The organism is Marinomonas vulgaris, assembly GCF_018145875.1.
Classification (GTDB): domain Bacteria; phylum Pseudomonadota; class Gammaproteobacteria; order Pseudomonadales; family Marinomonadaceae; genus Marinomonas; species Marinomonas vulgaris.
The window spans coordinates 230,685-288,355 of sequence record NZ_JAGSSV010000002.1 but is presented as its reverse complement, the minus strand read 5'-3'; the positions used below and the strand labels follow the sequence as shown (position 1 = coordinate 288,355).

General features: G+C 45.5%; 58 protein-coding genes, 1 tRNA gene and 1 riboswitch (2 of these 60 cut by a window edge). Of the genes, 18 read left to right on the top strand and 41 right to left on the bottom strand.

What is annotated here, in order from left to right; translation table 11 throughout:
* Together J9B83_RS03585 and gorA are read right to left on the bottom strand one after the other, a co-directional pair.
* Positions 1 to 16: the beginning of an aminoacyl-histidine dipeptidase gene (locus J9B83_RS03585; RefSeq protein ID WP_211535354.1), read on the bottom strand. It extends 1,457 nt beyond the left edge of the window; only the first 16 of its 1,473 coding nucleotides appear in the window; it begins with the start codon at positions 14 to 16; the stop codon falls past the left edge of the window.
* A 97-nt stretch (positions 17 to 113) separates the two neighbouring features.
* The gene (gene gorA, locus J9B83_RS03580; protein ID WP_211535353.1) at positions 114 to 1,490 is read right to left on the bottom strand and encodes a glutathione-disulfide reductase; all 1,377 of its coding nucleotides are present in this window, start codon (positions 1,488 to 1,490) and stop codon (positions 114 to 116) included.
* Between the two features lie 179 nt (positions 1,491 to 1,669).
* On the opposite strand from gorA, the gene xthA reads away from it, so the two are divergent.
* Together xthA and J9B83_RS03570 are read left to right on the top strand one after the other, a co-directional pair.
* Positions 1,670 to 2,482: an exodeoxyribonuclease III gene (xthA, locus tag J9B83_RS03575; protein ID WP_211535352.1), complete on the top strand. Its 813-nt coding sequence runs from the start codon at positions 1,670 to 1,672 to the stop codon at positions 2,480 to 2,482.
* 179 nt (positions 2,483 to 2,661) lie between these two features.
* Complete coding sequence (locus J9B83_RS03570; RefSeq protein WP_236037088.1) at positions 2,662 to 2,973, top strand: ArsR/SmtB family transcription factor; 312 nt, start codon at positions 2,662 to 2,664, stop codon at positions 2,971 to 2,973.
* A gap of 71 nt (positions 2,974 to 3,044) precedes the next feature.
* On the opposite strand, the gene J9B83_RS03565 is transcribed toward J9B83_RS03570, so the two are convergent.
* The 4 genes from J9B83_RS03565 to J9B83_RS03550 all read right to left on the bottom strand — a co-directional run bounded on the left by J9B83_RS03565 (position 3,045) and on the right by J9B83_RS03550 (position 7,548).
* Positions 3,045 to 3,881, bottom strand: coding sequence for a DNA ligase (locus J9B83_RS03565; protein ID WP_211535351.1), 837 nt, complete (start codon positions 3,879 to 3,881; stop codon positions 3,045 to 3,047).
* A 153-nt stretch (positions 3,882 to 4,034) separates the two neighbouring features.
* The gene (htpG, locus tag J9B83_RS03560; RefSeq protein WP_211535350.1) at positions 4,035 to 5,963 is read right to left on the bottom strand and encodes a molecular chaperone HtpG; all 1,929 of its coding nucleotides are present in this window, start codon (positions 5,961 to 5,963) and stop codon (positions 4,035 to 4,037) included.
* 159 nt (positions 5,964 to 6,122) lie between these two features.
* On the bottom strand, positions 6,123 to 6,827 hold the full coding sequence (locus J9B83_RS03555; protein WP_211535349.1) for an O-methyltransferase: 705 nt from the start codon (positions 6,825 to 6,827) through the stop codon (positions 6,123 to 6,125).
* Positions 6,817 to 7,548: a DUF599 domain-containing protein gene (locus J9B83_RS03550; protein ID WP_211535348.1), complete on the bottom strand. Its 732-nt coding sequence runs from the start codon at positions 7,546 to 7,548 to the stop codon at positions 6,817 to 6,819. Before J9B83_RS03550 ends, J9B83_RS03555 begins: the two co-directional genes overlap by 11 nt.
* A 182-nt stretch (positions 7,549 to 7,730) precedes the next feature.
* Here J9B83_RS03550 and J9B83_RS03545 point away from each other — a divergent pair.
* A tRNA-Leu gene (locus tag J9B83_RS03545) sits at positions 7,731 to 7,815 on the top strand.
* A gap of 178 nt (positions 7,816 to 7,993) precedes the next feature.
* Here J9B83_RS03545 and pyrC read toward each other — a convergent pair.
* The 4 genes from pyrC to sbcB form a co-directional block, all read right to left on the bottom strand.
* Positions 7,994 to 9,031 (bottom strand): dihydroorotase, encoded by a 1,038-nt coding sequence (gene pyrC, locus J9B83_RS03540; protein WP_211535387.1) that lies wholly within the window; start codon positions 9,029 to 9,031, stop codon positions 7,994 to 7,996.
* Positions 9,032 to 9,186: 155 nt separating this feature from the next.
* The gene (locus tag J9B83_RS03535; RefSeq protein ID WP_211535347.1) at positions 9,187 to 11,055 is read right to left on the bottom strand and encodes a DEAD/DEAH box helicase; all 1,869 of its coding nucleotides are present in this window, start codon (positions 11,053 to 11,055) and stop codon (positions 9,187 to 9,189) included.
* A 190-nt stretch (positions 11,056 to 11,245) separates the two neighbouring features.
* Positions 11,246 to 12,283, bottom strand: a complete 1,038-nt coding sequence (locus J9B83_RS03530; RefSeq protein ID WP_211535346.1) for an AI-2E family transporter — start codon at positions 12,281 to 12,283, stop codon at positions 11,246 to 11,248.
* 11 nt (positions 12,284 to 12,294) lie between these two features.
* On the bottom strand, positions 12,295 to 13,749 hold the full coding sequence (sbcB, locus tag J9B83_RS03525) for an exodeoxyribonuclease I (protein ID WP_211535345.1): 1,455 nt from the start codon (positions 13,747 to 13,749) through the stop codon (positions 12,295 to 12,297).
* Between the two features lie 106 nt (positions 13,750 to 13,855).
* Between sbcB and J9B83_RS03520 the strand changes: the two genes are divergently transcribed.
* Positions 13,856 to 14,353: a YchJ family protein gene (locus J9B83_RS03520; RefSeq protein WP_211535344.1), complete on the top strand. Its 498-nt coding sequence runs from the start codon at positions 13,856 to 13,858 to the stop codon at positions 14,351 to 14,353.
* Between the two features lie 24 nt (positions 14,354 to 14,377).
* Here the strand turns inward: J9B83_RS03520 and J9B83_RS03515 are convergent, their stop codons facing one another.
* From J9B83_RS03515 to J9B83_RS03505, 3 genes are read right to left on the bottom strand one after another with little or no spacing between them, the layout of a single operon-like run.
* The gene (locus J9B83_RS03515) at positions 14,378 to 15,430 is read right to left on the bottom strand and encodes an HD-GYP domain-containing protein (protein ID WP_211535343.1); all 1,053 of its coding nucleotides are present in this window, start codon (positions 15,428 to 15,430) and stop codon (positions 14,378 to 14,380) included.
* A gap of 3 nt (positions 15,431 to 15,433) precedes the next feature.
* Entirely contained in the window at positions 15,434 to 17,644 is a 2,211-nt protein-coding gene (locus J9B83_RS03510; protein ID WP_211535342.1) for an ATP-binding protein, read from the bottom strand.
* An 8-nt stretch (positions 17,645 to 17,652) separates the two neighbouring features.
* Positions 17,653 to 18,162, bottom strand: a complete 510-nt coding sequence (locus J9B83_RS03505) for a molybdopterin-dependent oxidoreductase (protein ID WP_211535341.1) — start codon at positions 18,160 to 18,162, stop codon at positions 17,653 to 17,655.
* Positions 18,163 to 18,665: 503 nt separating this feature from the next.
* On the opposite strand from J9B83_RS03505, the gene aroA reads away from it, so the two are divergent.
* Positions 18,666 to 19,943: a 3-phosphoshikimate 1-carboxyvinyltransferase gene (gene aroA / locus J9B83_RS03500; protein ID WP_211535340.1), complete on the top strand. Its 1,278-nt coding sequence runs from the start codon at positions 18,666 to 18,668 to the stop codon at positions 19,941 to 19,943.
* 10 nt (positions 19,944 to 19,953) lie between these two features.
* Here the strand turns inward: aroA and thiH are convergent, their stop codons facing one another.
* From thiH to rsmI, 6 genes are all read right to left on the bottom strand, one after another.
* Entirely contained in the window at positions 19,954 to 21,111 is a 1,158-nt protein-coding gene (thiH, locus tag J9B83_RS03495) for a 2-iminoacetate synthase ThiH (RefSeq protein WP_211535339.1), read from the bottom strand.
* Positions 21,108 to 21,884, bottom strand: coding sequence for a thiazole synthase (locus J9B83_RS03490; protein ID WP_211535338.1), 777 nt, complete (start codon positions 21,882 to 21,884; stop codon positions 21,108 to 21,110). Before J9B83_RS03490 ends, thiH begins: the two co-directional genes overlap by 4 nt.
* Before the next feature lies 1 nt (position 21,885).
* Positions 21,886 to 22,083 (bottom strand): sulfur carrier protein ThiS, encoded by a 198-nt coding sequence (gene thiS / locus J9B83_RS03485; protein ID WP_211535337.1) that lies wholly within the window; start codon positions 22,081 to 22,083, stop codon positions 21,886 to 21,888.
* Positions 22,080 to 23,603, bottom strand: coding sequence for a thiamine phosphate synthase (gene thiE / locus J9B83_RS03480; RefSeq protein WP_211535336.1), 1,524 nt, complete (start codon positions 23,601 to 23,603; stop codon positions 22,080 to 22,082). Before thiE ends, thiS begins: the two co-directional genes overlap by 4 nt.
* 18 nt (positions 23,604 to 23,621) lie before the next feature.
* Positions 23,622 to 25,631, bottom strand: a complete 2,010-nt coding sequence (gene thiC / locus J9B83_RS03475; RefSeq protein ID WP_236037087.1) for a phosphomethylpyrimidine synthase ThiC — start codon at positions 25,629 to 25,631, stop codon at positions 23,622 to 23,624.
* Positions 25,632 to 25,828: 197 nt separating this feature from the next.
* A riboswitch (TPP riboswitch) is annotated at positions 25,829 to 25,933 on the bottom strand.
* Between the two features lie 78 nt (positions 25,934 to 26,011).
* The gene (gene rsmI, locus J9B83_RS03470; protein ID WP_236037086.1) at positions 26,012 to 26,872 is read right to left on the bottom strand and encodes a 16S rRNA (cytidine(1402)-2'-O)-methyltransferase; all 861 of its coding nucleotides are present in this window, start codon (positions 26,870 to 26,872) and stop codon (positions 26,012 to 26,014) included.
* Between the two features lie 113 nt (positions 26,873 to 26,985).
* Between rsmI and J9B83_RS03465 the strand changes: the two genes are divergently transcribed.
* Genes J9B83_RS03465 through J9B83_RS03455 form a run of 3 tightly spaced genes read left to right on the top strand, consistent with a single transcriptional unit; the run spans position 26,986 to position 29,697 of the window.
* Positions 26,986 to 28,764, top strand: coding sequence for a penicillin-binding protein activator (locus J9B83_RS03465; RefSeq protein WP_236037085.1), 1,779 nt, complete (start codon positions 26,986 to 26,988; stop codon positions 28,762 to 28,764).
* The gene (locus J9B83_RS03460; RefSeq protein WP_211535333.1) at positions 28,715 to 29,098 is read left to right on the top strand and encodes a YraN family protein; all 384 of its coding nucleotides are present in this window, start codon (positions 28,715 to 28,717) and stop codon (positions 29,096 to 29,098) included. The genes J9B83_RS03465 and J9B83_RS03460 overlap by 50 nt, the downstream gene beginning before the upstream one ends.
* A 5-nt stretch (positions 29,099 to 29,103) precedes the next feature.
* On the top strand, positions 29,104 to 29,697 hold the full coding sequence (locus tag J9B83_RS03455) for an SIS domain-containing protein (protein ID WP_211535332.1): 594 nt from the start codon (positions 29,104 to 29,106) through the stop codon (positions 29,695 to 29,697).
* Positions 29,698 to 29,769: 72 nt separating this feature from the next.
* On the opposite strand, the gene J9B83_RS03450 is transcribed toward J9B83_RS03455, so the two are convergent.
* The 5 genes from J9B83_RS03450 to zapE all read right to left on the bottom strand — a co-directional run bounded on the left by J9B83_RS03450 (position 29,770) and on the right by zapE (position 33,213).
* Positions 29,770 to 30,150, bottom strand: coding sequence for a ClpXP protease specificity-enhancing factor (locus J9B83_RS03450; protein ID WP_211535331.1), 381 nt, complete (start codon positions 30,148 to 30,150; stop codon positions 29,770 to 29,772).
* 78 nt (positions 30,151 to 30,228) lie between these two features.
* Positions 30,229 to 30,861 carry a glutathione S-transferase N-terminal domain-containing protein gene (locus tag J9B83_RS03445; protein WP_211535330.1) on the bottom strand — a complete coding sequence of 211 codons (633 nt, stop codon included), beginning with the start codon at positions 30,859 to 30,861 and terminating at the stop codon, positions 30,229 to 30,231.
* A gap of 264 nt (positions 30,862 to 31,125) precedes the next feature.
* On the bottom strand, positions 31,126 to 31,518 hold the full coding sequence (gene rpsI, locus J9B83_RS03440; protein WP_114412871.1) for a 30S ribosomal protein S9: 393 nt from the start codon (positions 31,516 to 31,518) through the stop codon (positions 31,126 to 31,128).
* A gap of 14 nt (positions 31,519 to 31,532) precedes the next feature.
* Positions 31,533 to 31,961, bottom strand: coding sequence for a 50S ribosomal protein L13 (rplM, locus tag J9B83_RS03435; protein WP_072839865.1), 429 nt, complete (start codon positions 31,959 to 31,961; stop codon positions 31,533 to 31,535).
* A 151-nt stretch (positions 31,962 to 32,112) separates the two neighbouring features.
* On the bottom strand, positions 32,113 to 33,213 hold the full coding sequence (gene zapE, locus J9B83_RS03430; RefSeq protein ID WP_211535329.1) for a cell division protein ZapE: 1,101 nt from the start codon (positions 33,211 to 33,213) through the stop codon (positions 32,113 to 32,115).
* A gap of 128 nt (positions 33,214 to 33,341) precedes the next feature.
* On the opposite strand from zapE, the gene J9B83_RS03425 reads away from it, so the two are divergent.
* Positions 33,342 to 33,791 (top strand): DUF1043 domain-containing protein, encoded by a 450-nt coding sequence (locus J9B83_RS03425; RefSeq protein ID WP_211535328.1) that lies wholly within the window; start codon positions 33,342 to 33,344, stop codon positions 33,789 to 33,791.
* An 89-nt stretch (positions 33,792 to 33,880) separates the two neighbouring features.
* On the opposite strand, the gene J9B83_RS03420 is transcribed toward J9B83_RS03425, so the two are convergent.
* From J9B83_RS03420 to J9B83_RS03375, 10 genes are all read right to left on the bottom strand, one after another.
* Complete coding sequence (locus J9B83_RS03420; RefSeq protein WP_211535327.1) at positions 33,881 to 34,642, bottom strand: Nif3-like dinuclear metal center hexameric protein; 762 nt, start codon at positions 34,640 to 34,642, stop codon at positions 33,881 to 33,883.
* Positions 34,643 to 34,698: 56 nt separating this feature from the next.
* Positions 34,699 to 35,247, bottom strand: a complete 549-nt coding sequence (locus J9B83_RS03415; RefSeq protein WP_211535326.1) for an SRPBCC family protein — start codon at positions 35,245 to 35,247, stop codon at positions 34,699 to 34,701.
* A 2-nt stretch (positions 35,248 to 35,249) separates the two neighbouring features.
* Positions 35,250 to 36,560, bottom strand: coding sequence for a histidinol dehydrogenase (gene hisD / locus J9B83_RS03410; protein ID WP_211535325.1), 1,311 nt, complete (start codon positions 36,558 to 36,560; stop codon positions 35,250 to 35,252).
* Complete coding sequence (gene hisG / locus J9B83_RS03405) at positions 36,561 to 37,205, bottom strand: ATP phosphoribosyltransferase (RefSeq protein WP_211535324.1); 645 nt, start codon at positions 37,203 to 37,205, stop codon at positions 36,561 to 36,563.
* A 1-nt stretch (position 37,206) separates the two neighbouring features.
* Positions 37,207 to 38,469, bottom strand: a complete 1,263-nt coding sequence (gene murA, locus J9B83_RS03400) for a UDP-N-acetylglucosamine 1-carboxyvinyltransferase (RefSeq protein WP_211535323.1) — start codon at positions 38,467 to 38,469, stop codon at positions 37,207 to 37,209.
* Between the two features lie 24 nt (positions 38,470 to 38,493).
* Positions 38,494 to 38,730 (bottom strand): BolA family protein, encoded by a 237-nt coding sequence (locus J9B83_RS03395; RefSeq protein WP_211535322.1) that lies wholly within the window; start codon positions 38,728 to 38,730, stop codon positions 38,494 to 38,496.
* 272 nt (positions 38,731 to 39,002) lie between these two features.
* Positions 39,003 to 39,617 carry an MlaC/ttg2D family ABC transporter substrate-binding protein gene (locus J9B83_RS03390; protein WP_211535321.1) on the bottom strand — a complete coding sequence of 205 codons (615 nt, stop codon included), beginning with the start codon at positions 39,615 to 39,617 and terminating at the stop codon, positions 39,003 to 39,005.
* A 3-nt stretch (positions 39,618 to 39,620) separates the two neighbouring features.
* Positions 39,621 to 40,082, bottom strand: a complete 462-nt coding sequence (mlaD, locus tag J9B83_RS03385; protein ID WP_211535320.1) for an outer membrane lipid asymmetry maintenance protein MlaD — start codon at positions 40,080 to 40,082, stop codon at positions 39,621 to 39,623.
* A gap of 1 nt (position 40,083) precedes the next feature.
* Complete coding sequence (mlaE, locus tag J9B83_RS03380; RefSeq protein WP_211535319.1) at positions 40,084 to 40,866, bottom strand: lipid asymmetry maintenance ABC transporter permease subunit MlaE; 783 nt, start codon at positions 40,864 to 40,866, stop codon at positions 40,084 to 40,086.
* Positions 40,863 to 41,603, bottom strand: a complete 741-nt coding sequence (locus J9B83_RS03375; RefSeq protein ID WP_236037084.1) for an ABC transporter ATP-binding protein — start codon at positions 41,601 to 41,603, stop codon at positions 40,863 to 40,865. Before J9B83_RS03375 ends, mlaE begins: the two co-directional genes overlap by 4 nt.
* Positions 41,604 to 41,805: 202 nt before the next feature.
* On the opposite strand from J9B83_RS03375, the gene J9B83_RS03370 reads away from it, so the two are divergent.
* From J9B83_RS03370 to yjgA, 9 genes are all read left to right on the top strand, one after another.
* A complete protein-coding gene (locus J9B83_RS03370; RefSeq protein ID WP_236037083.1) occupies positions 41,806 to 42,786 on the top strand; it encodes a calcium/sodium antiporter in 981 nt (326 codons plus the stop codon).
* 5 nt (positions 42,787 to 42,791) lie between these two features.
* Positions 42,792 to 43,364, top strand: a complete 573-nt coding sequence (lptC, locus tag J9B83_RS03365) for an LPS export ABC transporter periplasmic protein LptC (protein ID WP_211535317.1) — start codon at positions 42,792 to 42,794, stop codon at positions 43,362 to 43,364.
* Positions 43,348 to 43,857 carry a lipopolysaccharide transport periplasmic protein LptA gene (lptA, locus tag J9B83_RS03360; RefSeq protein ID WP_211535316.1) on the top strand — a complete coding sequence of 170 codons (510 nt, stop codon included), beginning with the start codon at positions 43,348 to 43,350 and terminating at the stop codon, positions 43,855 to 43,857. The genes lptC and lptA overlap by 17 nt, the downstream gene beginning before the upstream one ends.
* Positions 43,858 to 44,583, top strand: a complete 726-nt coding sequence (lptB, locus tag J9B83_RS03355) for an LPS export ABC transporter ATP-binding protein (RefSeq protein WP_211535315.1) — start codon at positions 43,858 to 43,860, stop codon at positions 44,581 to 44,583.
* Between the two features lie 75 nt (positions 44,584 to 44,658).
* Positions 44,659 to 46,131, top strand: a complete 1,473-nt coding sequence (locus J9B83_RS03350) for an RNA polymerase factor sigma-54 (RefSeq protein ID WP_211535314.1) — start codon at positions 44,659 to 44,661, stop codon at positions 46,129 to 46,131.
* Between the two features lie 17 nt (positions 46,132 to 46,148).
* Positions 46,149 to 46,598, top strand: coding sequence for a PTS IIA-like nitrogen regulatory protein PtsN (gene ptsN / locus J9B83_RS03345; RefSeq protein ID WP_211535313.1), 450 nt, complete (start codon positions 46,149 to 46,151; stop codon positions 46,596 to 46,598).
* Between the two features lie 9 nt (positions 46,599 to 46,607).
* Complete coding sequence (locus J9B83_RS03340) at positions 46,608 to 46,877, top strand: HPr family phosphocarrier protein (RefSeq protein WP_211535312.1); 270 nt, start codon at positions 46,608 to 46,610, stop codon at positions 46,875 to 46,877.
* Between the two features lie 6 nt (positions 46,878 to 46,883).
* On the top strand, positions 46,884 to 48,236 hold the full coding sequence (gene mgtE / locus J9B83_RS03335) for a magnesium transporter (protein WP_211535311.1): 1,353 nt from the start codon (positions 46,884 to 46,886) through the stop codon (positions 48,234 to 48,236).
* 6 nt (positions 48,237 to 48,242) lie between these two features.
* Entirely contained in the window at positions 48,243 to 48,779 is a 537-nt protein-coding gene (gene yjgA, locus J9B83_RS03330) for a ribosome biogenesis factor YjgA (protein ID WP_211535310.1), read from the top strand.
* Between the two features lie 68 nt (positions 48,780 to 48,847).
* Here the strand turns inward: yjgA and J9B83_RS03325 are convergent, their stop codons facing one another.
* The 7 genes from J9B83_RS03325 to J9B83_RS03295 all read right to left on the bottom strand — a co-directional run.
* Complete coding sequence (locus tag J9B83_RS03325) at positions 48,848 to 49,684, bottom strand: carbon-nitrogen hydrolase family protein (protein ID WP_211535309.1); 837 nt, start codon at positions 49,682 to 49,684, stop codon at positions 48,848 to 48,850.
* Complete coding sequence (locus J9B83_RS03320) at positions 49,681 to 53,493, bottom strand: YhdP family protein (RefSeq protein WP_236037082.1); 3,813 nt, start codon at positions 53,491 to 53,493, stop codon at positions 49,681 to 49,683. The genes J9B83_RS03325 and J9B83_RS03320 overlap by 4 nt, the downstream gene beginning before the upstream one ends.
* A gap of 29 nt (positions 53,494 to 53,522) precedes the next feature.
* The gene (gene rng / locus J9B83_RS03315) at positions 53,523 to 54,977 is read right to left on the bottom strand and encodes a ribonuclease G (protein WP_211535307.1); all 1,455 of its coding nucleotides are present in this window, start codon (positions 54,975 to 54,977) and stop codon (positions 53,523 to 53,525) included.
* A complete protein-coding gene (locus tag J9B83_RS03310; protein ID WP_211535306.1) occupies positions 54,974 to 55,585 on the bottom strand; it encodes a Maf family protein in 612 nt (203 codons plus the stop codon). Before J9B83_RS03310 ends, rng begins: the two co-directional genes overlap by 4 nt.
* 19 nt (positions 55,586 to 55,604) lie before the next feature.
* Complete coding sequence (mreD, locus tag J9B83_RS03305; RefSeq protein WP_211535305.1) at positions 55,605 to 56,078, bottom strand: rod shape-determining protein MreD; 474 nt, start codon at positions 56,076 to 56,078, stop codon at positions 55,605 to 55,607.
* The gene (gene mreC / locus J9B83_RS03300) at positions 56,075 to 56,863 is read right to left on the bottom strand and encodes a rod shape-determining protein MreC (protein ID WP_328797687.1); all 789 of its coding nucleotides are present in this window, start codon (positions 56,861 to 56,863) and stop codon (positions 56,075 to 56,077) included. The genes mreD and mreC overlap by 4 nt, the downstream gene beginning before the upstream one ends.
* A gap of 64 nt (positions 56,864 to 56,927) precedes the next feature.
* A protein-coding gene (locus J9B83_RS03295) for a rod shape-determining protein (protein ID WP_211535304.1) crosses the window boundary here: on the bottom strand, positions 56,928 to 57,671 show its 3' portion. It continues 300 nt past the right edge of the window; the window shows 744 of its 1,044 coding nt (coding positions 301-1,044); its start codon lies beyond the right edge, outside the window — the gene reads right to left on this strand; the stop codon is at positions 56,928 to 56,930.

Below are 57,671 nucleotides of genomic sequence, written 5' to 3'. Positions count from 1 at the left end.
TTAGATTATCGTTCATCTGGGTTCTCTTTGTTGTCTAAGAAAGTTGTCTAAAAAAAAGACGCCTAGAAGCGTCTTTTTGCAGTAGTTTTGCAGTAAGTCAGACTTTCTATGGACTATTTACGTTCTTTAAGCGCCGCAGCAGAAAAAGTCACAAACTCTTCTGCACTGGTTGGGTGAACCCCCACGGTGTCATCGAAGTGTGCTTTGGTCGCACCCGCTTTAATGGCAATGCCCAGTCCTTGGATAATCTCACCAGAATAATCGCCCACCATGTGCGCGCCGATGACTTTATCGTCTGCATTATTGACCAATAACTTCATCAAGGTGCGCCCAGTGCCGCCACTTAGTGTGTGCTTCATGGCACGAAAATCTGTTTGGTAGACACGGAAGTCTAATCCGCGTGATTCCGCTTCTTGCTCAGATAGACCCACGGTACCGATAGCAGGTTGACTAAACACAGCGGTTGGGATGTTATCGTAATCAAAATCCACTTCTTTGCCATCGAACCAGTAGGCAATCAACGCCATGGCTTCTTTAATCGCAACCGGAGTCAGTTGAATCTTGTCGGTAACATCGCCCAAAGCAAACACACTGTTTGCAGAGGTGGTAAAGTTACGATCAACGATTACTGCGCCATTTTTACCGGTTTCAATGCCCGCGTTTTTTAGCCCTAAGGTACTTACGTTTGGCACACGACCTGTCGCATACAAAATAAGGCCAAACTCTTCAGAATGACCCTCTTTGAAGTGAACTATGCGAGCGCCGTCTTGGTTACTTGCGTCCGCCAACTCAATACGTTCAACATCGGTATTTAAACGCAAATCGATGCCAGATTTTATGTACTCTTCACTGGCAAAGTCACGAACGTCTTGATCAAAACCACGCAATAACTGATCGCCACGGTATGCCAAGGTCGTTTCTACGCCTAAGCCATTCAAGATACCAGCAAACTCAACGGCGATGTAACCACCGCCCACGACGAGGGCTTTTTTCGGCAACGATTCTAAGTAGAACATTTCATTGGAACTGACGACTAAGTCACTGCCCTCAAACTGAGGAATGAAAGGCTTGGCGCCCACTGCGATTAGAATACGCTCTGCCGTGTAGGTTTTGCCGTCTACTGAGACAGTATGAGCGTCTACAAAGCTGGCAAAGCCAGAAATTACTTCTACGCCCGCGTTACCAAGCATGTTGCCGTAAATGCCATTTAAACGCTTGATCTCATTAGTTTTGTTATCACGCAAAACCGACCAATTAAAATCTACGCCTTGATTCGTCCAACCAAATCCAGCGGCCTCGTCAAAACCATGCTTGTATTCAGACGCATAAACAAACAGTTTTTTTGGAACACAACCAATGTTGACGCAGGTACCACCTAAAGCACTACCTTCGGCAACAGCCACTTTATAGCCTTTAGACGCCGCAACACGGCTGGCTCTTACACCACCAGACCCGGCACCGATTACAAACAAATCGTACTGATACGCCATTTCTTCCATCTCCAATATGAATACATACAATAATGTGTTCAGTGTAACAGGGCTTTATCAGGAAGTTAAAAAGAATACCACTATCAGACTGATCAAAAAGATTCGCATCCTTAGATCCGCTCTTTATCGAATGAAAACAACTAGGTATGATTAAGACAACTCGTTATGGAATCGCTAACATGAAATTTGTCTCTTTTAATATCAACGGCTTGCGCGCTCGACCGCACCAAATAGCTGCGCTTGTAGAAAAACACGCACCCGATGTTATTGGCCTGCAAGAAATCAAGGTACACGACGACGCCTTTCCCCATGAGATTCCACAATCAATTGGTTATCATGCCTATTATTACGGGCAAAAATCTCACTACGGCGTGGCCATTTTCAGTAAACAAGAAGCCACCAGTGTCGAATACGGTTTTCCAGGGGACGATGAAGACGCACAGCGTCGAATGATCATTGCCACTTTTGACACCCCACAAGGGCCTGTCAAAGTGCTAAATGGCTACTTTCCTCAAGGAGAAAGTCGTGATCATGAAACCAAATTCCCAGCCAAACGCAAATTCTATGCTGACTTAATGGACTACTTAGCGTCTCACTCTCCCGATGAAAAAATCATCGTCATGGGCGACATCAATATTTCACCAACCGATTTAGACATCGGCATAGGTGCGCCCAATGCCAAACGCTGGTTGAGAACGGGTAAATGCAGCTTCTTACCAGAAGAGCGAGAATGGTTTCAAACCCTAAGCAATTGGGGTTTTACAGACACCTATCGCCACCTCAATCCGGAAAAAGACGACCGTTTTAGCTGGTTCGATTACCGCTCAAAAGGCTTTGATGACACACCAAAACGTGGTTTAAGAATCGATGTCATCATGTCGTCAAATGGCTTAACACCCTACCTTGACGATGCCGACGTAGATTACGATTTGCGCGCCTTAGAAAAACCATCGGATCACGCACCAATATGGACAACTTTTACCCTAGATTGAGTAAACGCCTAAAAGGATTTATTGTACAAATAACACACAAAACACTATAATGCCGCCCCTTGCGAGGGAAGACACAATCTTCCCTCGCTATTAACCTGCTTATCCACAGAGAATGTGGATAAAACAGCCTGACAGGGATGAATGTTGCGGCTTTTATCACCGTTAATAAGAGACACACTATGACCCAAACTATGACTATGGAAGACATGCTTCGCCAGTCGTCGCAAGCAGCTACCTTTTTAAAGGCCCTAAGCAATGAAAACCGCCTAATGATTTTGTGTCATTTGCTGGACAAAGAATTGTCTGTGACCTCGCTCAATGAAAAACTGCCTTTGAGCCAATCTGCACTTTCTCAACACCTTGCTGTGTTAAGAAAAGACGACTTGGTCAAAACCCGTCGCGAATCACAGACTATTTATTACAGTTTGGGTGACAGCCGTGTAAAAGAGCTTATCCAGACACTTCATTCGCTGTTTTGCCCTACCCTTTAATTTGCCAACCCTAAAGAATAACCTACGAACAGTGCTCTGTAAGGAACACCGAATGCACTGTCCACTTTCTTTTATTCCTTGTCCCGATAACGTAGAAAGCTGGCAAACCTAGGTACTCCCCTTTCTGTAAAACCGTGGTATTTATAAGTGATCTGCTGCCCAATCTCAGGCGGCAAACGTCGCTCTTGATCTGAAAATCCAGAGCCTATTTTAAAACGCAGTCCAGAAGGCATTTCCACCAATACAGCCCCCATCATTGCTGTGTATTTACCAGTACCTTCTAGAACTTCAACTACCTTGGCTTCGGCATCCATGTAGGGTTTTAATTTCAGCAAGTTATCTGTTCGACCCGACTCAAAGCGAGCGTCTTTACGATGCAGCATTAAGCCTTCTGCGCCTTTAGCCACATACTTATCTAACAGCAACGACAGTTGCTGATTATCCGTGACAGAAAATTGCTCGACTGCTAAGAGGTGATTGAGGTTTGCCTCCTCAATGATTGAAGAATAACGCTGATACCTTTGCGCAAAAGTCATTAGATGTGCCTGATCAGGCGCGTCAAAGATCATATAACGAATCTGTCGCCACTCCTTCTCAACAGGTACGTTTTTTCTTACGGTTGAAACGATAAACTCAAAGTCATTGCGTCTTGACCAAAGTTCGCCATCAAGCCAAATGTTTGGCAATGGGGCGGTAAACCAGTCGGGAGCATGAATGGGGTTGCCTTGGCGCGACATTAGTACCTTGCCGGTCCAAATAGCTCGGACGCCATCGAGTTTCTCGCTCACCAGATAATCCGATACCTGTACATCTTCAGAATAAGAAGACGCCAGCTGAACATCGGGCTGAGACAAGCCAAGAGAAGAAACCAATACGAGGAAAGTAGCAAAAATAGATTTAACAAACATAACTCACTCCTTTGAGAACAACACACCTATCCTTGGTGAGCTTCTAAATTAAAGGATTTAACAGCCTGAATCAACCAACCGCAAAAAGCGGATAAAAAAAAGCCCATCACTGAACTCAGTCATGGGCTTGGTATGCAAGGTTATGAACGTCGTTTATTTACTCAGCTGAACAATCAATTTGTTCATTCGGCTAACAAAGGTCGCTGGATCTTCAAGTTGCCCGCCTTCGGACAAGGTCGCTTGTTCAAACAACAACCAAGCCATATCAGCAAAACGATCTTCGTCAGATTCTTCGTTCATCTTCGCGACGATTGGGTGATCTGGGTTCACTTCTAGAGTCGGCTTGGACTCAGGCAACTGCTGACCCGCTTGTTCGAGCAAACGACGCATCTGCAAGCCCATGTCGTATTCCCCTACCACCAAACACGCTGGTGAATTAGTCAAACGATCGGTGGAATTAACACCTGCGACTTTTGCGTCTAAAACGGTTTTCATACGATCAAGAAGCGGCTTGATCTGCTCAGCTTTTTCTTCTTTCTCTTTCTTTTCTTCTTCGTTTTCTGAATCGGCTAAATCCAACTTGCCTTTGGTAACATCTTGGAACGATTTGCCATCAAACTCTTGTAAAGAAGACATCATCCATTCATCGATACGATCACTCAACAATAGGACTTCAAAGCCTTTTTTGCGAAGGATCTCTAAATGAGGGCTGTTTTTCGCTGTATTGTGGTTCTCAGCATAGATGTAGTAAATTTTATCTTGGCCTTCAGTCATACGCTCGATGTATTGAGCCAACGAAATCGTCTGCTCTGGTGCATCGTCGTGCGTTGAGCTGAAGCGTAGCAAGGCCGCAATTTTATCTTTGTTGCCCATGTCATCAGCAGGGCCTTCTTTAATGACATTACCGAACTCGTCCCAGAATTTTTGGTAATCTTCTGGCTCGTTTTTCGCCATTTTCGCCAACATGTCTAATACACGCTTCGTCAAAGCAGAGCGCATGGAGTCAACAGCATGGTCGTTTTGTAGAATTTCACGAGACACGTTCAAAGACAAATCGTTAGAGTCCACTACCCCTTTGACAAAACGCATGTAAGGCGGCAAAAAGGCTTCGGCTTCATCCATGATGAAAACACGCTGCACATACAATTTAAGACCGCGTTGCATGTCGCGATTCCAAAGATCGTAAGGTGCTTTAGAAGGAATATACAGCAGACTTGAATACTCTAACTTACCTTCTACCTTATTGTGCGACCATTTTAGTGGCTCTTGGTAATCGTGAGAAATGTGCTTGTAAAACTCTTGGTACTCTTCGTCTGTGACTTCGTTACGAGGACGAGTCCAAAGGGCTTTAGCCGAGTTAACTGCTTCAAATTCAGCAGGTTTGCTTTCGTCGATCGGCTTAGGGTTGCCCTCTTCATCCATTTCTGGGTAAACGACTTTTTCCATTTCAACCGGAATAGAAATATGATCTGAGTATTTTGTGACCAAAGAACGCAAACGATGATTATCGGCAAAATCTTTTTCATCCGTTTTCAGGTGCAGTGTAATGCGCGTACCACGGCTGGCTTTGTCGATGTTTTCAATGGTAAATTCGCCAGAACCGTCAGAGACCCAACGCACCGCTTCACTTTCAGCCGCACCGGCACGGCGCGTTTCAACGGTTACTGTATCAGCAACAATAAAAGCAGAGTAAAAACCCACGCCAAATTGACCAATCAACTGGCTGTCTTTTTTCTGGTCGCCACTTAGTTGCTCAAGAAAAGAAGAGGTGCCGGATTTTGCAATCGTACCTAGGTTAGTAATGGCCTCTTCTCGTGACATGCCCACACCGTTGTCGTCGATCATCACAGTATTGGTGTCTTTATCAAATTCAATGCGAACGCGCAGATTAGGGTCTTCGGCAAGAAGGTCTGCGTTAGCGACAGACTCAAAGCGAAGCTTATCGACCGCATCGGATGCGTTTGAGATGAGCTCTCTTAGAAAGATTTCCTTGTTGGAGTACAAAGAATGGATCATCAAATGAAGTAGTTGTTTGACTTCGGTTTGAAACCCTAACGTTTCTTTTTGAGTATCGGTTGCCATGTTTAAGCGTGCTCCTATTTGAATGAACCTTCGGATAAACCACCAAAGGCGTGTTTCTTTTCACTGGTGCTACATAAGTAAAGCCTCTTGATGGAATTTCAAGAGGCTTTTAGTTGAAAATAATCATAAAGGCACAAAAAAATTAGAGGAATGAGCAAGTTAGGCGTGTTTTCGAACTAGGGTTAGACCATCACCAATAGGAATAAGGGACAAATCCACCTCGTCATCTTGGTGGATGTGAGCGTTTAATTGACGCACTATTTGGGTATCTTTATCTGTAAAAGCCTCATCCGCCACGTTGCCCCACCACAAGGTATTGTCAATTAACAAACAACCACCTGGGCGCAACAATTGTTTTGCTACATCATAATAAGCCAGCAAATTCTGTTTATCAGCGTCGATAAAAATAAAATCAAAGGTTTCTTTTTGCTCTTCTAAAAACGACATCATCATTGGCAAAGCTTTGTCACAATAGGTCGTCACTCGGTCCTTAACATTCGCTTGCTCTAAATAGCGTGTTGCAATATCCAGCCACATTTGCTTTTTTTCGACAGCAATTAAATGTGCATTTTGAGGCATCGCCATGGCCATCGACAGTGTGCTGTAACCCGTAAAAACACCAATTTCCAACAACTTAGTTGGCGCTTGTAACTTGACTAACAAGGCTAATAATTGCCCAACCTCAGGGGACAATTGCATACGCGCCATGTGATATTGCGCGGTTTCTCTTCGCAAAGCTTGTAGTAGGTCACCTTCACGCACAGACACATCAATGAGATATTGATAGAGCCTATCGTCTACTTTAACAGTACGATTCACCGGCTTATTGTCTTCCGATACAGGTTTAGGAAAATTAGGAAGCATGAGATTTAATTACCAGACCTCGACTTAATGTTTTAAAGGTTTTTGACCGAAATTCTCTACGATACAAGACGGCAACCACCATTACACTGGCCGCCATACAAAAATACGGCCCCAAAAACCAACCACAAAACGCCATGGCAAAATAATAAGCACGCAACCCGTAGTTAAACTGATTGGCCGCTAAGCTGCAGATCTTCGCCATGTGCATGGCATAAAGTTCTCGCTCACTTTCTTCAACTCCTCGCTCTGTTGCCAAAGGAGCGCTGCCGACCAACACCGAGCAAAAGTTGTATTGACGAACCGACCAAGTAAAAGTGAAAAACGCGTAAGCAAAAATCACCACCAACACAATGATTTTTAACTCCCATTCTTGCTGGCTCATCGGTGCTAAAAAGTAAAAGTCCGATAAGATGCCTAAGGCTTTTTCAGAATAATTAAATGCGGTAAACAGCCCCGCGATAATCAACAAACTACTGGACGCAAAAAATAAACTGCTTCGCTCTAAATTAGCCATTACCGACGCGTCAGCGATACGATTGTCTCGTCGCAATAATCGTGACATCCAAGCCAGTCGGAATTGGTGTAATACACTGACCAGACACGCCCGTCGCTTGGAATTATAAAGCGCATAAAAAGCATAACCCCACCAACAGGTGAAAAAAACAAAAAGTGTTGTAAGATCAAGGCTATTAAGAAGGGTGGAAAAGGAATGATTTTCCATAATTTTACTCTATCAGAATAAGGGTTCGTTAGGTTTTATTAGAGCATTTTTCTTCTACTCTGTCCCTGATTCCCTTTAGAAATTTTTTGAAATAATCACCTGAAAATAAATCTTAAGCCTCCAATAAAAACACTTGCATCCATCATTAATGTCGGTATTATGCCACCCAATCAACACGACATGCGGATGTGGTGGAATTGGTAGACACGCTGGATTTAGGTTCCAGTGCTTCACGGCGTGAGAGTTCGAGTCTCTCCATCCGCACCATCTATTTAGTCATGCACACTCCCTTCGCTCTCACTACTTATTCATTTTTAATTTCCAATACTTTTAGTTCGTTTTCTATTTTTCAAGCCTTACTGACTGCATAAAAAAACCGAACCCATTGCTGAATCCGGTTTACTTTTAATACTCTGTTAATCAGGGTTTTCACGTTAGCAATACATTACGCCGATTTAAGCTTCCAAGCCACTTGCTTACCAGCAAAGAAAGGCACGATTGGTTCGCCTGTCGATAACATAATAGACGTTGGCACTTCCCAAGCTTCGCGTACCAAGGTTACTGTGTCTGTATTGCGCGGCAATCCATAAAAATCAGCACCATATAGGCTAGCAAAACCTTCTAGCTTGTCTAATGCGCCTAATTCATCAAACACCTGGGTATACAATTCAAGCGCTGACCAAGCACTGTAGCAGCCTGCGCAACCACAATCGGATTCTTTACGATGCTTTGCATGAGGCGCCGAATCTGTCCCTAGAAAAAACTTATGAGAACCCGATTTCACCACAGCACGTAGGGCTTCTTGGTGCGTACTGCGTTTAAGCACCGGCAAGCAGTAATTATGAGGACGAATGCCGCCATCGAGCATGTCATTGCGATTTAACATTAAATGCTGCGGCGTGATAGTCGCGGCTACGCCTTCACGGGCAGCCAACACAAAATCGGCGGCATCTTTGGTGGTAATGTGTTCAAACACTACTTTCAAATTGGGCACTCGCTCCACAATTTTCACCATGTGCTGATCGATGAACTCTTTTTCACGATCAAAGATATCAATGTGCTTCTGGGTCACTTCCCCATGAATCAATAACAGCATGTCATTATCGGCAAGGGCCTCGAACACTGGATAAAGTGATTCAAGGGAGTTTACGCCAGAATCCGAGTTGGTCGTCGCGCCAGCTGGGTACATTTTAGCGGCTAACACACCGGCGGCTTTCGCGTCTTTTATATCCTGTACGCTGGTTTTATCCGTTAAATAAATAGTCATGACTGGCGTAAAACTACTGCCCGCTGGGCGCGCAGCTAAGATACGCTCGCGGTAGGCAACCGCCAATTCCGCGGTCGTCACAGGCGGCATCAAATTTGGCATAACAACCGCCCTTTCGAAACAACGAGCTGTCGCCGGCACGGTTTCAAGCAGCATTTCTTGGTCACGAAAGTGTAGATGCCAGTCATCTGGCTTAATTATAGTAATCTCGTTCATCATCAGCCTTTGTGGTCTTATGGGAAACAGTTTTCCGGTAAACGTATAGATATTAACAGAATTTACCAGTAAGCATCAGAGCATGACTTTGCTACAGGTATAAAAAAACCGAGTCAAGACTCGGTTTTTCATTGTATTGCTGAGTAAATCCAGCGTTAGCTGTCTTTACGTGGCGCTCTTGGGCGACGATCACCACGATTGTTATCGCGATCACGGCCACCTGAACGCTTACGATCACCAAAATTAGATGGGCGACGGTCACCACCAGCACGCTTGCGCGTAGAAGGCGATGCAGCACGCTTATTCAACTCGTCTGCATTTTCTAACTTGGCAATATCGGTGCGCTGACCACAGATACGTGTTTTACCCAACTTACCTAACGCGTCGCCACTAAGGTTAGTAGGCAAATCGACTGTGGCGAAATCTTCATAAATTTCAATATGACCAATGTAACGACTTTCGATATCTGCTTCATTGGCAATAGCACCTACAATGTTACCTGGCTTAACGCCATCGCTGTAACCCACTTGAACCACGTAGCGCGTCATCGAGGTGTTTGGATCATCTTTTAACGGCATAGCTTCTGCCGTTACCGGACGAACCTTACGCTCGCGAGGAGCTCGATCACCTCGGTCGCCGCGATCACCACGAGAACCATCACGATCATCACGACGCTCTCTGCGCTCTTGACGAACTTCCATTTCAGACAACAACAAAGGCGTTTTGCCTTGTGCCATATGAGCTAATGCAGCCGCCATTTTCAAAGGATCTACATCGTTGTCTTTCTGGTAGCTTTGAACAAGCTCTAGGAAGAAATCGAGATCTTCGTTGTCCATAGTGTCCGTAATACGCTGTTTGTAGCGCTCTACACGATGAGCATTGATGTCAGATGCCGTTGGCAATGTCATGCTTTCGATTGGCTGACGAGTCGCACGCTCAATCGCTTGCAACATACGACGCTCACGGTGAGCAACAAACAAAATAGCAGTACCCGTACGACCAGCACGACCAGTACGGCCAATGCGGTGGACGTAAGACTCAGTATCGTATGGAATGTCGTAGTTGACTACGTGGCTAACACGCTCAACGTCCAAACCACGAGCCACAACATCGGTTGCTACCAAGATATCGATTTGACCTTTCTTAATGCGATCTACTGTGCGCTCACGCAAGTTTTGGCTGATGTCACCATTCAAAGCTTCACAAGCGTGGCCACGAGCCGTTAGCTTTTCAGCCAACTCAACCGTTGCTGCTTTTGTGCGCACAAAAATGATCATGCCATCATGCTCGTTCATTTCAAGAATACGAGTCAAGGCGTCAAGCTTGTGCAAACCGCTTACTGGCCAGTATTTTTGAGTAATCGTCATCGCAGTAGACGTTTTTGTAACGATTTTCACTTCTTTCGGATTATTCAAATGGCGGTTAGCCACTTGACGAATCACAGATGGCATGGTCGCTGAGAATAAAGCGATCTGACGAGTTGGCGGTGTTTGTTCAAGCACCCATTCAACATCGTCAATAAAGCCCATGCGCAACATTTCGTCTGCTTCATCAAGAACCAGTGCTTTCAAGCCATCCAGTTTTAATGTTTTACGACGAATGTGATCCATGACACGACCAGGGGTACCGACAACCACTTGAACGCCGCGTTTTAGCTGACGAAGTTGAGTGTCGTATGACATACCGCCGTAAATCGGCAATACGTGGAAATCTGGAAGGTGGCGAGCGTAGGTTTGAAATGCTTCAGAAACCTGAATAGCAAGTTCACGAGTAGGAGCCAGAACAAGTAATTGCGTTGTTTTATCTGTAACATCAATGCGAGACAACAACGGAAGCGCGAACGCCGCTGTCTTACCAGTACCCGTCTGCGCTTGCCCCAAAAGGTCTCGACCTTCTAATAGATATGGAATACTTTGCGCTTGGATAGCAGATGGTTGCTCGTAACCTAGGTCAGCAACCGCTTTAAGAACAGGGGCGATTAGGCCCAACGAATCAAATGTAGGCTGAGTATCAGCGTCAGACATGTAAATTAGTACCTTTTTTTGGTGAGGATAAGGCCTGTAATCATTTACATGCCTTAATAAAATTCTCTAGAAATTCTTTGAGGAAAAACTGATGGCGAAGTATATACAAAAAAAGGAAATTAAGCTAGCCACTCCTTCAAATAGATTGAACCATTTGGTTAGAAGAGTCGTAGCTTCGATAGAAAGTACCTTAAGGTGCTTTACCGCCTTTCGAATCTGAATCGATAATAACAGCCAACCAATGCATTTTAGGATTGGCCTCAAACGCCAGCTTCATAATGATGGTTAAAGGAATCGATAACAGCATGCCCACAGGGCCAAATACCCACCCCCATAACAATAAAGACAGAAAAACAACGAGAGTCGATAAGCCTAATCCCTTGCCCATGTATCTTGGCTCAATCATGTTGCCAACAATTAAGTTAACCATAAGAAAAGCGCCCGCGGTTAGCCCAGCAGACAAACCACCTAACTGAACAAATGCCAGCAGTACCGCAGGAACAGCGGCAATGATAGAACCAATGTTAGGGACGAAGTTCAGCAGAAAAGCACACACCCCCCACAGTAGAGGGAAATCTACCCCGAGCGCCCACATTGCTAGTGTAATAAGCACACCAGTCAACATGCTAACCAAAGTTTTGATTACCAAATAGCGGTTAACCGATTGAATAAAAGATTCCAACTTATCTATGGATTTAGAAGCATCCGTTAGCGCCAACGAGAGTTTTTTTGGCAGCTCTACCGCTTCAAACAAAATAAAAATAACGATCATTACCACTAAAACCAAATTGGTTAAAGCGCTCCCCAAACCTCGAAGCGCATTGGCAACCATTTGCATTAAAGCAGATGGGTCAATGTAACTTCGCACCTGTTCGTAGGAGATTTGCAACCCGAAGCTGTTTACGGTTTGGATCAGACCAGACATCTCATCTGCGAAACGCACTCGATAGCTTGGCAACTGGCTGGAGAAATTGTCTAACGACGCCCCCACCAAGACAGCCAAAGAACCGATACCCACAATGATGACTAGAACCACCAGCAAAATAGACAACCAAGTAGGCATGCCTCGCTTACGCAAACTCGACATCGCCGGCGCACAAATAATGGCGATAAAAACAGATAACATAAAAGGAATCACAATTTGTGACGCTGCTTTTAGCCCTGCAATAATAACGATAAAAGCGGCAAAGCCGACCAACCAATGAGTTCCTTTGTGCTGTTCACTCATTCATTTTTTCCTTATAAAGCCACTGGGTAAATACTTTGGGCATAATCCGCTAAGTCTTGCAGCATAATCTGTTTTGTTGCTGACAAATCTGGAGTTTGTGCGATTGTATTCAATCTCTCAAAATACTCTTCCATATAAATAGAGCCACCGCCTTCTTTGTCTAGCAGACGAAGCTGACGATACTCTTCCCATTCTTCACCCTGCTGCTCATTTAATTGACCTGGATAGTTACGACCAATATAGCGCATTAACATTTCTGGCAAACGACGATCATCAAACGACATAGCCAGTTCGGACAACTGCTCAGGTGGCGTTGCTCGAATGGTATCCATTCTGGCCTTATCTTCTCGAGAAAAGAAGCCGCCTGAATACAGCATCACATCGGGGTCTTTGTGAATCGGTCGATCTTCTTGTGCAAACACCTGACTGATTTTCGCTGCCAAATCTGGGCATTGTTTGATAATGGCGAGATTCTTACGACATACTTCACCATCTAACCCTAAACGTTTTACCACATCGACATCTTTCAAAAAGGTGCCAGGTGCTACCGCTGGTGATTTGTTGTAATGAATGACCTTTAATGGCAAACGCTCCAACTCGCCAAGCTCATCTTGACGGGTAAAAACACGATGACGAATCTCTTCAGCGCTGAGAGACACCAGCGGTTGTGCATCGGCCATTAAATCAAACACCACAACGCCATTCTTATTGGTAGGGTGCGGGGCAATAGGTACCACAAAAGCAGCGTAATGCTTGGCCTGGCCAAACATACCAGATATATGCAAAAACGGCTTAAAACGGACAATGTCAATGAACTGCTGTAACTCGTGCTTCTGTCGCATTTTGAAATAATAGGCAAACAATTTTGGCTGTTTTTCGCGGATTAACTTGGCTATTTCAATGGTACCGTACACATCTGATAACGCATCGTGAGCTTGTTCATGGGCGATATTATTGACCTTGGTTAAGGCTTCTAGTTTCATCGAAACCTGCCCATCCTCGCCTTTTGGCCAGACAATGCCCTCTGGTCGAATGGCGTAAGTCATGCGCACTAAATCGATCACATCCCAGCGAGAACAATTGTTTTGCCATTCGCGAGCGTAAGGGTCGATAAAGTTCCGATAAAACCCGTAGCGCACCACTTCGTCATCAAAACGGATAGAATTATAACCAAGGGCACAAGTACCCGGCTGCGATAACTCTTCCTCTATGGCTTGCATAAATTCCGCTTCGCACAGACCTTCACGGTTGGCGTCTTGCGGGCTTATGCCAGTCAACAAGCAGGCTTCTGGGTGCGGCAATACGTCTTCCGCCAAGCGACAATAAAACATCACCGGCTCACCGATAGGATTAAAATCTAGATCGGTGCGAATTCCGGCAAACTGCATCGGTCGATCCCGAGCAGGATCAACGCCTGTTGTTTCAAAGTCAAACCAAAAAAATGAAGTTGGGCCCGCTGAACTCACAAATAAATCCTATTCACCAATTAATATGGCACGTATTATACGCACCTTAAAGCGGATTTGTTAAAGTGTATTTAACCTAAGAAAAGTAAACAAAAGGAGTGAAAACATGGCAAATTCTTTGCCTTGTCCGTGCGGGTCAGAATCACAGTACGCCGACTGTTGCGGGATTTTCCACGTTAATCCGGGCAGCGCTCCCACTGCCGAAAGCCTTATGCGCTCTCGTTATAGCGCCTTTGCTTTGGGGCAATTTGATTACATAGACGCCACGCAAGCGCTGCCTCTCGCAGAAAACGCAGAAGACAGCAACGGGCGGACACTGTGGACAAAACTGGAGATTATCAGTACAGAACAAGGTATGGAGTCAGATACAACTGGCAAAGTCACTTTCGCGGCGCACTTTAAAGAGGGCAAACATACTGGCTGTTTAAAAGAAGTGTCCATGTTCGAGAAACAGCAAGGAAAATGGTTTTACGTTTCAGGAGAGCATCGGGTAGAAGAAAATCCGCCTCTGCCAAACGCCTCTTCAACAAAAACTGGGCGTAACGATCCTTGCACATGTGGGTCAGGCAAAAAATACAAAAAATGCTGTGCCACTAAAAATTGACACCGCATTTAGCGTTACAGTCCTTTAACCCCGTGCACTCCATTTGGCTTTGATGTCTCTTAATTCATCCGCGATATGCAAGAAACAATCTACTAACTCAGGATCAAAATGCGTACCGGAAGATTGCTGAATATGCTCAAAAGATTCTTCGATTGTCCAGCTGCGCTTGTAAGAGCGCTCCATGGTAAGGGCATCAAACACATCCGCTAAACTGACAATACGCGCCGATTGGGGAATGGCGTCGCCAGACAAACCTGCCGGATAACCCGATCCGTCCCATTTCTCATGATGCCCCAAGGCAACTTCGGCTGCGAGCTGAAACAATGGTGCTTCGCTTTTAATTAAAATCTGATGCCCTATCACTGTATGTTGGCGCATAACTTCCCACTCGTCTTCAGTCAACTTGTTGGGCGACTTTAAAATGCTGTGCGGAATCCCTACCTTACCCGTGTCATGTAATGGCGCCGCGAGCTTTAGTAACTCGACTTTTTCGTCTTCCCAGCCAATGGCTCGTGCCAATGCCGCACAGTAGTCAGCCATACGCCACATATGAACGCCCGTATCGGTGTCGTGAATCTGACTAATTTCGCCTAACATGCCAATCGCCGATTCCAATGAACTGTCAAGTTCTCGCGTTGTTTGCTCAATGACGCGTTTTTTACGAAGGTTCTCTTCTGCCAATTTTAAATGCGTGGCCACTCGAGACAGGGTAGTTAATGGCGTAATCGGTTTGGTGATAAAGTCCACACAACCCAGTGCAAAACCGCGCTGTTCATGTTGAATATCCGTCATAGCTGTTAAAAAAATAATAGGTATGTCGGCCGTTTTAGGGTCTGCTTTTAATCTTTCGCACACTTCAAAACCGTTCATATCCGGCATCATAATATCAAGCAAGATTAGATCAGGTTGTGATCTATGCACAATATCCAACGCAACACGACCACTCTTCGCTATTTGAACTTGATAGCGCTCAGTCAAAATATCTTTTAATAGATCTATATTTCTTGGCACGTCATCAACGATCAGTACCTTTTTATTTTTTAAACTATTCACTTCTTTTTCGTAGACGGCATTCATCAATTAATTCACCTCGACACTATCACGACACAAAGATCGCTTAAAAGATTCCACTTTTACTAGGGCGTCCTGATAGTCATACGAAGCAATGTCTTCGACAGCAGACTTTAAATAATCAAGACCATGGCTTGAAACATTTTGACTAATAAGATCTTTTATTAAGTCTTCCGACTCAAGTCCTCCTTCTAACAATGCACTTTCAAGGACTTCTAATTTAACGAGCAACGCCTCTGCTTCGCTGGCTTCCAGTTCAAAGCAATCACTGTTTTTATCTGGATGACTCGCACCATTATGAACAGATGTTTTTGTTAACAAGATCCTGATTTTTTCTAATAGCACTGCAGGATCCAACGGCTTTAATAGAAAGTCCTCTATCCCAAAAGAACTAAATTCTTCTTCCTTAATATTAAAAACATCCGCTGTTAAAATAATAATTGGCGGTTTGTTACTCCCTAAAGTTAATTGGATTTCTTTGCTTGCCTGATAGCCATCCATAATGGGCATCCTTATATCCATAAGTATAAGGTCATAATTATTATCTTGGGCCTCTTGGTATGCTATTTCACCATTTTCAACCCAAACAACTTGCGCGCCTGTTTTCTCAATAATAGCTTTAGCAATGCTTGCATTAACTGGGTTATCTTCTGCCAACAAAATTTTCTTATCCTTAAAGCATCCTGCAATATCTAAGGGGAGAGTTTTTTTCTCATCAGCACTTTCTTTAGGAAGTTGCAAAGCGACAGGGTGCTGAATTTTCTCCGAGGTAACCAGGCGTAAGCTGCTATCAGTAGCACCATAATCAACAACATCTTTGCGGTTATCAGTATCTAAAACATAAGGTAAACACACTTTAAATACCGTTCCCTTACCAAATTCACTGGTGAAAGAAATGTCTCCATCTAATAACTCAACCAGCTTTTGAGTAATACTAAGACCCAGTCCTGTACCGCCATAAAGTCGCGTAGTGCTACTGTCAGCTTGTTTAAACACCTCAAACACATTCACACCATCAGCAATACCGATACCACTGTCTTTGACTTCTATAACTAAAGTCGTTTCGTTAGATAAATAAGCATGAACCTGCACAGAACCTGTGTGGGTGAATTTAATAGCGTTACCCACCAAGTTGATCAATATTTGCTGAATTTTTTGCTCATCACTTTTTAAAACAGCCGAAACCATCGCGTCACGATGAACCAATAGCTCCAAGCCTTTTCGATCCGCTTCCATTTCATTGCTATGGTAAATATATTGCAGCACATCATCCAAATTGAAAGTTTGTACATCTAACTCAACTTTACCAGATTCAATTTTAGTAAAATCTAAAATACTATTAATTATCAATAACAAACTATCAGCAGACCGTTGGATTCTTAGCACCCTCTCTCGGACTTTATCGTTCAAATCACTATCAAGCAATAAATAACTAAATCCAATAATAGCATTCATTGGGGTACGAATTTCATGACTCATAGTCGCCATAAATTCAGACTTTACTTGCAATGCCTGTTCAGCTGATTGAACTGCGACTTCTAAATCTTTCGTTAATTGTTTGGATTTTAAATAGGACTTCTTTGTAATTTTTAACTGACGAAACAACATGCCAATAATAAATGCGACTGTAATCGTCAAAAGTGCAATTAAGGTACCCAAATACAAAAACAATCCTAAAGAATCTTCTCTTGCTTCAACTTTGCCCTTTGAACGCGACGCCAAACTGTTGAGCACCAAAAGTTCCGTTTGCTGCTGAATTTCTCCACTGTCCTCCAAAATCGGAGGTATGTCAGATCGCGTCACATCAGCAAACAAAATTGAATCAATGTGTTCCATCTTCGTTTGCATGGTCAGCAAGATGCCGTCAAACTCGGGCATCTTGCTGTAAATATCTCTTAATTGACCTCCTTCAATGATATGAATACGGCTATACAAAATATCAAATCGAATCATGGCTTCTTCCAGCCTTGAATCTGTATATACATCGCTTAGAAGCTGTAACGCGTTACGAAGCTTTAAGGCTTCACGGTCAAGCTGGTAAGACGCCCATAAGGCGTCTTCTTCCGCCGCTGACATAATAGCTTTTTGACGTTCAATTAACTCAAAAAATATTAAGGTAGACGCACCCATGAAAATACAGGCGGCCGCCACTAGAGCAAAAAACGGTGAGGTTTTTCTTTGTTTAGAGCGGTCGATCGAAAAAGAAAACAATTGCGTCATTTTACCTATTACTCAACACGTATAGCTTTTATTTGCCAAACAGAGCGATTATGAATCACTTCGTTGTTTAAGCTTGGGTCTTCGTTGAAAGGGTAAAGAAGAAAAAGCGGCCCTTTCTTACGAATAGTCATCGGCTTGCCATTGATGTCCATAGCAAGCATGAGATTGTAATCTTTACTGTCTTGAACCGGCACAACTGCACTGTAATCATTTAAAGCCGTCACCGACAAACTGTCAGAAGTACTTCCAACGGCAGCCAACACAGAACGCAACAATGGACCACGGTATACATCTACTCCTTCGCTCCAAGGTGTTTTTGTTTCTAATTCAATCACCTCAAGATTCATTAACATGGCGCGGTCAAACTCCGCGGTTTTCGCCTTAGTATTGGTGTGTTCAATGTTACCCGACACCGTTAAAATGACTCTTCCTTCAGGTTTTGGCAAATCTTTCGCCTGTACACTTGTTATTGCTAACATCCCTGAAACAATAAGCCCTAAGACCTGTGATCGCGTCATGTATTACCTCTCTAACTACTATGTTAATAAATGTTCTGCCGATTATAGACAATGGCAAGGCGATTTCCGTCGTTCTATTACGAATCAAAACATCTATTACGAAATGTCACATACACTTTACTAACCACAACAAAGCAAAAATATCAGATACAAATCATCACGCTCAAGAATGGTCTGCGAAGCAAACACTCTTTTGGTTTACGAACAAATAAGGTAGAGAAGCCTCCCTTAAACACACGAGAACAATAAAGATAACTTACCTCCTACTTTGAAGACGACACCAGCACCAGCCAATGAATTGCTATAAAATACCTCTGCGGTACCTTTTCACGCGCTGACATCAAGCATCATCAAAGGTATACTCTTTCTCATTCAAGACAGACCCCTTCCATACAGGGTGACGCGACCACACTTTTCGGATATTTTTGGGCAACTCCGAACCCAGACACTCGCAGCGCTACGCTATTAAAGAATAAACACAACACACTGTGATGGAATTAAAGATGAATTCAATAACACTCGGCCCGCTTTCAAGCGCTAATGGTGAAATCCAAATCCCTGGCTCAAAAAGCCTCTCAAACCGTATTCTGCTTCTAGCTACCCTAGCCAAAGGTACCACTCGAATCACCAACTTATTAGACAGTGATGACATTCGCCGTATGCTTGAAAGCCTGACTAAGCTTGGTGTGAACTACACATTAGAAGACAACAGTACAACCTGCATTCTCGAAGGCCTCGGTGGTCCTATTCAAGCCAACCAAGGTGACTTATTTCTCGGTAACGCCGGTACGGCCATGCGTCCTTTAACAGCGGCTCTGTGTTTGGGCAAAGGCGAATTTCACTTACACGGCGAGCCGCGTATGCACGAGCGCCCCATTGGCGATCTCGTTGACGCACTGACTGCTTTGGGTGTAGATATTCATTATGAAGGCGAAACAAACTACCCACCTTTGCGCATCAAGGCAAACGGCCTATCCGGCGGGGAAGTGTCTATCAAAGGCAATATTTCCAGTCAGTTCTTAACGGCGATTTTGATGAGCGCCCCCATGGCGCAAAGCGATCTCACGATTAAAGTGGACGGCGAATTGGTGTCCAAACCCTACATCGACATAACCCTGCACATTATGAAGCAATTTGGTGTAGAAGTCGAAAACCAAGACTACCAAGCCTTTGTGGTAAAAGGTCAGCAAACTTACCAAAGCCCTGGCGAAATCATGGTAGAAGGCGACGCCTCATCCGCATCCTACTTTTTAGCCGCTGCGGCCATTGCCGGAGGCAAAGTTAAAGTTCATGGTGTTGGCAGCGACAGCGTACAAGGCGATGTAAAGTTCGCCGATGTGTTGGCGCAAATGGGAGCCAAGATTACCTACGGGGCGACTTGGATTGAAGCGGAGCGCAATCAGCTAAACGGCGTCGATTTGGACATGAACCACATCCCAGATGCGGCCATGACCATAGCAACGACGGCATTGTTTGCCAAAGGCCCAACCACCATTCGCAACATTTACAATTGGCGCGTCAAAGAAACCGATCGCTTGTACGCTATGGCAACCGAACTGAAAAAGCTCGGTGCCGATGTCGTCGAAGGTGAGGATTTCATCAAGGTCACCCCAGTGGCCAAGTTACAGCATGCCGCAATCGACACTTACAATGATCACCGTATTGCCATGTGCTTTTCTTTGGTGGCTTTTTCAGACACGCCGGTGACTATTAACGATCCAGGTTGTACCTCCAAAACCTTCCCAACGTATTTTGAATTGTTCAACACCGTCGCCAGCTAACTAGACGCTTTTAAGACAGCGCGGGGTCCCAGTCTTTCCAGACCACCTCGCGCCCTTGTGAGCGAATCATTTGCGCTACCAGATCCACTGATCGCTCGTCACTGATTTCAAATTGCTCCAACGCGGTTTCAGCATCATCGGCATACCCCCCCGGCTGCGTTTTAGACTCCGCACTCATGGTCGTAAAGCCCATCCTCACCGCATGGTCACGAAACTCTGCTGACTCCCGGGTCGACAAACTCATTTCTACATCCCTATCGAACAGGCGCCACGCAGCAATAAGCTGCACCAGCTGCCGATCTGAAATCACCGACTTGGGCACAATTCCACCTTCACAAGGACGAATCCGAGGAAACGCCACACTAAAGCGGCTGCGCCAATAGCGCTTTTGTAGATGTCGTAAATGAAACGCCATTAGTAAGGAATCCGTGCGCCAATCGTCGAGCCCCAGCAAGACTCCTAAGCCAATTTTATGAATGCCCGCCTGACCTAAACGATCAGGCGCGTCGAGTCGAAAATTAAAATTGGATTTATTGCCCCGTAAATGATGTTCAAGATAGGTTTTACGTCGATAGGTTTCTTGGTACACAAGCACTGCGTCTAACCCTATTTCCTGTAGGCGCTTATATTCCGACGACTCCAGCGGCTGTACCTCCATCGATAACTGACTAAAAGCCGGTTTAATCAAGGGCAACATGCGCTCAAAATACGCCATGGCAACTTTGTTGGTTTCCCCCGTCACCAGCAAAATATGATCAAAGCCTTTGCCTTTAATGGCCGCCACTTCACGCTCAACTTGCTGTTCATTCAGGGTCAAACGCTTGATGGCATTGCTCATGGAAAAACCACAGTAGGTGCATTCATTGGCGCAGGTGTTGGACAAATACAAGGGCGCAAACAAACTCATGGTGTTACCAAACCGCTGCTGAGTCAGTCGTTCACTTTTCGCCACCATGTCCAGCAAGTAGGGCTCGGCGGCAGGGGAAATTAAAGCGGCAAAATCCTCTTCGTTTAAACTATCTTTAGCCAGCGCCTGCAACACATCGGCTTCTTGCTTATTGCGGTGAATCTCGGTCATCGCCGACCAATCGCAGGTCTCTAAAAACTCACTGAACTGACCCGCCACGGCAGGACTTTGCTCTAACAGCCGCACCTTTTGCACTGTCATGCCAAGCCCCCCAGAAATTCGGTCAATGGGCTGGTCGCCTTAGCCTGTATACGCTTTTCCCCTAAGCCAGATTCAAACGCCAAGCGCCCAGCTTGCACCGCCCAGCGGAACGCTTCGCCCATTTGCGCTGGATTTTTCGCTACCGCAAGCGCTGTGTTTACCAGCACCGCATCAGCACCAATTTCCATCGCCAAAGCGGCATCCGAAGGCGCACCAATACCAGCGTCTATTATCACGGGCACGCGACTTTGTTCGATGATCATTTCTAAAAACGGACGGCTTGCCAACCCCATATTAGAACCAATGGGCGAACCTAATGGCATCACACACGGACAACCCACCTCTTCGAGTCGCTTGCACAACACTGGATCGGCGTGCACATACGGCATCACCACGAAGCCTTTTTTTACCAATGCCTCGGCGGCAAATAGGGTTTCCGCACCATCGGGCATTAAATAGCGCGGATCGGGGTGAATTTCTAGCTTTACCCAATCGGTTTCTAAGGCTTCCCTGGCAAGTTCAGCGGCAAACACCGCCTCTTTCGCCGTTCGCGCCCCTGAAGTGTTCGGTAACAGCTTGATTCCCTGCTGCTGTAACGGTTTGAGAATATTATCCGTCTGATGTTTCAAATCCATACGACGCAACGATAAGGTCACCAGTTCGCTTTGACTGGCCACCAGCGAAGACACCATGGCTTCGGCGCTGGCGTATTTGCCTGTTCCGGTAAACAATCGTGATTGAAATTCGTGCCCTGCAATGATTAACGCGCTCATTTTAGCCCCCTGCAATGGATTCAAAAATACACACTTGGCTTTGCTCATTCAGCTCAGTAGTACGCCACAAACTTTTTGGCACCACCTGCTGATCGAGCGCAATTGCAATCCCTGTTGTGTCTTTTTTTAACTGCTTCAACAGATCATGCAAATTGTTGCCGTTAAATTCATAAACACTGTCATTAAGCAAAATATTCATCGCTCCACTCCCTTTGCTCGATCAAATGCCGCCATGAGCTCCCTTATGGCGGCTTCAGGTTCTGCCGATTGAGTAATCGCCGTTACCACCGCCACACTGTTTACGCCTGTTTGTGCCACCAAAGGGAAGCGCTCTGCGTTAATGCCGCCGATGGCTACTGTAGGAAAATGCTCATGAAGCAAGGTCGCATAATGCTCAAGTCGCTTAAGCCCTTGGGGTTGCGAGGGCATTTGTTTAGTCTGCGTGGGGAAAATATGACCCAGCGCGATGTAACTTGGGCAAATAGACTGACCTCGCGCTATTTCATAATAACCATGAGTGCTGATACCCAGGAGTAAGCCCGCCTTTTGGATGAGCGCCAAATCTGCTTCTTCCAAGTCTTCCTGACCCAGATGCACCCCATACGCCCCAAGAGCAACGGCCTGCGGCCAATGGTCATTAATGAACACTTGCGCATCAAACTGTTCACCTAAGCAGATCGCTTGCGTAATTTTGTCCTCCAGTTCAGGATCATCAGGGTCTTTAATACGCAATTGTGCGATCTGAACCCCTTGTTCTAGAACCAAAGCCAGCCATTCAACCGAATCGACGACGGGATACAAGCCCAGCTTCTGTTCGTCTACCTGCTCAAAGGCAACGCCCGTTCCCAAACTGTCGCCGTCTGACGACACAATCTCTGGCAAGTTTTCTATCTGTAATGGCCAACCGGGACGACCAAGCGGCCCTGCTCCTTCGCCAATTTTCACGCCTGTTTTCAACGCCCCTGTGATGTAAGCTTTCGCCATGGTTAGAGCGTCTAACAGCTCGTAGCCGTGCGCCATAAAACTCGCCAACGCGGTCGACAAGGTACAACCTGTGCCACGGGTGTTATGAACCGTCAAACGTTGAGTACGAAAGCCTGTTATGGACGTCCGCCCTAGTAGCCAGTCGGTTGCTTGCTCAGAATCATCATGGCCACCTTTGAGTAGCCAAAGCGCATGAGGGCAAACGCCTTCGGCGAACAAAGTTTGTTGAATGGCTTTTAGTGGTGGACCTAAAGAATCGTCTAGCGACAACCCCGTCAGCGCAGTAAATTCCATTGCATTGGGCGTGATCACATCTACCCACGGCAGTAAATTAGCTAACAACGCCGCCCCAACCGAACTCTGTTGTAAACGATTGCCCGACTCGCTACTGGCGGCCATCACAGGATCAAATACAATAGAAACACGAGGATGGTTTTTACGAATACGCTGCAGCCACACAGAACAGGCTTCCACCAGCGCTAACGACGGCAGCAAGCTTACTTTTATTGCATCCGGCGGCACATCATCCAGCAGGGTTTGCCACTGAGCATCAAACATGGTCACCGACACCGCTTCGACCGATTGAACCACTTTGGAATTTTGCGCGGTCACGCAGGTCACTATGGTTTGCACATGGCAGGATAAATCTTGCCCAGTACGCAAATCTGCTTGCAGCCCCGCGTGGGCGGACGAATCCGACCCGCCCACACACCAAACAATTGGAGGTTTTTTCATCCTTTTTTCTCCTCTAAGCTACTGTGTTTTCTCGGTAGACTCGGCCAAGGTAAACTTGTCTGTCGTTAGATACACATCACTGCCGAGTTCGCGAAACTGCGCCGACATTTTTTCCATGCCGCTCTGTGCGTCCATTTCTTCCACCGCGCTCATATTGATTTTTTCAGCGCTTTCTAATCCCTTGGCGTCTTCTAACCCCTTGGCATATTGGCGAACTTCTTGGGTGATTTTCATCGAACAGAATTTTGGCCCACACATGGAGCAAAAATGCGCCACCTTGCCAGAGGCCTGAGGCAAGGTTTCATCGTGATAAGCTCGAGCCGTGTGAGGGTCGAGAGATAAGTTGAATTGATCTTCCCAGCGAAATTCAAAGCGCGCTTTGGACAAGGCGTTGTCACGAATTTGTGCACCAGGATGCCCCTTGGCCAAATCCGCCGCATGGGCAGCAATTTTGTAGGTAATCAGGCCTTCTTTTACATCGTCTTTATTTGGCAACCCCAAATGCTCCTTGGGCGTCACGTAGCACAACATGGCACAGCCATACCAACCAATTTGAGCCGCGCCAATGCCTGAGGTAATGTGATCGTAACCGGGGGCAATGTCTTGAGTTAACGGCCCTAACGTATAAAACGGCGCTTCATGACAAAGGCTTAGTTGCTCCGTCATGTTTTCTTTGATCAACTGCATCGGCACATGGCCTGGGCCTTCAATCATTACCTGCACATCGTATTCCCACGCAATTTGAGTCAACTCCCCTAAAGTGCGAAGTTCTGACATTTGCGCTTCGTCATTAGCGTCCATAATAGAACCAGGGCGCAACCCGTCCCCCAAAGACAAGGCCACATCGTACTCAGCACACAACTCGCAGATCTCACGAAAGCGTTCGTACAAAAAGCTTTCTGTGTGATGAGCCAAACACCATTTCGCCATGATGGAACCACCACGAGACACAATGCCGGTCAGGCGTTTTGCGGTCATGGGCACGTAACGCAATAACACTCCCGCATGAATGGTGAAGTAATCCACGCCCTGCTCGGCTTGCTCGATCAAGGTATCGCGAAATACTTCCCAGTTTAGGTCTTCGGCCACACCATCCACTTTTTCCAGCGCTTGATAAATCGGTACGGTACCAATCGGTACAGGGGAATTGCGCAAAATCCACTCGCGGGTTTCATGGATGTTTTTGCCCGTCGACAAATCCATCACAGTGTCAGCCCCCCAACGTGTCGACCAAACCAATTTTTCTACCTCTTCCTCAATGGAAGAGGTCACCGCTGAGTTGCCTATGTTGGCGTTTACCTTCACCAAGAAGTTTCGCCCTATGATCATTGGCTCAGATTCAGGGTGGTTAATATTATTAGGAATAATAGCGCGGCCACGAGCCACTTCGTCACGAACAAACTCTGGCGTAATGCGGGTTTGCAAATTGGCACCAAAGCTTTGCCCAGGATGTTGTTTAAGCAGCAGCTCGCTATTGATCGCATCCATATTCTGGTTTTCACGCAGAGCGATGTACTCCATTTCTGGCGTGATAATGCCTTGCCTTGCGTAGTGCATTTGCGTGACGCATTTGCCTTTCCGGGCCTTACGAACCTTAGGAAGCGTCTGAAAACGCAAGTGATCTAAAGACGCATCGTCTAATCTTGTTTGAGCAAAGTTGGATGACACATTAGAAAGTAGTTCAGTATCTTGCCGCTTTTCGATCCAAGGCGCACGCATAGGCGATAAGCCCTTGTAAACATCGATGGTTTCTTCAGGGTCAGCGTACGGGCCGGAGCAGTCGTATACGTAAATCGCCTCGTTAGGTTCGAAAGTAAGCTGATCAGGGTCAGAGCCAATCGGCGTATCAGTAAGGTTGATTTTGCGCATGGGCACCCGAATGGAGTCATCAGAGCCGGTGAGATAAATACGCTCAGACGCGGGGAAAGGCGACCCTTGTAGCGATTCGATAAAAGACTTCGCTGCGAGGCGTGATTCTTCACGAGTTTGCTTGGTGATTTTTTGAGTTTTCGTATTCGTTGTCGACATGAGCATTTCTCTTTTTTGTCGTAAAAAGTGGGAGAATTGCTTGTCTGGGGTGCTGTTTTCCATTCATGCACAAAGGCATCAATGAAAAGCAATCAATGACTCCTGACGAATAACGATAAGGAAAGATGCTGAGCTTGAAGCTGACATCGAATCGCTCATCTTTAAAAGACAGGAGTTCATTCGATGCAGAAAAGAAAATATTAGACTTTCTTGTTTCCTACGCGGGTATTAACCCGATCAGGTTCTGCGGATCCCGCATTAAATAATGCGATCTCAGCCAAATGGCACTCCGACAAGTGATTGCGAGTATACTCAGTCTTACCGGAATGTAAATACCCTCTGATTCAGAGGGTTTTCTATTAATATACTAAAAAAATTAATTAGTCGGCCTGCATCTCTAAGGCCATTTTGTAGAGGTAGTTTTTCTTCTCGCCAGTGAGTTTTGCCGCCATGGCAGCGGCTTGTTTGACGGGCAAATCTTCTAACAAAATACTTAAAATACGCTTAGCTTCAATGTCTGCTTCATCGCCGCTTTCTTCGGTAAAACTCAACATAACAACAAATTCACCGCGCATTTGGTTAGCATCTTCGTCGAACATACGAAGAATCTCTTCGGCGGTGCCAGACAAAAAAGTCTCAAAGGTTTTTGTTACTTCACGCGCCAACACCAGTTGAGCATCGTTACCATACACTTTATTTACGTCCGTTATAGAATCGTAAATACGATGGGTAGACTCGTAAAAGACCACGGTACCCGTTTGCTTTTTCCATGATTCAAAAAGATCGCATCGTCCCTTGGATTTGGCCGGAACAAATCCGGCAAAAAAGAATTGATCAGTTGGCAAACCCGATGCACAGAGCGCCGAAATTACCGCACAGGCTCCTGGAATCGGCATTACCTTGTGGCCTTGAGAACGCAACGCATGCACCACATGATAACCAGGGTCTGAAATTAAGGGCGTACCTGCATCAGACACCAAGGCAACGCTCATACCTTCATCTAACAAACTTGCTACGTAGTTGGCTTTGTCTTTTTCATTATGATCATGGATAGAAAATAATTTGGCCTCAATACCAAAATGATTCAACAAACGTCGGGTATGGCGGGTATCTTCGGCCGCAATGTAATCTACCTCTCTGAGGGTTTGTTCAGCGCGTTTACTAAAATCATCAAGATTGCCAATTGGGGTCGCAACTATGTACAGCGCCCCTCTCACATCATCAGAACTATGTGATACCATGTTGCCTCTTTTATTTGTCATTTTATAAGCTTATGAGCCTCATTTATCCCCGCATCATATCATTAACGCTTTGCGCTTTGCTGCTAAGTGCGTGTAATTCCGTAAATTTAAACATGGACAAGACACAAAGTAGCAATCAAACGGATATCACTAGCAGCTCACAACAAGAGCGCACACCACCGCCGAGTATTTATCACCCGTTATCAAAAACCGCGGTATCTGAATCGGCGACAAAAGCATACCAAGACGCCCAAAACTTATATCAGCAAGCAGAATATCAACAAGCGCTAGACACGTTAAACAACAACGTCATTAACACTGATTCCAATGTTAAATTAGAAGGTTTACTGCTGGCAGCACTGGCGGCATCCAAACTAAATATGCCCTTGCAAGCGCAAACCTTCTTGAAACAGGCTGAGCAACTGCCTGCTGCAAGTCACCCAAATAAACAAAACGCTATCAAAGAAACTCGTGCTAGCCTACTCGAACAAGTTGGCGATTGGATTGGCGTCGTCAATTTACGCATGGACATGACTTACTCGCTTCCTCTAAACGAAGAAGGCGATAATCAGGCTAAGCTGTGGTTAGCCATTCAAAACCTCACTCAGAACGAGATGGATGAACTCACCTATCAGCAAGCACCTGTATTGAGCGGCTGGCTTACAATCAGTAATATTTTGAGAGACCAATCTCAATCTATTGAACAGCAGTTAGCGATGTTCGAACAATGGCAAATTGCCAACCCAACCCACCCTGCAGCTTTATCACCACCTCAAGATTTTCAGATCATGTCATCTGTTGAAGAGATGGCGCCCAGTACCATTGTTCTTATGCTACCAATGAGCGGTCCCCTTGAGCGTGCTTCGCAAGCCATTGTAGAAGGTTTTTTTGCGTCTTTTTATCTCCAAAAAGAAGCCAGACCGCAAGTTCATATTATTAACACGGAAGATTATTCCAACATTCGTAATGCCTTAACCGCGGCGAATGAAAAGCAACCAGATATCATCATTGGCCCTTTGCAAAAAAACAATGTGGCTCAAATCAGTCGTTTACCACTACCTTACCCTGTGATTGCATTGAATCAGCTTGACGTGAATCAGCACCCTAATAACCTTTATCATTTTTCATTAACGGCTGAAGACGACATCCATGAACTAATTACCTTCGCTAAACAAAATGGCGCGTCAAAAGCGGCCATACTCAGCACACAAGACACTTGGGCACTCAAACAGAGCGATGAGTTTCAGTCGGCTGCGACAACAGAAAACGTCACGGTCACATCCAATCAAGCCTATGCCAATACACCGAGAGGGCGACAAGAGGCTATTCAAAAGCTACTTCTAGTTGACGAAAGTTATGCCAGACGCCGCTCTATTGAACGCTGGATAGGAACAGAAGTAGATAGCATAGGTCGTTCACGAGAAGACTTAGACTATGTGTATTATGTCGGCAAACTTAATGATGCCAAACAAATTAGGCCCTTATTGGATTTTTATTTTGCCAACAAAATCCCTATGCTTGCCAGCAGCACCTTGAACGATAACCCGCCAGAAAAATCCACTAAAGCGGAAGATATTGAGCGTATCTTATTTACCGAAATGCCCGCTCTTTTGCCCGCTAACGACTCACTAAGTGCTTTATCAAAAAACCAAAACTCTAATATTTTACGCCGCTTACAAGCACTGGGAGCAGACGCTTTTTTACTTGCCAACAAATACCAGTTATTCACTTTATTGCCGAGCACCAAAATTGCCGCTAACACAGGTATTATTACCATGGATGAGAAAGGTATTTTTCATAAGCGACCCGAGATCATGACTTACCGAAAAGGAAATTTGGTATATGCACACAATCAAACATTTTTTGAACAGAAGGAAGGCATCGAGCAATAACGGCAAAAAAGCAGAGCACACTGCTGAGGCATTTTTACTCAGTCAAAACTTGCACTTTATTGAACGAAATTACTTCTGTCGTATGGGTGAAATTGACCTTATTTTTGCCGATAAAAACACCATAGTGTTTATTGAGGTGCGCTACAGAGCAAATAATATTCACGGCAGTGCCGCTGAAAGTCTCAGCCCATCGAAATTAAGGAAAGTTCGAAATAGCGCACAACTATGGCTACAAAAGCATCAAAAAGAACACAGTGCTTATCGCTTTGATGCGATATTATTCGACGAAAAAATTGATAACCACCATTTAACCTGGCTTAAAGCAGTATTTTAAACACTATGGATTTTCAAGAAGCAATCTACACCCAATTCGCCCAAAGCTTTGAAGCACAGCAACAAGCGCTGGAAAGCTTGCCTCCCTATATTGAGCATGCGGCAAAAGTAATCTTTTCTAGTATCGCGTCTGGAGGCAAGATCATTTGCATTGGTAACAGCACTGGCTCCCATTTGTCACAATATTTTAGCACCTTGATGCTAGATAGAATGGATCGGGAGCGCCCGGGCTTGCCAGCAATCAATCTCAGCGGAGAAGGGGCTGCGCTACTTGCCATCACCCATAACGACAGTTACCACGATGTGTTTTCCAAACAAATTACTGCCCTTGGCAATCCAGGCGACATCTTGTTTGTTGTGGCCAACAGGGGCAACACTTCCCCCATTATTCAAGCTATTCAGGCCGCCCATGAGCGAAAAATGAACATAGTAGCGCTCACAAGCCCAGAGGCAAAAAACGTATCTTCTCTTACTTCGCAAGACGATACAGAGATTAAGGTCAATTTGCTTGGCACAGCACGTGTGCATGAATGCCAATTAAGCGTCATTCATATCTTAATTGACTTACTGGAGCGTCAGCTATTCGGCTACGAAGACTAGAGCCGAAAATAAAACCCAAGGCCCAACAATCAGCAAGACTATATTACCGATTGTTGGGTCTTGTATTAGCTGCTATTTGACCACTTTTAACTGAAAACCTTTTTTCGGTGGCTCAGGTGGTGTGGGTGTGGGCTCCACATCAAAGTCTTCTTCAGGAAACACAAAACCATCGCCATTTTCTTTGGCATACAATGCAAGCGCCGCGCTCATCGGCACATAAACCTGCATAGGCTTGCCACTGAAACGCGCTTCAAATGAGACCGCTTCCTTATCCATAATAAGATGACGCACAGCCGTCATACTGATGCTCAGCACAATCTTGCCATCATTAACAAACTCAGTTGGTACTACAACGTTTTCCTGCTCGGCATCTACCAATAGATGAGGAGTCATATCGTTATCAATGACCCATGAATAGGCCGCGTTCAGTAAATAAGATCGTTTTGGTAACATACTGTCCTCTCACACTAACGATTAAGCAAAAAAGGAGCCTAGGCTCCTTTTTATTTTCTGGCTATACCTATTAAAGGATTAGTCCAAGCGCATCTCTTGCTCTGCTTCAGAAAGACTTTCTTGGAAAGACTCTCGTGCAAAAACAAGATCCATGTATTTATACAAAGCTTTAGCTTGTTCTTTTGGAATATCAACACCTAAGGCTGGCAAACGCCATAAGATAGGAGCCAAACAGCAATCAACGATGGTGAACTCATCACTCATGAAGTATGGTTTTTCTTCAAAAATTGGAGCAACGTTTAGCAAACCTTCACGCAATTCTTTTTGCGCTTGCGCAACAGCTTCTTTATCTTTACTGGATAAAATAAGGTCTACCAATTTTGCCCAATCACGCTGAATACGATACATAAACAATCGGCTTTCGGCACGTGCTACTGGGTAAACAGGCAGCAATGGCGGATGCGGAAAACGTTCATCTAAATATTCCATCATGACATTTGGCTCGTAAAGCACTAAATCACGATCGACTAAAGCAGGCAGTTCATTGTATGGATTAACATCAGCCAACTCATCTGGCTTGTTAAATGGGTCTACATCTATGATGTCCACTGTGACGGCTTTTTCAGCCAATACAATACGAACTCGATGGCTATAATGATCTTCTCCATCTGAGAAGAACGTCATTGAGGAGCGCTTTGCAATAACACCCATGTCTAACCCCTATATTAAAACATCAATGTCCCCTTCAAAGGAGGAGACGAACTATAATACGGCGACGAAGCAAAAAGGACGACATAGCCGTGACAACAACGAAAATTTCTAACAATTTTCAATAAGAGAACATTCTAACATTATTTTAGAGTGTTTTTTCTTAGATAGATCATTTTGTTGTAAAGAATACTTGTTCACCTTTCTTACAAGCAAAAAAAACGCTTGGTGAAATAACCAAGCGTTTTAAGCATTCCAAAGCGAATATTAACGCTTAGAGAACTGAGGACGACGACGTGCTTTGCGTAGACCCACTTTCTTACGTTCAACTTCACGAGAATCTCGTGTAACGAAGCCTGCAGAACGAAGAGTACGACGTAGAGTCTCGTCATATTGCATCAATGCACGCGTGATACCGTGACGGATCGCACCAGCTTGACCAGAGATACCACCACCTTTAACAGTGATGTAAACGTCAAATTTTTCAGTAGCATCAACAAGTTCAAGAGGCTGACGAACAACCATTTGCGCTGTTTCACGACCGAAATACTGAGAAAGGGTACGGTTATTGATAACTAGGTTACCAGTACCGGCTTTAAGGAACACACGAGCGGTAGACGTTTTACGACGACCTGTACCGTAGTATTGAGTAGCTGACATAATGATCTTCCGTATTAAATGTTAAGGGCTTGAGGCTGTTGAGCAGCATGTGGATGCTCAGTACCAGCGTACACTTTCATTTTCTTGTGCATTGCACGGCCCAGAGGACCTTTTGGCAACATACCTTTAACGGCGATTTCAAGAACGCGCTCTGGAGCGTGATCAATCAGCTTCTCGAAATTCATAGAACGCAATCCACCTGGGTAACCAGTGTGGCGGTAGTATTGTTTCGCAGCGGCTTTGTTACCAGTAACGTGAATTTTCTCAGCGTTAACAACAACGATGTAATCGCCAGTATCAACGTGTGGAGTGTATTCCGCTTTATGCTTACCACGTAGACGGCGAGCAATTTCAGTAGCCAAGCGGCCTAGAGTTTTGCCTTCAGCATCAACCACGAACCAGTCGCGGCGAACTTCAGCAGGTTTAGCTGTAAAAGTTTTCATCAAAAAACCCTTTCAATACGCGTGTTCAATGACACGCTATACCTATTATTATTGGTTGCTTTGACATCTTTATGCAAAGCAACGTGCACTTACCTTCAAAAAGGCGAGCGAAGTATACACCAACAAAACACAAGAGAGAAGGTAAAAGTGCTTATGGGCGATGCTCTAGAGATAAATATTCCTCTGATTGCATTTCTAAAAGACGGCTCACAGTTCGATCATATTCAAACGCCAATCTCGTGCCTTTATAGATTTCTGGAATAGCCACTTCTGCAGAGAAAATCACCTTTACGTGACGATCGTAAAATTCATCCACCAAGTTGATAAAGCGTCTTGCTAAATCATCAGTTGATGCGTCCATTTGTGGTAAATTCGAAATAATTACCGTGGTGTACAGTCGAGCCAACTCAATATAATCCACCTGACTCCTTGGCCCATCACACAGCGCCTTGATATCAAACCAAGCCAAGCCTTCGCAGCTGCGGATTAGCGGAATGCCACGCCCTTCAATCTCAGCCACACCACCTTCGACAACATGGGAAGCGTCGGTTATTAGACTGTTAAAGCGCTCTTCTAACACCTGATCAGCCTCAGCATTGAGCGGAAAATGATAAAGCTTCGCTTGTTTTAAAGTACGCAGACGATAATCTACACCACCGTCTACGTTCATCACTTTGGTATGCTTTTTCACCAATTCAATAGCAGGCAAAAAGCGCGCTCGCTGCAAGCCGTTTTTATACAAACCATCAGGCTCTATATTAGAGGTAGCGACCAATGTGGTGCCATTTTCAAACAGCACATCTAACAAGCCCGCCAAAATCATCGCATCTGTGATGTCTGTCACAAAAAATTCATCAAAACACAGCACCTGTGCTTTTTCAGCAATTTGCTTACCGACTACTTCAAGAGGGTTCTTCACATGCTCAAGCTTGCGCATTTCTTGATGAACCATTTGCATGAAGCGATGAAAATGCAAACGCATTTTTCGTTCTGTCGGTAAACAGTCAAAAAACGTGTCCATTAAATACGTTTTACCGCGCCCTACTCCACCCCAAAAGTACAAACCTTGCTCAACAGTAGGGGCTTTTTTCTTTAAAAAACGCCCTAAAATACCCGTTGAAGGCTTTTCTGATTGGCTGGCCACCAAACGATCGAACAAATCTTGCAGGGCTTCTACAGCTTCTTCTTGAGCAGGGTCGTAGTTAAAGTCCGCTCGTGTTAAATCTTGTTTATAACGTGTAATGGGAGTCATCGGCGCTCTTTCGTTCTATTGGGTTAATTGCAAGCATTCTAACAAAATGCAACTTAAACAACACCTATCAAGCTGTTATCGTAGGGGCTGTTTCGTTATAATGAGTCATCAGTTTTTTGGAGCAAGTCATGAACTTAGAAGAATTCAACATCATTATTTTTATTACTGGCATCATTATTGGGTGTGTGACAACCATTGCTTTTAAAAGCTTCGGCTCTAAAAACAGCAAACAGGCAAACTCCAATATCATCACGATGAAGTCACTGCAGCAGGAACTAGACAACAAACAAGTCATTATTGATAATTTTTTCGCTGACAGCCAAGAGCACATTGCCTCAGTCGAAAAGCGCCTAGCCGATTTCAGAAAATGTCTTGCCGACAACGCTGGCCAACTCAGCAACATCACAATCGACAGCACGATTAATACAACCACCCAACCTGAGCCCACTGACGTACCAACTGATTACGAACCGCCAAGAGATTACGCGCTTAAAAGCGCCCAAGAACCCGGTATGTTGAGTGATCAATTCGGTCTAAAAGATGAAAAAGACGACGTAGAACCAAAACGTACTATGTAACCCCCCTTCATACGGCGTAAAAAATGGGCTTTAAAAAAGCCCATTTTTTATTTATTCATCTAATTCAACGCTTTAAAGATAAAACAAAATTACGCTGGACTATCAATATCAGCGAATACCGCTTCCAAACCACATTCTACCGATAGAAACTCAGCAATAGATTGAGCACCAAAACGCTCGGTAGCATGATGCCCAGCCGCAACGAAATGAATCCCCATTTCACGCGCAATATGAACAGTCTGTTCGGACACCTCACCTGTAATAAACACATCCGCGCCAGCAGCGACAGCTTGCTCTATATAACCCTGCGCACCGCCAGTACACAAAGCAATACGTTGAACCTTGTCATCTCCCACCTGCTCAAAGAGAACATCGCGCCCCACGGCTTGAGCAACCAGAATTTTGAAATCCTCGGGGGTCATAGGTGCGTCTAACACACCGACAATACCAATGGCATCTTCAAGAGCGACGCCAGCCTGCAAACCTTCTCGTTGCGTTAAACCAATCGCGTCGGCTAATCCGGCATTATTACCCATGGTAGGATGCGCATCTAAAGGTAAATGATAGCCATATAGGTTGATGTCATGCTTTATCAGGGCGGATAAGCGACGATACTTCATACCAACCACACGTGGGTCTTCGTTTTTCCAAAAATAGCCGTGATGCACAACAATGGCATCAGCCTGAAAAGCGATCGCCTCATCAATTAGGGCTTGGCAGGCGGTCACGCCCGTTACCACGCGTTTAATGTCTTTTTTGCCTTCTACCTGCAAGCCGTTAGGCGCATAATCTTTAAATCGATTTGAGCTCAACGTATTGTTCAGAAGTAATTCAAATTCATTATTTAACACAAGGCTCTCTTTTAAATCCAAGTTCAAAAAAAACTCACTTCTCCGTGAGCTTGATATTAAAGCAACTGTTCAACTTGCTCTTTAAGTGAGGCGAGGCTTTTTTCGAAGTTATTCCCTGCAATGTCATTAGCAAATATCGCCAAATAAGGACTGAGTAAACCGGCACTTAAACGACCTTCAATCGTCCATTTAACCAGCGTGCCGTTTGAATCTGGCAAGAATTCAAGACTATTGCTGACCTGATTCACCGCCGGTTTGGGGCGAACATCAAAACCAATCCGATAAGATGAAATATCCGTCACCGTCAGAACACCCTTGTCTTCACTGTCCGCATAGGACAAGTCGACCGAATCACCTTCGACAAGTACACCATCAAACCCATCAACTTGGCCACTTTGAATATACATCCATGACGCCAGTTGATCACCTTTCAGCACATGACTCACTACCAGATCCCGTGGCGCATCGATGACCACACTGCGCTCAACCCGATAATCCGTTGGCATAAAAAAGCCAACTCCAACCAGCAGCAGAATAATAAGTGCCGTAATACGGGTTACTTTTCTGAACTGATACAGTGCTGCTGGATGGCTTGTGTTGGCCATGGTTATGCGTCCTTGAGAATACGGTATTCAGCCGACATAGCGTGGGCTTCTAGTGATTCTCCTCTCGCCAAAGGTGAAGCAATTTTGGCCAACTCACTGGCTCCTTCTGGTGAACAATATATCAACGAGCTGCGTTTCTGGAAATCGTATACACCTAAGGGCGACGAGAAACGCGCTGTGCCTGATGTAGGCAGAACATGGTTAGGCCCAGCACAATAGTCACCCAAGGCTTCTGGAGTGTGCCGACCCATAAAAATAGCGCCCGCATGACGAATTTTTTCCACCCACTTTTCAGGCTCATCGATAGATAATTCAAGGTGCTCTGCCGCGACAACATTGGCGATTTCCATCGCTTCGTCCATGTCTTTCACATGAATAAAGGCACCACGCCCCTCTAACGAAGCCTTGATAATGTCTTTACGTGACTGTGTATCGACCAAACGTTCCATAGACGCTTTCACTTGCTTGATAAAAGCCAAATCAGGAGAGATCAAGATAGACTGAGCATCTTCATCGTGCTCGGCTTGGGAAAACAAATCCATCGCGATCCAATCAGGGTCTGTTTTGCCGTCACACACCACCAAAATCTCTGATGGGCCAGCAATCATATCAATTCCAACCACACCAAAGACCATTTTCTTCGCGGTTGCCACATAGATATTACCAGGCCCGACTATCTTATCGACTTTAGGAATCGTTGCCGTGCCATAAGCAAGCGCAGCCACGGCTTGAGCGCCACCGATGGTGAAAACACGATCAACTCCAGCAATATAAGCGGCGGCCAACACAATATCGTTCACGAAGCCATCTGGCGTCGGCACCACCATGATAATTTCTGCAACACCAGCCACCTTAGCGGGCATGACGTTCATCAGCACAGAAGAAGGATAAGCCGCTTTACCACCTGGCACATACACACCGACACGATCTAGCGGTGTCACTTTTTGACCAAGCACAGTGCCATCGCCTTCCTGGTATTGCCAAGAGGGTTGTTTTTGACGCTCGTGATATTGATGCACACGCTGCGCTGCCGCTTCTAAGCTTTCTACTACTTCAGCACTGACGCGATCTTTGGCTAGAGCAAGCTCTTCGCGGGAAATTTCCAATTCAGTGGCTGAAGATACCGTGCGACGGTCAAAACGGTTTGTAAACTCGATAACCGCGTCGTCACCTTTTAAACGAACTTGGTCAACAATATCCGCAACGGCTTTTTGTACGCCCGCGTCAGATACTGAATCCCACGCCAGTAACGCATCTAACTCTTCACGAAAGCGCTCTGAGTCAGAAGAAAATTCTCGAATAGTCAGGTTCAATTACTTACCCTCATTGTCTTCTACAGCACCGCGCAACATATCCAAAATCGGTTCAATTTGCGCGTATTTTGTTTTATAAGCGGCTTTGTTAACCACCAAGCGTGTACTAATAGGTGCAATCAATTCACGTGCCTCAAGACCATTGGCTTTTAAGGTGTTGCCCGTGTCAACGATGTCGACAATCAAGTCAGCAAGACCCATAATCGGAGCCAACTCCATTGCGCCATACAGTTTGACGACATCAGCCTGCACGCCTTGCTCGGCAAAATACGCTTTGGCGGTTTTAATGAATTTGGACGCTACTTTTAAACGGCGGTTAGGCAAGGCTTCCCCAACCACTCCTGCTGTCATTAAACGGCACTTGGCAATTTTTAGATCAAGCAGTTCGTAAAGATTGTTAGTCGATGCTTCCATCAACACGTCTTTACCAGCCACACCAAAATCTGCCACACCATGATCAACATACGTTGGCACATCTGTCGCTCGTAAAATTACCAACTTGATGTGTTCGTGGTTGGTATCAAAAATCAACTTACGACTTTTACTAATATCTTCAACTGGAACAATGTTCGCCTTTTCTAACAGCGGCAAAGTTTCACCAAGAATGCGCCCTTTCGACAACGCAATCGTTAATGTTTTATTCATATTAATTTAAAACCCGTGAAATTTTCGCACCCAGTGAACCGAATTTTTCCTCGATACACTCATAACCACGATCAATGTGGTAGATGCGATCAATTTTTGTGTCGCCTTCTGCCACCAGAGCAGAAAGCACCAAACTGGCAGAGGCGCGCAAATCTGTCGCCATCACAGGCGCACCTTTTAAGCGATCACAACCACGAACGATTGCCGTGTTGCCACTTACCTCTATGTCAGCACCCATGCGCAACATTTCGTCAACATGCATAAAACGGTTTTCAAAAATGTTTTCAATTACTCGTCCAACACCGGTCGCCACTGAATTTAACGCGACAAACTGCGCCTGCATGTCAGTAGGAAAAGCGGGATAAGGCGCGGTGCTGATGTTAACCGCTTTAGGACGACGCCCTTCCATATCCACTTCAATCCAGTCGTCACCGCAAGTGACTTTGGCACCGGATTCTTCTAGCTTAGCAAGGACTGCCTCAAGGGATTTCACGTTCGTATCAATCACGCGCACCTTACCGCCAGTAATCGCCGCGGCGACCAAAAAAGTACCCGTTTCAATGCGGTCTGGCATCACTGGGTAACTGGTGCCGTGCAATGTCTCTACGCCATCAATCACAATAGTATCCGTACCATGACCGGTGATTTTTGCACCCATGGCGATTAAGCATTCTGCTAAGTCCACCACTTCAGGTTCGCGAGCAGCGTTTTCTAAAATGGTTTGTCCGTCTGCTAAAGTGGCCGCCATTAACAGGTTCTCTGTTCCAGTCACAGTGACCTTATCAAAGAAAATACGCGCACCTTTTAAGCGGCCATCGACTGTCGCGACAATGTCACCGCCATCTACTGTAATGGTCGCACCCATGGCTTCTAAACCACGCAAATGCAAATCCACTGGGCGACTACCAATCGCACAGCCACCAGGCAAGGAAACAATCGCTTTACCAAAATGGCTCACTAATGGGCCTAACACCAAAATAGACGCCCGCATGGTTTTCACCAATTCGTAAGGCGCTTCACAATTATTCAGTGTGGAAATATCCAGTTGAACGCTCATTTTTTCGTCGACAACCACACCGCATCCCATAGAACCTAATAGCTCTAGCATGGTAGTAATGTCATGCAAATGGGGAAGGTTTTGAATGGTGATCAATTCTTTGGTTAACAAGGTTGCTGCCAAAATTGGCAAGGCAGCATTTTTCGCGCCAGAAGCACGAACCACGCCATTAAGCCGAGTACCACCGGTAATCAGAAGCTTATCCATATTTTAAATCTCTTATAATTGCTTTTATAGCTTGCTTATTTGTTCTGGCGTGTAAGTTTTCATCGTAACCGCGTGAATGGCTCCGCTTGCAATCGCGTCTTGAAGATGTGAATAGACAAGTTGCTGTCTTTTAACCGTAGACAAACCTTCGAATTCGTTTGCTACTACCACTACTTGAAAGTTGCAACCTTCGCCCTGCGCTTCAACTTCGCAGTCACGGATTGAGGATTCTAAAAGTGCTTTAACTTCAGCTGCGTTCACAGTCGCTCCAACAGATATGTATGTGTAATTTGTCGTATTCTACATGAGTTCAGCCAACTACTTAACACCCCTGACAATCTCCACGGACAAAAAAGTCGGTGTTTCCTTACATTTTAATTAAGGCTGACTATTCACAGGGTATGAAACAAAAAATCCGAACCCATTCAATGGGTTCGGATTTTCTTCTGGCCGCTACAAATAGCTGTTTACATTAAGCTCAATACTCAGCTTTTTCTTGCCAACCAGCACTAAGATTTTTTCGCTAACCAGTACTAAGATTTTTTTGCTAAAGAGTCACGCCATGCCGTAATAGCCGATTCGATGTCATTTCTGTTTTGCTCCATCATCACACCAAACTGCTTGCGAAAAGTCAGACCAAAGTTAATATTGTTAATAACAACATTGCTTAGCATCCAACCAGACTCTTCCGACTCCATGTAGAAGGAAATATTCAACAACCCACCCGCTTCCATTTCAAAATCCACGTCGACTTTGGTTTCTCTGCCGCGCCCCTGTGGACCAAGTGGCAAGACGTTAATCCGATCTGGATCGAGTTCTAACAAAGAGGAACCGTAGGTTTTTAACAAGGTATCCTTGGTAACATTCGCAAAACGTAAACGTTGCTCAGGTGTTGCTCGACGATAATATTTACCCATCACTTTTTTGGAAAAATCATCAAAATCGACAACTTTAGCCAATATGTTGTCAACGCGCTTTTCAAGCAAAGCAGGATCATTCGCTAATACGGCTTTATCAGCTACGATGTCAGTGCGAAACGCATCGACTATTTTCACCACAGCATCACGGGCCTCTTCGCCATTCGCCCAGGACACACTGGCACCGAACAACGACAGCACAAATACCATAACTGGGATAATTTTAGACATAACTTAGTCCTCTGAATCGCTTTTAAATAAGAATTGACTGATAAGGGTCTCAAGGACGAGGGCCGACTGGGTATCGTAAATTTCATCGCCATTACCTAGCATTTCATCATCTGCACCAATAGACAGCCCGAGGTACTTTTCTCCCAAAAGGCCACTGGTTAATATCGCAATCGAACTGTCTAGTGGGATGTTATCCACGTCCGCGTCGATATTCATGGTCACAAGCCCCATATACAGCTCTTTATCCAAAACAATAGACTCAACCGAGCCAACCGTCACACCCGCAATAGTGACTTTTGCACGATTGGTTAAACCGCCAATGTCGTCAAATCTCGCGACAATTTGATAAGAGTCTTTTTTAGCAGAAAACGCCAACCCACTCACTTGAACTGCTAAATAGACGAAAGCAAGAACCCCTAAAACAATAAAACACCCAACAAACAACTCTGTACGCTTACTTCTCATTTCAAAAATCTCCAAACATGGCGGCAGTTAATACAAAGTCCAGCGCCAAAATAGCCAATGAACCTAATACGACAGTACGGGTGGTTGCTTTCCCTATCCCTTCTGATGTGGGAACACACTCGTACCCCTGATAAACAGCGATCCAAGTAACAGCAACAGAAAAACACAAAGCCTTGATAAAACCGTTAATAATATCGGTATCAAAATATACGGATTGCTGCATTTGCGACCAAAAAGCACCATCATGAACCCCCAACCAATTTACCGACACAACATAGCCACCCATGATCCCGGTTGCTGAGAAAATCAGGCTTAACAAGGGCAAACAAATTACCCCAGCGATGAACCTCGGCGCTATCACACGACGCAGCGGATCGACACCCATCATTTCAAAGCTCGACAGCTGCTCAGTCGCTTTCATCAGACCAATTTCCGCGGTTAACGAAGAGCCGGCTCGACCGGCAAACAACAAAGCCGTAACCACTGGCGCCAATTCACGCAACAACGACAGCGCCAACAATTGCCCTACCGCTTCTTCCGAACCAAACTTGGCCAAAATACTGTAACCTTGCAGCGCCAACACCATGCCAATAAAAGCACCAGACACCACCACAATAACCAGCGACAACACACCCACCGAGTAAAGTTGTTGCACCAGCAGCCGTACTGCCTCATTAAAGCGCACAGGCACACGAAAAATACTTTGCGCTAAAAAAATGCCCGCTCGCCCGACGGCCTCAAACCAATCCAGCAAAGCCGCACCTAAGAGGGAAATGGATTTCATATAACCGCCTCTTCACTGTGTTTATCTTCAGGGTAGTGAAAAGGCACAGGCCCGTCCGGCTCACCTTTTAAAAACTGCACCACTTGAGGGTCGCTAGACGCTTGAATCTCCGCCGCAGAGCCTTCAGCAATCACTGTGCCACCAGACAAAATACAAACGTGGTCAGCAATTGAAAGAGACTCTTCCACATCGTGCGACACCAACACCGACGTAATATTAGCGTCGTCGTTGAGTTGTCGTATCAGTTTCACCAAAACGCCTTTCGAAATAGGATCTTGCCCAGTAAAGGGCTCATCGTACATGACCAATTCTGGGTCTAACGCAATGGCTCTCGCCAACGCCACACGACGCGCCATACCACCGGACAACTCCGAAGGCATCAAACTTGCTGCGCCACGCAACCCCACACTGTGCAATTTACTGGACACAATTGTTGCTATCTCATCTCGAGTAAGCTTGGTGTGTTCTTCCATCGGGAAGGCAATATTTTCAGCAACAGACATATCACTGAATAAAGCGCCGCTTTGGAACAACATGCCCATTTTTTTTCTCACTTTATACAGAGCAGATCGAGACAAGGCATGAACATTTTGGCCATCTACTAAAATTGTGCCACTATCTGGTGTAAGTTGAGCAGCAATCAAACGCAACAAGGTGGTTTTCCCTGTGCCGCTTGGCCCCATAACCGCGGTTATCTTCCCTTTAGGTATCGTGAGGGAAACATCGTCATAGATCATCCGCCCCCCTCTTGAAAAGCGCACGTTCTGAACTTTTATATAAGCCTCTGTCACTGCCACACCTTTAATCCTGATAAAAACGTTTAGATATTACCATCGGGACTCTGCAAATAACATCGCGGCTCAGTCAAATCCATTTTGTTTGTAAGATCAAAACTTGAATTTCAACGTCAAACCTCATTAAATGGTAGCCCCTAATATTATGAGTCACGCCACCACCATGCTGTTGTTTTCCATTGCCCTTATTGCAGGGCTAATTTTACTGGTTATGAGTTCCGACAAATTCATTGAACATTCTGCTTTAGTTGCGGAAAAGCTAAACGTAAATCCCATGGTAATTGGCATCACCTTGGTGGCATTTGGCACCTCGGCACCTGAGATGGTGGTGTCCGCTATTGCTGCATTTGACAACGCGCCAGAAATTGCCATTGGTAATGTTTTAGGTTCAAACATTGCTAACATTGCTTTAGTTCTGGGCGTCACCTTGCTCTTTTCTGCGATTCCTGTCGCCAAAGGGTTATCGACCAAAGAGGTGCCACTTGTGTTAGCAATCACAGTATTAGTGGGTGTATTGCTCTTTGATCAAGCACTAACCACATGGGATGGCATCATTCTGATCTTGGCTTTTGTGGTGATATTGACCCTTTTGTTGCGTGGTAATAAGGATTTAGAGGCAGAACTGCAAGACAGTCTGCCAGAAGAAGACGATAGTTCTATTGGTAAATCTATAGTCATTGCTGTGATTGGTTTGGCCATTCTGATAGGCAGCTCTAAATTATTGGTATGGGGTGCGATTGGGATTGCGACGGCACTCGGCGTGAGCGAGCTGGTTATAGGGCTCACCATAGTGGCCGTTGGTACTAGCTTACCCGAGTTAGCAGCTTCAGTAAGTAGCGTTCGTAAGGGGCATCATGATATTGCCATTGGCAATATACTCGGCTCGAATATTTTTAATCTTGCAACAGTGCTACCCTTGCCAGCTTTAATCGCACCCGGCTTAATAGATAATAGTGTTGTAGCTCGCGATTACCCTTGGGTCTTGGGCTTGACGGCGGCCTTGGCCATTGCTGTATTTGTGTTTCAGCGCTCGAAGAACAATCGCGTTCCAAGATGGATTGGTTTACCACTCATTTTATCTTATGCCGCTTATCTGCTGATCGTTAGTACCAGCAGTGTGGCTTAATTATTATGGCTAAAAATCGCACCCTTTTGAGTCGTATCGGATTAATCATTATGGGTTTAGGTGTCGCCTCTTCGGCTTTCTGGTTTGGCGCTACCACCAAGGAATCTCTCGTACAGGATAACTCGTTGAGCAGTTCACCGGATTACTTCATCACAAAAGTAGCAGTGAAAAAATTCGACGACACTGGGGCTCTTGTAGAAACGCTGCATGCAGAGCAGACGCTTCACTATATCGCCAGATCCACAACCCTTCTTGAAAATCCAAGTGTCGAGCGCAGAAACGTCTCAGGGAAATGGACAGCAAAAGCAGATAAAGGCGTTATCGAAGACGGAAGTGATGATATCCTACTGACAGACAACGCCACGGCCACCAAACAATATTTAGATGCAGAAGACATCCAATTGATGGCCGACAATGTACATTATTTAGACAATGATCAAACATTAACCAGTTATGGCAATGCAACATTACTTTCTACGCAGGGCAAAACTTCCGCTGAGACAATTACTACGTTTGTTCACTCAGAAGAAGTTATCATGACCGGATCCGTACGAGGACTATATGAATCAATTCGTTAACGCCAGCATCATAGTAGCTTCCATTTTATGGAGCCAAGGCGCTTTTGCATTACCCGAAGACGTCAACATGCCATTGGAAATTCAAGCCGATGAAGCATCTTTCAATCAAAATACCGGTGAAGCCATTTATCAAGGTAATGTTTTTGTCAAACAAGGCACCATCGAAATTCAGGCGGAATACTTAAAAGTCACCACCAACCCCGAAACTAGAACCTTTAGCCAACTCGAAGCCACGGGTAAGCCGGCTAAATTCAGTCAGCAAATTGATTGGAGTGGCAATATAGTCATCAGCCAAGGCAACGAAATACATTACTCTACCAGCGATTCGCAGCTTGAAATCATCGGCGAAGGGTATTTAAGCCGGATGCAAAACTCCATCACGGCGGACTATATTCTCTATAAAATCCAAGACGGCACTTTCAGCGCAGAAAAAAAAGACACAGGCCGAGTATCTATGACTTTACAACCTCAAACACCTGAGGCGAAAAAGTAAATGGCAATATTAGAAGCAAAGCACCTGGCCAAAAGTTATAAAAAGCGCCAAGTAGTCAAAGACGTGTCTATTTCGGTAGAGTCCGGCCAAGCGGTTGGCCTACTCGGACCTAACGGTGCTGGTAAGACTACCTGTTTTTATATGATAGTAGGCATGGTCACCAACGATGCCGGTGGTATTTTTATCGACGGGCAAGACATCACTCGCGATGCCATGCATGTACGTGCACAAAAAGGGGTTGGTTACCTTCCTCAAGAAGCCTCGATTTTTCGCAAAATGTCTGTTGAAGACAACATTTTGGCTATTTTGGAAACCCGAAAAGAGCTAAGCAAAAAGCAACAACAAGACAGAATGGAAGACTTACTAGAAGAATTTCATATAACTCATATTCGCAGTAACCTAGGAATGGCATTATCAGGCGGCGAAAGACGCCGTGTAGAAATAGCAAGGGCTGTCGCGATGAACCCAAAATTCATCCTACTAGATGAACCCTTTGCTGGTGTTGACCCTATTTCGGTTGGCGACATCAAACTCATCATAAAACACCTCCAAGAAAGTGGCATCGGCGTATTAATTACCGACCACAACGTCAGAGAAACACTCGACATTTGCGATAAGGCTTACATTGTTGGAAACGGTTACATTATTGCCTCGGGCGATGCTAGTACCGTCATCAATAATGAACAGGTTAAAAAAGTCTATTTAGGCGACGACTTCCGCCTGTAACCCCTTATCATCGTTGTAGAAAGGGAGTAGTATGCATAACTCGTTCCAATTCACTCAAATAGAAAGAGTTGCTCTATGAAGCAGTCTTTACAGTTAAAGCTTGGTCAACAACTGACCATGACACCGCAGCTGCAACAAGCCATTCGTTTGCTGCAATTGTCGACTTTGGATTTAAAACAAGAAATCCACGAATTTCTTGAATCTAACCCTCTTCTTGAACTCGACGACGACGAACAAATTCACGTTGACGTTCCTGCAAGCATTGAATCCAAAAGCGCAACGGACACGCCCGTTGATACGCAATCTGAAGAGCCTCGACTCGAATCCGAATGGACAGAAAGCATCCCAGAAGAACTCTCCATTGATAGCAATTGGGATGATACCTATCAGAGCTCGGCAGCCGTCAGTGATCTCAACAGTCATGATGGTGATGGTGATTTTGAAAACCGCAACGCGCCAGCAGAAAGCATTCAAGACCACCTTATTTGGCAGTTAAATCTGACTCACATGTCAGACCGAGACATCGAAATCGCTTACGCTATTATTGAATGTGTTCAGCCAGACGGTTACTTGAGCATTTCTACCGAGGACATTTGTGAGTCTTTGTGCCAAGTGCTAGACGACCTAGACATCGACGAAGTCATGGCTGTACAGCATAGATTGCAACGCTTTGACCCAGTCGGCGTATGCTCAATTGACTTACGCGACTGCCTACTGGTGCAACTTGAAGCCTTTAATACACACCCACTGTTCAAGAGCACCTACAACCTTATTGATCTGTACCTGCCTTTGCTGGGTAATCGGGATTTCGCTCAATTAAGCCGGAAAACCAAACTAAAAGACGAAGCACTCAAGGAAGTGGTGGATTTAATCCAACAGCTGAATCCGCGCCCAGGCTCAGTGATCGACGCCGACGACACCGATTATGTCATTCCTGATGTGTCCGTTAAAAAACGTCACAACGTATGGCAAGTTGAGCTCAATAACGAAGCCTTACCACCCGTTAAAATCAATGAAACCTACTCCGCAATGGCCAGCACAGCGGCCACCTCTGAAGACGCAACTTACATAAAAACGTCTTTACAGGAAGCAAAATGGTTCATCAAAAGCTTACAAAGTCGGAATGAAACTCTACTGAAAGTGGCCAGCTGCATCGTCAGTCGTCAAATTGACTTTTTTGAGTTGGGCGAAGAGGCCATGAAACCCATGGTATTGCACGATGTTGCCGAAGAAGTGGGCATGCATGAATCGACTATTTCTCGAGTAACAACCCAAAAATACATGCACACGCCAAAAGGCATTTTTGAGCTAAAATACTTCTTTTCTAGCCATGTTAACACCGCTTCTGGAGGAGAATGTTCTTCCACAGCGATACGCGCTATGATTAAAAAATTGGTGGCCGATGAGCCAGCTAAAAAACCATTAAGCGATAATAAATTAGCGGCTATTTTAGCCGATCAGGGCATACAGGTTGCAAGACGCACTGTGGCCAAATATCGTGAGGCGATGAACATCCCTCCTTCCAACGAACGAAAACGACTGATCTAAACGGATACCATTTTATCATGTCCTTGAAATCATTATTAAAAGCAGAACTTGTTCTTGCTAAACAAGACATTGTGAGCAAAAAACGCGTCCTTGAGTGCGTGGCCGACGTGGTGTCTAACCGATTGCATTGCGATAACGAAGCCATTTATGATGCCCTTTTAGGTCGAGAAAAACTCGGCAGCACCGGCATAGGTAATGGCATCGCCATTCCCCATTGTCGTTTAGAATCGGCCAACCAAACCGCCATTGTGGTGATGTCACTGCAAACGCCGATTGATTTTGACTCTATCGACAAAAGAGCAGTAGATCTTGTATTTGCCTTGATTGTGCCGCCTCAAGAATGCGATCAGCATCTTGCCACCTTGGCGCAAATTGCCGAACTGGCACAGTCGCCAGAAGCGCTCGACAAACTCCGAGCCGCACAAACTAACGAAGATCTATTTAATATATTTGACGCCCTCATATAGGAAGAAAGCATGCAAGAAGCGCCCATCACCATTATTAACAAACTGGGCTTACACGCTCGCGCAGCAGGCAAGCTGGTAGAAACAACATCTCTTTTTTCTTGTGACATCACCATTGAAAAAGACGGTCGAAATGTCGATGGAAAAAGCATTATGGCGATGATGATGCTGGCCGCAGGAAAAGGCACCGACATTCTGATCAAAACCAATGGCGAGGATGAAGAAGCGGCGTTAAAGGCCATCATCGAGCTTATTAACAATCGCTTTGGCGAAGACGAGTAATCTCTCATGTCTGAGCAAGATAACCTTAATCATCTGCAAACCATCACGGAGTCCTTGGAAGCGGGGACAACGGTACAGATACGTTATTTGCTCAATGGCGCTTTACCCGCTCAAGATGTCGCACGGTTATTAGAATCCTCTCCTCCAAAAGAGCGTAAGTTACTTTGGGAGCTGATCGAAGCTAAAAACGAAGGCGAAGTACTTCAATACCTCAGTGAAGAAATTGGCGTCCAATTTCTAAAAGACATGGATACAGAGCGGCTGATTGCCGTTTCTGAGCACTTTGAAAGCGATGATCTGGCCGATTTACTTCAGCATTTGCCTGAGACCATCGTAAAGGAAGTCCTTGCTTCCATGACCGCGCAAGACAGAATGCGGCTTGAAGCTCTATTAAGCTACTCGGAAGATTCCGCTGGTGGCTTGATGAACACGGACACCATTACTATACGACCAAACATTACTTTGGACATAGTGTTACGCTATTTACGCAGGCACAGCAAATTACCCGACATGACAGACAGCCTTTTAGTCGTCAGTCGTTCCGATCGCTTGCTTGGCATCTTGCCCCTCACCAGACTCCTTGTTTCTGATGTAAACCTAACCGTTCGCGACATCATGGAGACCGATTGCACTGTCATAAAAGCCGACACACCCGCCAATGAAGTTGCACAAATATTCGAAAAAATGGACTTGGTATCGGCACCCGTTGTCGACGGTACAACCCAAAAATTATTGGGTCGTATTACGATCGATGACGTGGTAGATGTAATTCGCGACGAAGCCGAGCACTCAATGCTAAGCATGGCAGGTTTAGACGAAGATGAAGACACCTTCTCCCCTATTCTGAAAACCACTCGACGCAGGGCTGTGTGGCTAGGTATCAATTTGGTCACCGCGTTTATCGCTTCCTATGTAATTGGATTGTTCCAAGACACCTTGGATCAGGTTGTGGCATTGGCTATTTTAATGCCGATTGTTGCTAGCATGGGCGGCATTGCTGGATCTCAGGTGTTAACGCTGGTGATTCGTGGTATTGCGCTGAACCAGATTGGCTCTGCTAATGCGCGGTGGCTACTAAATAGAGAGCTGATTGTCGGCCTTATCAATGGTCTATTGTGGGCGACGGTCATCGCAGCACTCACCGCCGTTTGGTTTGACAACATTAAGATTGCCTATATCATTGCGGGCGCAATCATAATAAACCTGCTATTTGCGGCCACCACTGGTACACTGCTGCCAATTTTATTGAAGAAGCTGGGTATCGATCCAGCACTCGCAGGCAGCGTAATTTTGACAACCGTGACCGATGTGGTCGGATTTCTTTCCTTCCTTGGTCTCGCTACTATTTTTCTTATATAGGTTCCCATGACAGATTTTGATCAATTTGAAAACGAAGAAGACATCCCTAAAAGCAAAACCCAGATCAAGCGTGAAATGGAAGCCTTGCAAGATTTAGGTAAAAAGCTCATGAGCTTGAGCAAAAATCAGTTAAAAAAAGTAGAGATGTCAGACACTCTACGCGAAGCGTTTGTCGAAGCAGGCCGTATAAAGCAACATGAAGCCATGCGCCGTCATATGCAATACATTGGTAAAGTGATGCGCACAGAAGACCATGAAGCCATCGCCCATCGCGTTGCTTTGTTTGATTCAACCTCTGCGGCGTACAACAAGCTGTTTCATCAGCTGGAAACCAAACGCGACGCTCTGATCGGTGAAAACAGCAAAGAAGTGCTGTCCCAATACCTTGACGAGAATCCAGAAATTGAAGAAATTCAATTGCTAAGACAGCTTATTCGCTTGTCTCAGAAAGAAGTTTCACAAGGATCAAACACCACTAATCGCAAAAAACTGTTTCGCTTTTTACGTGAAACTGAAGAAAAGCGTCTTGGTCTAAAGGAATAGTTCGAGCACTGTCGTTACTTATTCTGATATAAAACCTCAGTCAACCTGGTTGAACTGAGGTTTTTTTATTAACGCAATCGTCGGTGCGCTTGGCAAGGCATTTTGGCTCGTCGCTCGGATAACGAATCTTTATCGATAGAATAAACAAAATAGCCAGGCTCATCCTCTAACCCCGCTAATCGCTCACCAAAAGGCGAATACAACACACTGTGACCATAGGTTTGTCGTGTCGGACTGTGCCAACCACATTGACCAACACCTAACACGTAACATTGATTCTCTATGGATCGTGCGGCCAGTAAAATATCCCAGTGCGCCTTGCCGGTCACATAGGTAAATGCCGCAGGAACTAAGAAAACATCCGCCCCTTGCGCAGCCAATTCTCGATACAACTCTGGAAAACGCACGTCGTAGCAAATACTCAAACCGACATTAAAACCATCAACATTGACCATATTGAGTGCAAGATCGCCAGGTTCAATAGAATCAGATTCCTTATAAGACGCCGCCTTGTCATCCACCATCACATCGAATAAATGAATCTTGTCATAACGTTCTACAAAATCGCCCTCGGGATTAATTACCCAACATGTTTGCCTAACGCGCTTATGCTCAACTTCAGTCCCGTCTGGACGCGACAAGGAAGGATGAGAGCCGACCACAAGATAGATATTATGCAGCTTAGCTAAGTTTGAAATTCGTGCCAGTAAAACCGCTTGGTCTTCCGATTCCGCCAGCTGACGCATTTCTTTGCCACCAAACAGGAATACATTTTCAGGCAATACCACCAAACGAGCGCCGTCTTTGACGGCCAACTCGACCAAACGAGTTACTTCATTCAGGTTTTGCTGCCAATCTTTCGTACTGGTGAGCTGTATTGCGGCGATATTTAAGGTTGAAGTCATTTTGATTTACCCAATGGTTGATAGCGAACGGGGCTCATAACAGGATCATTGAAAGAGCCCTCTACCTTATATTGTACACTGGTCACCTTTGACAGCTGGTCACCAATTAACTTGTCGGTAATGAAGAGAATGCCCGCCAATTGCGGCGTTCCCCACAGCAGCCCAGCTAAGGGCAAGGTGCCCGAAATAGGAAAAGTAGCGGTCAATTTTTCGTTCAAGGTTTCAGTAACAATGTTCGCCTCACCAGACACCACCAATTCAGCGGAGGGTGAAATAATCGTAATCGGCGAGACCGTTTTCAAAATGCCGTTGTTCAGTGAAAGCGTCCCTTTGAAGGAGTCATAGGTTAAACCTGGCTGATACACATCCGAAAAATCCAAGGTCAAGCGCCTACTCAGCGCCCCCATATTAAAAATCCCCAACGCCTTCAAAAACGCAGGTAATTCATCAACTTTGACAAAGTTGCCATTCTCAGCTGAGAAGTCGATATTTCCCGAAACAGTTTCGCGAGCAAAATGGAAAGGATGACCTTGCCAATTCAACCCAACATCGATGTTGTATTTCTTGGACGAGACAAAAGCGTCGTTTGAAAATTTTCCTGTCAATTCAGCCAGATCAGCGCCATTTGCATTAATGGCCAGCTCGACGCTGGAATCGACTCCTCGGTCTAGCCAATAAAGATGCCCTTTAAATTGCCCAGTTTTTAGCTTGGAGCCGATAGGCTCTATTTTTACCCTATCACCGTCGCGTGTAATGGTCATTTGCCAGTCACCATAAGGGCTTTCATTCAAATAAAACTGGTCAACCGATAGGCTCATATTAGGGATTTGTTGCGCTGTGATTGGTGCAATTGAGGCGTCGGTTTCTGCAACAGACACATCTTCTGGCTCGGTGTTCCAACTGAGAAAACCAAAGTGCACATCTGGCACGCCGCCTTGCTTAGTAATGGAAACATTCATTTCGTCAGAACTGACACGCAACGCGCCACCCTCACCGCGATTATAGGCAAGTTTAACGTTGTGCCAGGTGTTGTAATCGTTCACCACCACTTCGTCTACAATGACGTTGGCTTGGCTTACCCATTCCGGCAAATCAAAGTTCGGCGCTTGATTCTCAACACTCGCCTTAGTATCGGACAAATCCGTAAACGCCGACTGCCAATCTTCCACCATGAAACGCTGGAAACTGCCCGTTACAACCAAACCTTTGGGAATAGAAGAGCGTAGGGTCATGCCATCTTTTCTTCCAAGAACCAACTCTCCACCAGCAAAAGCGCCGTCTTGCAGCAAGATGCGCGCCTTAGACATAGCAGCGTAGTCGGCATCTATCACTATATCGCTTTCGTGCAACATCACCTTGACTCGCAGGGGGGTTTCTTCTTCTGCCGTTTTACCCACTGGCTCAGGCAAAGTGGCCGCCACTCCCACCAAAAGACTGTCGATATCAAGGTCGATTTGCCCCTCTTGAGATTCGTTTATAGCCAATCGTCCAGTATAACGAGCTTGACCTTGTATTTTCTTCACACCCACATCTGGAAGGTTGTTCCAGATGGCGACTTTTTTGATATCGACCGTTCCCGCTAAATCACCCAATATGGCCAATCCACCCTCCGGCGTGGTAGCTGAACTCAAGGCTAATTGAGTAACGCCACCCAAGGCTTGCACATCAAATTCAGAATCTGTCACACCACGCTCGGTATCGTAGTGAAATGCTCCCGACTGAACATAGCCTTCAAGCTGGATGTCTTTTATCGATAAAGCATTGTCTTGAAACGCTAGATTCAAGGCAACCTTAGCGTCTTGCCCCTCAGAAAAAGGAATCGCCACATCAAAATCACCAGAAACATCCCCCCCAACGTACCAGCTCTCGAACGGCTGTAGCACCAGCTCCGCCAGTGGAGTTTTGCGCAAGGTCGTCAGTAACAAGTTAACGTTCTCGTCCATCGCACCTCGCAAGTTCAACCAAGGCGCTTCTCCCTCAGTAACGGGCACACTGAGAGCGAGATTTTTTACCGGCAACTCTAACAAATACCCTGACGACACAGCCACAGAAACACCCGCCGCATCGTAAGCAAACGTCCCATTCACGTCCGTTGCTGTCGGCCAGTTTTTATCAAACATCACATCCGCATCTGACACAGCCATCTTGACCCTAACGTGTGGTTGACCACCCCCAGACAATTCGCCATGCACAATAACATCGGCCGTTGGGATCTGCCCATCGCCTTGAAAAGCCTCTTCGATCCACGTCATTAAATCTGTGCTCAACGCTTTGGGCGGAATATAGGTCAACCGATCATCGACCGATAAGTTATTGCCGTGTAAATCCAAAGCGATCAAATCAGGTTCACTGTCTCGCACTTCAAGGCGAAAACCACCGCTGACATCAGCGCCTTTACGTTGAACTATCAAATCTCGCCCAGAAACAACAAAAGCGTCTTGCTGTTTTTGCCAACCGACAAAACCCGATAAGGCGTCTGTGCGCCAAGCATCGTCGTACACTGTGTCGAAATAAAGCTGACTACCTTGGCCTTTAAAATCCACATAGCCGCCATCATTGGACAAACTCAAAATGGCGTTGATATTACTCACCTGAGGGATGCCGTTATAAGCATTCACAGAAGTGGATTGTAAGTTACTAAGAAACTGAAATGACACCTGCTCGTCTTCTTTCCACAGCCGAACTACGCCATTCTTGGCCGTACCAACAGGACTAAGACCGGTGAGGATTTTCGCTGCCACCGTCTCATCAGGAACAAAATACGCAGCAATACGGTTTGATAACGCCAAATCGAGTCGATTGAACGCCACACTAGATCGGCCAGTTAACGAAGACCAATCAAAGACCATATCGCTAGGGGGATAAATGACGCCCTCCTTGTCTTCAATTCGCAAATCACTCACATCCAAACGCACCGCGGGGTGTTTTTGAGCATAATTTAACTTAGCGGCAGAACGTAACTGGTAAGTCTGACCATCTTCAAATGCCAATGTCAGCGCCGTGTTTTGAGTCTGTATCTCCAACTCTTTACCCAGTCTATAATCCAGCCAGATATCGCTACCAAACCGAACGGATGCCAATGAAAAATTATTGCTAGGGAGAAGAGTGTCAACTGGCAGTGCCATGTCTGGCGTTTGAATTGACGCTTTAACACGATAATCACCCAAAACACTGTGTGTTTTATTGATGCGAGCACTTAGAGTCAGTGGTGAGGTCGCATCATCCAAATACAAATCAGCGCTTAGTAAGGATTCAAAGGTATTTTTAACCAGATAGATGTGAGGAATATTAAGCGTATGCTCTCCAAATTGGTCGCTGTCTACGGCCATATTGGCGTCAAGAATGGAAAAATTCTGTTGTGCTGACAAATAATCCAACACCCTTTCCATACCCACATCGTTTTGCTTGCTGCGAGACGCCGTGGCACCACTCAGCTGCCATTGCCCTTCTCGCTCTTGAAGGTTAACTGAGGGACGAATAAAACGAATGTAAGTAAACTGCGGGCTCAGATTTATCAGAGATTTTACCGTATCAAGCCGAACACGTAGCTCATCAATATTTACGGCGGTTTGGTCTTTGGTGTTCAGTTGAAATCCACTTATCGATACAGTCGGGTCAATGCCCTCTAACCGCCCATCAATATCGTTAAGACTAATTGGATAGCCAATAATTTGTTCTAAATTTTGCTCAATTTGAGGACGGTAATTATCAAGATAAGGCAGTAATTGCCCTACAGACAGGGCAAAAATCGCAATAATAGCTGAGAAAGTCACCGCTCCCCAAAAAGAAATAAGGATTAACTTACTCAATAGCCAGCGCATATTACGGCCTTATCTAATTAACGAAGGACAACATCGTATTGATCTTGAGTGTACACAGAATCCACCTGAAAGCGGATGCTTTTACCAATAAAAGCTTCTAGCTCAGCCACGGCAACACTTTCCTCATCCAGAAAACGTTCCACTACCGTACTAGCGGCTAACACAGTATAAGTTTGAGAATCGTAGGCGCGATCAGCCCGTAAAATCTCCCGAAACACCTCATAACATACCGTCTCTGGGGTTTTCACTAAACCAATACCGCGACAAGATCGACAAGGCTCACACAAGGTTTGCCCCAAACTTTCTCGGGTGCGTTTACGGGTCATTTCAACCAAGCCTAGCTCAGAAACACCGGTTATTTTGGTTTTTGCGTGGTCGCCTTCCAGTGTTTTTTCCAACATCCGCAACACTTGTCGCTTATGTTCTTCGTCTTCCATGTCGATAAAATCGATAATGATGATGCCACCTAGGTTTCGCAACCTAAGCTGTCGACCTATGGCCGTTGCGGCCTCAAGATTGGTTTTATAAATGGTTTCTTCAAGGTTTCGACTACCAACAAAAGCACCCGTATTCACATCGATCGTGGTCATGGATTCGGTTTGTTCAACCAACAAATACCCACCTGACTTTAACTGCACCTTACGATCCAGCGCCTTATGAATTTCGTCTTCTACGCTGTATAGATCGAAAATAGGACGCTCGCCTGGGTAGTATTCGATACGCTCTTTTAATTCTGGAATAAAATCTTCAGCAAACGCCCGCAATTTGGCGTAGTTCTCTTTTGAATCAATACGAATTTTTTCCGTGGTCAAGCCCACAAGATCTCGCATGGTACGAAGATGTAACGGTAAATCTTCATAGATAACAGACGGCGCTTTAGCATGTTGCATGCGGCGCTTTACCGATTGCCACAATCGAGTCAAAAACTTAATATCAGAAAGTATTTCTTCTTCGCCAGCACGTTCAGCGGCGGTTCTTAAAATATAACCGCTGTTTTCATCCGCATCGGTTAACGCACTGGACACCAAAGACTTCAAACGCTCGCGCTCTACTTCGTCTTCGATGCGCTGACTCACACCCACATGAGCTTGATCTGGCATGTACACAAGATAACGAGATGGAACAGACAAATGCGTGGTCAATCGCGCGCCTTTAGAGCTAATAGGGTCTTTGGTGACCTGCACCACCAGCGATTGGCCTTCACGCAAGTAATCACCTATTTGATCGCTCGGGTTCACCGCATCACGGCTAACCACTTCGGATACATGAATAAACGCCGCTCTTTCAAGGCCAATATCAACAAACGCCGCCTGCATACCTGGCAACACTCGGACGACTTTACCTTGGTAAATGTTGCCGACTATGCCTTTGCGACTCGAGCGTTCGATATAAACTTCTTGTAATACACCGTTCTCTACCAGCGCCACCCGGATTTCCATTGGCGTTACATTAATTAAAACATCTTCACTCATGGGGACAGTACCTCTAATGAATGGATTCCGAACTGAGACAATATCTGCGACGTTTCAAACAAAGGCAGACCAACAATAGCGGAATAAGAACCGGACATTGAGCGCACAAAAACCGCACCCAACCCTTGAATAGCATAAGAACCAGCTTTGTCTTGAGGCTCACCAGAACGCCAGTAATGTTCAATTTCGACATCTGAAATGTCACGAAAACACACATCACTGCTAACGCACTTAGCCACTAGGTGATCCTGCTCTAGGTTCGAAATACAGAGCGAGGTTAAAACTTGATGAGATCGACCGGAAAGCTGCCTTAACATGACTTTTGCTTCATCAAGGGAAGCGGGCTTTCCTAATATGTTGCCATCAATAACAACACTGGTATCGGAAGCAATAAAAATGGCCGCCTTGTCTTGTAGATCGGCGGCTTGCTGTTGGTATTTGTGTATCGAGGCCTGAGCTTTTTCTTTTGCCATACGCACCACATAATCGGCGGGAGCTTCTTGCTCGTAAGGCGTTTCATCAATATTGGCAGGCAACACCTGAAAAGACACTACCAATGTTCCCAACAACTCTTTTCTTCTCGGCGAGGCCGAAGCCAAAACAAGCATAATCCTTCCTCAAGCCCCACTAACGGATCGCATAAATACGCCGTACGCTGCGCAATACAATAAATGACCAAGGCCACAGCAGCCCCGTAATCACCGCTGGCATAAAGATCATCAACGTAGGATCAGCATGACCTAGGTAATGGTCTATCCAAAAATCCAACAGCTGGTTAATACTCACCAGTAAACAGATAAACACCGCCTGCTGCCACGTGTGGTACATTCTTAATCGTTTATAAAATACAGAACAAACATAAGCAATAATTACATACGTTAACGAATGCTGACCAATGATGCCACCTTGTAACAGATCTACCATCAGGCCCAAAAACCAAGCAGCGCCGACGCCAACACGAAACGGCAAGGCAATAACCCAATACAAGATAACCAACAATGCCCATTCCGGACGATACCAAACAAAGCCCTCAGGAAACGGCAAAGCCTCCAGCATCAAGGCCACTAGCAGGGTTAAGAAGAATACAATGAAAGGTTTCATTCAGCGTCCACCTTGGCCTTTTCAATCAACATAACATGACGACTTCGGCCCAATTGCGCCAACGGCACAACATCTACATCCGCGTAGGATTTACCTTGCGTATAGGTCACACTTCTAACCACACCAACGGGATAACCACTTGGAAAACGCTTATCCAAACCTGAAGTAGTGAGAATATCGCCTTTTTTTATGTCTACAGAACGAGGCACACTCATAAGCTCTAGTCGCTTCAAGCTACCTGTGCCGCGCAAAATGCTACGAAAACCGGTTCGTGCAAGTTGCACAGGCACAAAGTGACTGGCATCAGCAATCAACAGCACTCGACTGCTATAAGCCGACATTTCCACAACTTGACCTAACACACCCGTCGCGTCTAACACAGGCTGACCAACATAAGCACCCGAAGAAAAGCCTTTGTCTATCATCAGTTTGTGGCTGTAAGCGTTCTGATCAAAGCCAATGACTTCCGCCATGACAATCTTTTCATCCACGCGCTGTGAGGCATCGAGCAATTCGCGCAAACGAACATTTTCGGCTTGGAGGGAATCCAGTCGCTGCTGTCGACTGCGTAGTAGCAAGACTTCGCCTTGTAGAGCTTGGTTCTCTTGAACCAAATCTTCACGACTAGCGAGGTGTTCACTCGCCCAATTCAGGGCTTTTTGCGGAGCTGTGACAACAATCTGGATCGGCGTCACGAACAAAGTCAGGTAAGGCCTTGCATTCGCGAACATCCCATAACGAACATCCGCGACTATCATCGCCACTGACAAGAGTACCAATATCACAAAACGGGCACTGGATACCTTGCCATTAAAGGGAAGCGAATTATTAATGACACACTCCTAACTTTTACTCGTTATCAGCAGTGAAAAGTTCAGAAGTATGCTTGTCCATCATTTCTAATGCCATGCCGCCGCCACGGGCCACACAAGTAAGCGGGTCGTCAGCGATAATCACTGGCAAGCCTGTTTCTTCGCTGATCAGACGATCGATTTCACGCAACAAGGCACCACCGCCGGTTAATACCAAACCGGTTTCACCGATATCTGCCGCCAACTCAGGAGGCGACTGCTCAAGCACCGCTTTGATCGCTTGAACGATTTGCGCCAAAGGCTCTTGAAGCGCTTCTAAGATTTCTGTGCTGTGCAAAGTAAACATACGCGGAATACCTTCCGCCAAGTTTCGTCCGCGCACATCAATTTGCAACTCTTCACCGGAATGGTACGCCATGCCGATTTCAGTCTTGATTCGCTCTGCGGTGGCATCACCGATCAGGCTGCCGTATTGGCGACGCACGTAAGTAGTAATGGCTTCGTCAAAACGGTCGCCACCCACACGAATAGATTCGGAAGTCACAATACCATTCAATGAAATAATGGCGATTTCTGTCGTACCACCACCAATGTCTATCACCATGGAACCCGATGCTTCAGCCACTGGCAAGCCCGCACCAATCGCAGCGGCCATTGGCTCTTCAATGATGTACACTTCTCGCGCACCGGCACCCAATGCAGATTCTTTGATCGCACGACGCTCAACTTGCGTAGACTTACATGGCACACATACCAGCACTCTTGGGCTTGGCTTTAAAAA

What these genes read in the sequence shown, in the direction of transcription:
- gorA (WP_211535353.1), bottom strand. Translation starts at nt 1,490, where the DNA reads ATGGCGTATCAGTACGATTTGTTTGTAATCGGTGCCGGGTCTGGTGGT.
- xthA (WP_211535352.1), top strand. Translation starts at nt 1,670, where the DNA reads ATGAAATTTGTCTCTTTTAATATCAACGGCTTGCGCGCTCGACCGCAC.
- J9B83_RS03570 (WP_236037088.1), top strand. Translation starts at nt 2,662, where the DNA reads ATGACCCAAACTATGACTATGGAAGACATGCTTCGCCAGTCGTCGCAA.
- J9B83_RS03565 (WP_211535351.1), bottom strand. Translation starts at nt 3,881, where the DNA reads ATGTTTGTTAAATCTATTTTTGCTACTTTCCTCGTATTGGTTTCTTCT.
- htpG (WP_211535350.1), bottom strand. Translation starts at nt 5,963, where the DNA reads ATGGCAACCGATACTCAAAAAGAAACGTTAGGGTTTCAAACCGAAGTC.
- J9B83_RS03555 (WP_211535349.1), bottom strand. Translation starts at nt 6,827, where the DNA reads ATGCTTCCTAATTTTCCTAAACCTGTATCGGAAGACAATAAGCCGGTG.
- J9B83_RS03550 (WP_211535348.1), bottom strand. Translation starts at nt 7,548, where the DNA reads ATGGAAAATCATTCCTTTTCCACCCTTCTTAATAGCCTTGATCTTACA.
- pyrC (WP_211535387.1), bottom strand. Translation starts at nt 9,031, where the DNA reads ATGAACGAGATTACTATAATTAAGCCAGATGACTGGCATCTACACTTT.
- J9B83_RS03535 (WP_211535347.1), bottom strand. Translation starts at nt 11,055, where the DNA reads ATGTCTGACGCTGATACTCAGCCTACATTTGATTCGTTGGGCCTAATC.
- J9B83_RS03530 (WP_211535346.1), bottom strand. Translation starts at nt 12,283, where the DNA reads ATGAGTGAACAGCACAAAGGAACTCATTGGTTGGTCGGCTTTGCCGCT.
- J9B83_RS03520 (WP_211535344.1), top strand. Translation starts at nt 13,856, where the DNA reads ATGGCAAATTCTTTGCCTTGTCCGTGCGGGTCAGAATCACAGTACGCC.
- J9B83_RS03515 (WP_211535343.1), bottom strand. Translation starts at nt 15,430, where the DNA reads ATGAATGCCGTCTACGAAAAAGAAGTGAATAGTTTAAAAAATAAAAAG.
- J9B83_RS03510 (WP_211535342.1), bottom strand. Translation starts at nt 17,644, where the DNA reads ATGACGCAATTGTTTTCTTTTTCGATCGACCGCTCTAAACAAAGAAAA.
- J9B83_RS03505 (WP_211535341.1), bottom strand. Translation starts at nt 18,162, where the DNA reads ATGACGCGATCACAGGTCTTAGGGCTTATTGTTTCAGGGATGTTAGCA.
- aroA (WP_211535340.1), top strand. Translation starts at nt 18,666, where the DNA reads ATGAATTCAATAACACTCGGCCCGCTTTCAAGCGCTAATGGTGAAATC.
- thiH (WP_211535339.1), bottom strand. Translation starts at nt 21,111, where the DNA reads ATGACAGTGCAAAAGGTGCGGCTGTTAGAGCAAAGTCCTGCCGTGGCG.
- J9B83_RS03490 (WP_211535338.1), bottom strand. Translation starts at nt 21,884, where the DNA reads ATGAGCGCGTTAATCATTGCAGGGCACGAATTTCAATCACGATTGTTT.
- thiS (WP_211535337.1), bottom strand. Translation starts at nt 22,083, where the DNA reads ATGAATATTTTGCTTAATGACAGTGTTTATGAATTTAACGGCAACAAT.
- thiE (WP_211535336.1), bottom strand. Translation starts at nt 23,603, where the DNA reads ATGAAAAAACCTCCAATTGTTTGGTGTGTGGGCGGGTCGGATTCGTCC.
- thiC (WP_236037087.1), bottom strand. Translation starts at nt 25,631, where the DNA reads ATGTCGACAACGAATACGAAAACTCAAAAAATCACCAAGCAAACTCGT.
- rsmI (WP_236037086.1), bottom strand. Translation starts at nt 26,872, where the DNA reads ATGGTATCACATAGTTCTGATGATGTGAGAGGGGCGCTGTACATAGTT.
- J9B83_RS03465 (WP_236037085.1), top strand. Translation starts at nt 26,986, where the DNA reads ATGGACAAGACACAAAGTAGCAATCAAACGGATATCACTAGCAGCTCA.
- J9B83_RS03460 (WP_211535333.1), top strand. Translation starts at nt 28,715, where the DNA reads ATGCACACAATCAAACATTTTTTGAACAGAAGGAAGGCATCGAGCAAT.
- J9B83_RS03455 (WP_211535332.1), top strand. Translation starts at nt 29,104, where the DNA reads ATGGATTTTCAAGAAGCAATCTACACCCAATTCGCCCAAAGCTTTGAA.
- J9B83_RS03450 (WP_211535331.1), bottom strand. Translation starts at nt 30,150, where the DNA reads ATGTTACCAAAACGATCTTATTTACTGAACGCGGCCTATTCATGGGTC.
- J9B83_RS03445 (WP_211535330.1), bottom strand. Translation starts at nt 30,861, where the DNA reads ATGGGTGTTATTGCAAAGCGCTCCTCAATGACGTTCTTCTCAGATGGA.
- rpsI (WP_114412871.1), bottom strand. Translation starts at nt 31,518, where the DNA reads ATGTCAGCTACTCAATACTACGGTACAGGTCGTCGTAAAACGTCTACC.
- rplM (WP_072839865.1), bottom strand. Translation starts at nt 31,961, where the DNA reads ATGAAAACTTTTACAGCTAAACCTGCTGAAGTTCGCCGCGACTGGTTC.
- zapE (WP_211535329.1), bottom strand. Translation starts at nt 33,213, where the DNA reads ATGACTCCCATTACACGTTATAAACAAGATTTAACACGAGCGGACTTT.
- J9B83_RS03425 (WP_211535328.1), top strand. Translation starts at nt 33,342, where the DNA reads ATGAACTTAGAAGAATTCAACATCATTATTTTTATTACTGGCATCATT.
- J9B83_RS03415 (WP_211535326.1), bottom strand. Translation starts at nt 35,247, where the DNA reads ATGGCCAACACAAGCCATCCAGCAGCACTGTATCAGTTCAGAAAAGTA.
- hisG (WP_211535324.1), bottom strand. Translation starts at nt 37,205, where the DNA reads ATGAATAAAACATTAACGATTGCGTTGTCGAAAGGGCGCATTCTTGGT.
- murA (WP_211535323.1), bottom strand. Translation starts at nt 38,469, where the DNA reads ATGGATAAGCTTCTGATTACCGGTGGTACTCGGCTTAATGGCGTGGTT.
- J9B83_RS03390 (WP_211535321.1), bottom strand. Translation starts at nt 39,617, where the DNA reads ATGTCTAAAATTATCCCAGTTATGGTATTTGTGCTGTCGTTGTTCGGT.
- mlaD (WP_211535320.1), bottom strand. Translation starts at nt 40,082, where the DNA reads ATGAGAAGTAAGCGTACAGAGTTGTTTGTTGGGTGTTTTATTGTTTTA.
- mlaE (WP_211535319.1), bottom strand. Translation starts at nt 40,866, where the DNA reads ATGAAATCCATTTCCCTCTTAGGTGCGGCTTTGCTGGATTGGTTTGAG.
- J9B83_RS03375 (WP_236037084.1), bottom strand. Translation starts at nt 41,603, where the DNA reads ATGATCTATGACGATGTTTCCCTCACGATACCTAAAGGGAAGATAACC.
- J9B83_RS03370 (WP_236037083.1), top strand. Translation starts at nt 41,806, where the DNA reads ATGAGTCACGCCACCACCATGCTGTTGTTTTCCATTGCCCTTATTGCA.
- lptC (WP_211535317.1), top strand. Translation starts at nt 42,792, where the DNA reads ATGGCTAAAAATCGCACCCTTTTGAGTCGTATCGGATTAATCATTATG.
- lptA (WP_211535316.1), top strand. Translation starts at nt 43,348, where the DNA reads ATGAATCAATTCGTTAACGCCAGCATCATAGTAGCTTCCATTTTATGG.
- lptB (WP_211535315.1), top strand. Translation starts at nt 43,858, where the DNA reads ATGGCAATATTAGAAGCAAAGCACCTGGCCAAAAGTTATAAAAAGCGC.
- J9B83_RS03350 (WP_211535314.1), top strand. Translation starts at nt 44,659, where the DNA reads ATGAAGCAGTCTTTACAGTTAAAGCTTGGTCAACAACTGACCATGACA.
- ptsN (WP_211535313.1), top strand. Translation starts at nt 46,149, where the DNA reads ATGTCCTTGAAATCATTATTAAAAGCAGAACTTGTTCTTGCTAAACAA.
- J9B83_RS03340 (WP_211535312.1), top strand. Translation starts at nt 46,608, where the DNA reads ATGCAAGAAGCGCCCATCACCATTATTAACAAACTGGGCTTACACGCT.
- mgtE (WP_211535311.1), top strand. Translation starts at nt 46,884, where the DNA reads ATGTCTGAGCAAGATAACCTTAATCATCTGCAAACCATCACGGAGTCC.
- yjgA (WP_211535310.1), top strand. Translation starts at nt 48,243, where the DNA reads ATGACAGATTTTGATCAATTTGAAAACGAAGAAGACATCCCTAAAAGC.
- J9B83_RS03325 (WP_211535309.1), bottom strand. Translation starts at nt 49,684, where the DNA reads ATGACTTCAACCTTAAATATCGCCGCAATACAGCTCACCAGTACGAAA.
- rng (WP_211535307.1), bottom strand. Translation starts at nt 54,977, where the DNA reads ATGAGTGAAGATGTTTTAATTAATGTAACGCCAATGGAAATCCGGGTG.
- J9B83_RS03310 (WP_211535306.1), bottom strand. Translation starts at nt 55,585, where the DNA reads ATGCTTGTTTTGGCTTCGGCCTCGCCGAGAAGAAAAGAGTTGTTGGGA.
- mreD (WP_211535305.1), bottom strand. Translation starts at nt 56,078, where the DNA reads ATGAAACCTTTCATTGTATTCTTCTTAACCCTGCTAGTGGCCTTGATG.